We start from the raw sequence: 57,671 nt of genomic DNA, 5'->3' as shown, positions 1-57,671 counted from the left end.
CTGACATAATAGAATATTGATAGAAATCCATAAAACGTTCTATCGTTATTAACTGATCATCAATCAGCTCTCTCCACATATCTTCAATTGAATGCATCGAATCTTCAACTAGATTATTAGTAAAAATCATATCATTACTATTCAAATGAATATGGCGATTGAAGATTGGTTTTTGATCATGAAAGACGGTGAGCACTAAGTCCGTTTTAGACCACTGAATCATAAGTAAATGCTCTTCTTTGTTAGCAAGATCCAAATTATAATAAGTCCGATATACCGATAGAAAAGACAAGTCAGCTACCATCAGTTTTACATTTGCTCGTTCAAACACTTCTAAGTAAGCATTTAACCGTTCTTTTGGATATGCAAATAAAAGAATTTTATTGGTTTGTTCTTCTTCTGCAATAACCTCAAAATCTATAACTGGATTTTGAAAAGGCAGTCGAATACTACCTTCTAATTCTAATTCAATATATTTTTTCACTTCATCTTTAGTTAATTGTTTAGGTACTGATTCTTCTCTCATCGTAACAAAAGCATCTGGAACGCAAAATGCGAGGTGCTTATTCCTCCATTTTTTATCTTTAACAACATTTTTAATGATAGTTGTTAACCTTTGTTGATCTATGATTTTCCCATCCTCAACAATGCCATGTTCCAATGGTATTTCCCCATAGTCTTTATTAGCTGTAACGTTTTTTTTAGTGGAAACAAGATATCGAATCATCGTATCATTTATAGCGATGTTTATTCTATCTTTGTTAAATAAACTCATTTGTGTTCATCCTTTAAAAAAATAATGTAATGTACCAATTGATTATTTGACTACCAAAAAAATAAGTAGTTAACGCAGCGATGCAAATAGAGGGTCCAAATGGCACCGGACTTTTACGATTGATTCTTCTAGTAGCCAGTAATAGCAATGTGATAATTGTCCCGAAAATAGTTGCTAGAAAAAAAGTTAGTAGAATTCCTTTATATCCTAACACAATTCCTAGTATAGTGAATAACTTCATATCACCCGCACCCATACCACCTTTACTAACAAGAATGATCAGCGTTAATAATATAAATCCGACTGCTGCACCAGCAATTGAAGACCACCACGGTTCTAACGGATCAATAAAGCGTAAAATAATTAAAAACGGTAGGAAAAACAATAAAACTTTGTTAGGTATTAGCATATAAGTGATGTCAGAAACAACGATAATCACACATAAAGAAGTGAGTATTAGTGCCATTACTAGCTCTAATTGAAACCCAAAAAAATAATAGCTAAAACTGAAAAGGAAAGCTGTAGATAATTCTATTGTAGGATAAAGAGGGGAAATCTTTTCTTTACAGTTTCTGCATTTACCAGTTTGAAACAGATAAGAAAATATCGGAATCAGCTCATACCAATGCAATGTTTTATCACAACGAGGGCAATAAGAACGTTCAGATTCTAAGAAATTATTATTCGGTACACGCAAACCAACAACATTATAGAATGAACCAAATACACTTCCAAAAATAAAAAAGATAACGATATAATAGACTTCCATATTTTTTATCTCCTAATTATGTATAAAAGACCCCTTTGGGAAGGGATCTTTTATATTGAAAATTAATTTTCATTAACCTGATTATGGTGTTGTAGTTGGTTTAGTAAAACTGTATGTCCCACCATCTTTATATATCACTCTTGTTTTGACATAATCTCCATCTTCTAAATAGCCATCATCAATCAAATCCTGTACTGTAGTACTGCTACTCGTAAAATTACCCTCTACATCTGCTAGTCTTGCAGCATCAAGGATTAGTTCCTCTTGTGCCTCAGCAGCATTACTTCTAGCATCTTCAGTTATATTCCCAATTGCAGGAACAGCAATTGCTACAATAATACCTAAAATAACAATAACTGCTAAAAGCTCTACTAATGTAAAACCTTTCTCATTGCGTAACATTTTCCTCATTCTAGTTAACATTTTATTATTCCTCCTCATTTAATTTCTCTTATAAAAAAAGACTCACAGCATAAAGATGGTGTCAGTCGGTTGCACTACTAGCTCAAATTTATCCAAGTGCCCAGATACAGATAAACCTTCATTGCTTCTACTATTCGTTTTATACTAATAGTTCTATTATACTACATTTTTATAACCTGTCTACACTTTTAGATATTTTCAAACAAGCTAAACATAGGTATAACGATCGCTAAAACAATTGCGCCTACGATTACAGCTAAAAACAGAATCATTATCGGTTCAATTAATGACTTTAACTTTTCCGATGATTCATCTAATTCTTGTTCATAAAAGTCAGAAACTTTTTTCAACATCGCATCAATTGAACCTGTTCGTTCGCCTACAACAATCATTTGTGTAATTAATTTAGGGAAAACCCAATGTTTTTCCATAGGCGTGGCTAGTGACTCTCCCTTTTCAAGGGAATCTCTACTTTCACGCAAAACTTGTTTAATTACTTTATTATCTATAACCCGTTCCGTTATCGTAACAGCTTGTAAGATTGGTACAGAACTATTTAACAAAGAACTTAATGTTTGCGTCATTCTAGCGAGTAAAGATTTTTGAATAAACATACCGAATATTGGAATTCGAAGTTTTATGACATCAAATAAATAAGAAATGTTTGGGCGTCGATTTAATAATCTAATCGTCACACCTAATACTAATATTAGTATCATCATAATCCACCAATAAGACTGAACCATATCGCTAATATTTAATATCGCTGCTGTATATGGTGGTATTTCTTGGTCAAAAGATAGGAACATGTCCGTGAAAATCGGTACAATAAATGCAAGTAAAAAAATAGTGATAAATACGGCAACAATACCAACCACAACAGGATAGGTTAATGCAGTTATGATCTTTTGTTTTAACTGGTATTGTTTCTCATAATAAGTAGCCATTCTATCAAGGATTTCATCTAAATTACCACTAATTTCTCCAGCATGGATCATACTGATTAATAATTCAGGGAAAAGACGAGGAAATTCTGCTAATGCATCAGATAGGCCAATTCCTTCTTCTAGATCGTTTTGAATTTGTTGTAGTGCTTTTTTTAGTGGTTTACTTTGTGTTTGATCTTCTAGAATAGAAGTTGTTTCTACTAATGTTATACCGGCATCTATTAACGTCGAAAATTGACGGAGAAAAATAACAAAATCCTTATTCTTTATTGGATTACCTATATAAATATCTTTGTATAAAAATGAGTTCAATTCATTTATCTCAAATAAAATTAGTCCTTGAGACTTTAATTGTTTGATCGCTTCTTTTTCATTCTCGCTACTAATTTTCCCTTTTTTTATCTTGCCATCGACAGATTTCGCTTTATACGCATAATAGTTCATAAAATTCCACCTCTTCCCCCATCATAACTTGAACTAAAAAGTCATATCTTTTAAATACGGAGATGCATGTTTTTGCGTTATAATTCCTTGTTGTATCATCCGTTTTATATCCATCGTCATGGTATGCATACCATACTCTTTAGACGTTTGCATGGTGTTAGGAATCTGATGCATTTTTTCTGATCGAATTAAGTTTTTTACTGCAGGTGTGTTAATTAAAATTTCAGTTGCTGCTGCTCGTCCAAATCCTTTTGCCAAAGGAAACAAGCGCTGCGATACAATGGCCTCTAACACATTAGCAAGTTGAATTCTTATTTGACTCTTTTGGTGGGCAGGAAAAACATCAATAATTCGATCCATCGTTGAGGACGCATCAGTTGTGTGCAGTGTTCCTAGAACTAAATGTCCCGTTTCTGCAGCAGTTATTGCTGTAGAAATTGTTTCTAAGTCGCGCATCTCACCAACTAGTATCACATCTGGATCTTGACGCAAACACGCACGTAACCCTTTTTGAAAACTACTCGTATCGAAACCTACTTCTCTTTGATCGATAATGCATTTGTTATGCTGATACAGATATTCGATTGGATCCTCTAACGTAATAATATGTCGGTTCATTGTTTTGTTCATATAATCAATCATTGCTGCTAAAGAAGTACTTTTTCCACTTCCAGTTGGACCTGTTACCAATACTAACCCTTGTGGTAACCCTGCTATTTCTTTCAATACGTTAGGTAAATCTAAATCTTCAATAGATGGAATCGTAGTTGGAATCGTTCGAATAGCTAATGAGATACAATTTCGCTGAAAGAAAATGTTCATTCGAAAACGTGATACACCCGCAATTCCATGTGATAAATCTAGTTCTCTTTCTTCTATTAATTTAGACCACATCTCTTCAGTTAGAATCGATTTAGCCATTTGTTCTGTATCCGTTGGCTCTAATTTATCCTGTCCATGAAGTTGTAACCGACCGTCCACACGAAAAATTGGTTGTGAACCAACAGTTAAATGAACATCTGATGCTTTTTTATGAAATGCTGTAGTTAATAATTCCTCTAGTCTATTTTCCATGTTTGCTCACCTACTCTTCCGTTGCCACGCGTAATACTTCATCAAATGTGGTAATACCCTGCTGTACTTTTATTAGACCATCTACTAACAGAAATCGCATGCCATTTTGCTTTACATATTCTTTAATATCTGTCATATCAGACTGATTCATCATCATTTTTTTGACTTTATCATCGATTACTAAAAGCTCATGAATTGCTGATCTACCACGGTAACCTGTTGATCTACAACTATCACAACCAACACCTTCGACCACTTCCGTTAAATCTATATTATGACGGCTAAAAATTTCTTTTTCCATTTTAGTTACGGATCGTGATTGTTTACAATCAACGCAAACCTTTTTAACTAAACGTTGAGCCATAACAGCTGATAAAGCAGAAACGACAAGATAAGGCTCAACATCCATATCAAATAGACGAGGAATCGCTGCAATCGCACTGTTTGTGTGTAATGTACTAAAAACTAAGTGCCCCGTTAGTGCTGAACGTATAGCTATTTCAGCAGTTTCACGGTCACGAATTTCCCCAACCATTATTATATTTGGATCTTGACGTAAAATTGAGCGTAACCCTTTTGCAAAAGTAAGACCTACCGCACTATTTACTTGAACTTGATTAATACCTTCCAATTGATATTCAACCGGGTCTTCTATTGTGACGATATTAACATCTTCCTGATTCAATTCATTGATTGATCCATAAAGTGTCGTTGTTTTACCAGAACCTGTTGGACCTGTTAATAAAATTAATCCTGAAGGTTGTTCGATTATTTTTTGATATTTGTCTAAGGTGTCTTTTGAAAAATCAAGTTCTGTCAATGTTTTAAATATATTACTTAAATCTAAAATACGAATAACTATTTTTTCACCAAAAACCGTTGGTAAGGTTGAAATCCGTAAATCGACTGGTTTCGCATCAATGATTAAACGAATTCTACCGTCTTGTGGCAAACGTGTATCCGTGATATTTAATTCCGATAATATTTTCACTCGGGCAATTAAAGCATTTTGTAATCGCTTTGGTATTGTTTTTTCTGTTCGTAACATACCATCAACTCTATATCGAATCATAACCTTCGACTCTGAAGGGTCAATATGTACATCACTCGCTTTTAGCGTTACACCTGTTTGTAATATTTGATCTAATATCCGAATGGCAGGGGCTTCCTCATTTTCAGATTCTTCTTCTGTATAAGCGTCTTCCATGTCATAATATTTATTTATCGCTTGTAAAATATCATCTTTTGTTGCGATTACAGGTTTGATCGTAAACCCTGTTGATAGTTCTAAATCATCAATTGCATAATAATCGAGCGGGTCATTCATTGCAACAGTTAAAATATTCTCTTGTTGTTGAATAGGTAAGAGCGTATTTTCACGTGCTGTTTCTTTTCGAACAAGATCCATTAAACCTTCATCAATTGGAAAACGATATAAAGAAACGCTTGGAATTTTCAAATGTACTTCTAAAACTTCTAATAATTGCTTTTCCGTAATATAGCCCTGTTCAACCAGTGCATCCCCAAGTTTTTGTTTCTCTCGTTTTTGTTCTATTGCCTCAACTATTTGTTGTTCGGTAATTAAGCCATCTTCTTTAAGGACGTCACCAAGTTTCCGTTTATTTCGTATCGCCATTTGACCCCTCTTTTCGTATCAATGATTAAAACCCTAATTTAATTCTACTGTTGGTTGTTTTTCAATTAAGTCATCCGTTGATGGGGAACTGCTAGATCCAAAAGGGAAGTCATCGAGATTGACTTCTTTATAAGTTAAAGATCCGCTCCCTACGAGAAATAGTCTATCAGCTATTACAGTTCCATTAAACGTACCACTGTTTACAATATCAACAGTTGCATTTGGAGCCAATAACAAGGTGTTATTTTTATATGTACCATTTACTACGACTTTATTACCGCCTGTTAGTAGGTGACCTTGTATACCCCCTGTACTAGTAGTATAAATATCAGCACCTTGAGCAAAAAAAGAACCTATAATACTATCTCCACTCAGATCAACCTTTTTATTAAATCCTTTTAAATATATTGTTAATTGGTCAATAGTCCCACCTAAATTCAGTTTCGCTTGAGTACCTTCATGAAAATCTATTGTCTCTTCAACATATATTGTAAGATTACCTCCACCAGTAATTTTTATTTCTCCCTGTTGAATGGATAGCTCATCTAGCACAATTTCTCTATTTTCCCCATTTGTTTTAATTTCTAATGTATTTGCACCTGTAATGTGTAACTTTTTTAATGCAATGTTTTTATCTAAATTCATTACATATTCATTAGTTGCTTGATTTATTGTCAATATCCCACTTTTTATGACATCATGGTTGGCTCCCCACTTTTTTATTTGCTCATCAGGCATAATTTCATACGTAGGATATGCAGGGAAATTATCTATAATTTCTTTTGCATTTAGATAAACCTGATTCATATTACCTATCGGTTTAACTTCCGGTATCTTACCAGAATATGTATCATTATTATACTTTCCAGGGTAATTTAACACATTGCTACCTATTAGTTCTGGAGCATATACAATTCCATTAATAGAACCCTCACCTTGTATAGATACAGCATCCTTCTTGCTAAGATTTATAGCTATATTCCCAGTAATCCGATCATTTGTAATTACTTCATTCTGTACTAAAGCAGCTAAATTATCTGGTATCTCAATCGAACCACCACTCCCAGACTTCCAATTCACTTGAAATGGTTTTGTTACTGTGCGTGTTCGCTTTCCAATAATGCCTTCTGATACAATTTGATAAGAGCGAGGGTTGCCATCTGTTACTTGTTCCACTTTAACTTTAGCACTTGGTTGTTCAGTAAAACTCTCTTCAAAGTCTGAAATACTAGTACCATCCAATTGTTGTTCTATGCGGGAATTAAGATCAGAATAAAAAGAAGCTTCTGTGTTCGTGGTTTCGTATATCGATTCAACAAGTGTTTCTATCTCTGCGTATGTTTGATTTGCTCCACCCTCAGCTACATAATAGGTAGCCTGATAATCTCGATCAACAGTAGTTAATTTGATATTAGCAAATGAAGCAGTGGCTAATGCCAAACCTAATAAAGATAATACTGTTAAGGCCATCATTACGATAACTAAGATAGCACCATCTTGATTATTTTTTATATATTTGTAATGTTTTTGCATAAACTTCACCTACTCTCGCAAATAAATTACTGTAGATAGTGTTTCTATTTTTCCATTCCGATTTGGGAGACTACTAATCGATATTTCTATTTTTCCATCCTCTTTATCAATATTAAAACTTGATATTTGGTCACTAATTACGGTGCTATTTTCATAAAAATTTGGTTGTTCTAGTTCGTAACTATTTGTACCAATGGTTATTTCGTTTGTATCACTTGTAACACTTACTAGATCAGCTTCTGTTGATCGTATTTCCTTGGTAATAGTCGCCATAACATAACGCACTTGTTCCTGATAATTGATTTCTTCCGTTTGATTTCGATATTGTTTTTGGCCGAATATATGCGCAGATCCAATTAAAGCAATTATGATTGACATTAAAGCAAGTGCGGCTAATAATTCAATTAATGTCATACCTTTTTCATTTTTGAACACTAGCACACCTTCTAACTTTCCCACAATAGTTTTGTTTCCAACTGTGCTTCTAGTTTATTTGCATCATTATATACCTTTACAACCACGTCTTTTACATCGTCGTTAGTAGTAAATGTAATACTAATATTATAAATATTAGTGTCTTCCATTTGCTTCGTGAGTATATACTCATAATTACTATCTGAACTGTTTACATGATACGTATTTGATAAATAGGTAATTGTATCCACGTAACTCATCGTATCACTCAAATGATATATTTCTTCCATTTCTGATTGTGCAACATATGACGAATCAGTGATATCCTTTGATACATTGTTTACTTTGGTTGATTGAATAAAAAAAGTTAAAAAAGTAACAATTATGATCGAAAGTATAGCAATAGAAACAATTATCTCTACTAAAGTCATACCATTTTGATTATTCATCTGCGAAAAACTTTTCGTCATCATCATCTCAGCCTTTTTAACTATATTCTTATCTTAAATATAGTACAATTTAAACTACTTGTATATGTTTTTCAATTATGATTGATAGACCGCAACTCGATTTCTACCTTTTTGCTTAGCTCCTACATACATCGCACGATCTGCTAACCTGACCAATTCGAATGGGTCTTCACAATGCTCCGGATAACTAGCAACTCCTACACTAATGGTGACCGTAATATCAATACACTTTTCATTTTCTTGTATATGTGTATAGGTTCTTATTGTTTTATTTGTAATAACTTGGCGTAATTCTTCTGCGCGTTGCTGACTGTCTTCTGCATTCCTTCCAGGTAAAAACACGACAAATTCTTCGCCACCATAACGTGCTACTAAGCCTTCATCTCCAATAAATGTTTTGACTCTTTCTGCTATAGCTTTCAGAATTTCATTGCCACATTCATGTCCATACGTATCGTTTATCTTTTTAAAATGGTCTAAATCGAATAAAATAAGTGAACAAATTTTTGATTTGTTGGATTCTTTGATTTGAGTACTATAATTTTGCATATAAGCTTCAAAATAACGAAAATTATATAAACCTGTTAATTGATCTGTTTCACTTTGTATTTTCCTATCTTCGTAATTTTTTGCGTTTTCTAACGCAATTCCCAAGAAATTATTTAGTATATTTAATATTGTAAATAAGTGCTCCGTAAAGGCTTGTTTATATTTCGATACGAAAACGATAATCGCAACAATTTCATTATTCCGTTTTACAGGCATAACAACAAGACTTTCCCCATCTTCGGGTATGGCACTATCACGTATATAATCCCATGCTTTCTTATGTTTATAATGCAGCATTTCTTCTTGTCTCCACGCTTGTTGGATAATAGTATTTCCTTCTTCAATACAAATAGAATCACGATAAACAAGACCTTCTAATTTAGTATAAGAACGAATTAATTTTAATTGTCTATTATCTACCACATCATAAGCAAAGGCATAATCTACAGCAAAGATTTCTGTAATATGGGTTAAAAAAACCGAAATAACATCATTCCGTTCTAACTTCCCTGTTAACGCCTGTCCTATTTCATTTGTTTGTTTTAAATAATAATTTACTGTTCTACTAGAATAGAATAGTTTCATAATAATAGAAATACTAATAAACGGTATGCCAACTACGTAAATACCAATAACACCAAATTTTTCATACATTAAATAGAGTATAAAACCAATTGGTAAAACAATTAAAGTCGTAATCATTTCCCACAAAAAACCTTCATCAAAGAATTTTGTTTCTTGTTCATAAAAAAAGCGTTTAACGAAGTGGAGGAAAATTTGATTAGAAAGAAAAACTGTTACCACATAACCAATTAATTGCAATTGTTGGGTGAAAGAATCTAAAACAATCGCTTCGTGTAAACCACCTATCCATTTATATACACTTGCCGATAAGACGGATATGAATAAAAACATAAGTAGATTAAGCGGAATTCGAAATGCCTGACTTTTATCTATTTTAAGTTTAATTAAAACAACAACTAATGCAATTTGCGTTAGTAATACTTCAATAAATAATCCGAATATTAAAAAGACTGCAAACCCAATACAATTCACCAAAAAAATCGGTGTTTTATTAACAATTATAGGAAAAAAGGAAACTGTGGCCATAATGATCGCAAATGACACGACACTTAACAACTGATCTTCATAATAAATTGGCCATGCAACATATGTCCAAACGATAGATAATGGCCAAATAATTAACCAAATTATCCAAAGTAACATTCTTTTTGATTTTAAGACCATCTAGTTTCCTCCTTTTACTGGTTCAGTCATTTAGTCATACATAAGTACTTCATTCAAAGTTTTCAGAATATATTAAAGATACCATAATAATTCTAATTACTCAAAAAAATCCCTAACTTTTCCAATAAAATCTAATGAACCTGTTATAAAAGTAATCTTATCCTTATCCTCATTTAAAATCTTTTGTAATGCCTGCTGCCAATCAGCTTCTTCTATTTTACCGTGGTTTTCAACTTGTTCATATAATTCTGATGCTTTTGCTGCCCTTTGATGGTCAAAACTTGTAAATGTAATAGTATCAAAATAACTCTCAAGCAAGCCAACCATTTGCTTTATTGGCTTATCAACGAATGCTGCGAAAAGTAATTGTTTTTCTTCTGTTGGGAAATACCGCTGCACCGTTTTTATAAACGCTGTAATTCCTTCTACATTATGGGCTCCATCAACAATTACTATTGGTTGATTTGATATTTGTTCAAACCGACCGAAAAGCGTTGCCTGACTCATGCCAGTTTCAACCGCATTTAATGCTTTAGAGAATCCACGATCACGTAGTTGCAACAATGCCATTACAGCAAGTGTAGCGTTATGAATTTGGTGTGTACCTCTCATTCTTAAAGTGATTGGATACGATACTTCTTTTGTTTGAAAAGTAAATGCCTCTCGTTTATTATCATCTATCCGCACATTCTGATAGTTAAAATCTTCACCGATTTGCACTAATTCAGCTTGATTATGTTCTGCGACATTTCTGATAACTTTCTCAGCAACTTTAGGCATTTCACCTAGTATTATGGGAACATAGCGTTTGATAATTCCAGCTTTGTGATGTGCTATTTCTTGATAAGTTTCTCCTAAAAATGTTCGGTGATCAATACCGATGGTTGTAATAATTGATAGAATAGGATTAATTGCGTTGGTTGCATCCTCCAGTCCTCCCATCCCTGTTTCAATAATTGCCAAATCAATATTTCCAGCAAAATAACCATAAGCAATAGCTACAATAATTTCAAAAGAACTTGGTGGATTATCTTGCAACTCAAGTATATGAATCGCTGGTAGTAACTGATTAAAAATTTCCATGAAAGATTGATCAGATATGGCTTGATGGTTAATTTGAATCATATCGTTTCGCTTCGCTATACTTGGCGAGGTGAATGTACCTATTTTATAATCACTTAAAACCATACAAGTAGAAATATATGTTAGTGTTGATCCTTTGCCGTTAGTCCCTGCTATATGTACAGATTCAAATTTCCTTTCTGGATGATCAAGTGCTTCTAATAAAATGTTCACTCTTTCTAATCCAGGCTTTATTCCACCACGTGTTCGGGCATTTAAAAATTCATCTACTTCTTCTATTGTATAAATCAAATCTTTAACCTACTTTCCTAAAGATACTTTTTCATTCATAATAAGATAGATATTACATCAAATAATAAGTTATTAGAGGTTTGAGAGAGGATTTTTTATATGTATGGTTGGGTTATTTATAATGGCAATTTGTCGAGTGATAAATTCATTAGTTTTTCAACATGGATACAGAATGCAGGTAACAAAGAAGGAATGACTATTGAGCAAGTTAAGAATGATCAAGTTCTTTCTATTGTAGATTCTACTGGATTAAACTTACTTCAGTCAATTAAACAAGACCATCTACCAGAATTCGTTGTATTTATTGATAAAGACATTCCATTAGCACGCCAGTTAGAATTAATGGGGATACGGGTCTTTAATTCTGCTGATGCGATTGAGTTATGTGATAATAAGGTATTAATGTACCAAGCTTTAGCACAAAAGAAAGTTACCATTCCCAAAACAATTATTGCACCAAAAGTTTTCTCAGATGTTACTAAACTGACGATGGAAAACTTTTATGAAATTGAAAAAGCATTAACATACCCACTGATTATCAAAGAAGGCTACGGTTCATATGGCGAACAAGTTTTTCTAATTAATGATCGTATCCAATTAATAGAGAGAATAAAACTACTTACTAATCGACCATTTCTATTTCAAGAATTTATTAAATCAAGCTATGGACGCGATGTTCGAATTAATGTTGTAGGAAATGAAGTTGTAGCAGCAGTAAAACGCTTTGCCACTGATGATTTCCGAGCAAATGTCCAATTAGGCAGTACAATGGAAACTTATCAACCTTCCGAGAAAGAAAAAGCTCTAGCTATCCAAGCAACGAAGGCTGTTGGAGCTGATTTTGCTGGTCTAGATTTATTGTTTGGTGAAAATGATCAACCTATTATTTGTGAAGTAAATACAAACGCCCATATAGAAAATATTTTTCATTATACAGGCGTAAATATTGCAGATCACATCATTGCATTTATTAAAAAGCAAGTTAATGAAAGATAAATGAATGTCGGATCTGGATTCTGCTTGTGTTTCGCCCGATTATGCTCGCGTTCGCTTGATTAATTGAATTATCGCCCGATTATGCCTGCGTTCGCCCGATTAATTGAATTATCGCCCGATTATACTCGCGTTCGCCTGATTTTCAAGTTTTTCGCCCGATTAAGCTTACTTTCGCCCAATGCCAACTGATAGATAGAGCCCGATATACAAGAAAGCCTTCCACATATCCACATAAAAACAGCTAAAGTACGGTAGCACCGCACTTTAGCTGTTTTCAATATAATTATCCTAGTAATTCTTTTATCCGTTCTTCTACTTTCGCTCTTTTTTCTAAATAATCTTTTTCTTTTCCTTTTTCTTCAGCAACTACTTTTTCAGGTGCTTTACTAATAAAGCTTTCGTTGCCTAATTTTTTCTGAACACGTTCTACTTCTTTATTTAACTTATCAAATTCTGCTTTTAATCGCGCAATTTCTTTTTCAGTATCAATTAAACCTTCTAATGGTAAATAAAGATCCGCACCAGTTACTACAGCAGACATTGCTTTTTCTGGTACATCCACGTTTATTGAAATTGTTAATTCACTTGTGTTACAAAAGCGCTCGAGATAATGTCGATTCGCTTCTAGCTGTGCTTCTATTTCTGCATTATTTGCTTGAACAAACAAAACAATCTGTTTCGACATTGGTGTATCTACTTCGGCACGAATGTTTCGAACAGAACGAATAATGGCAACAAGACGTTTCATTTCTTCTGCTGCACTTTCGTCATGCAATTCATTACGGACTTCTGGCCAAGCTGCACGCGTAATTGATTCGCCTTGATGCGGTAAGTGCTGCCAGATTTCCTCTGTAACAAATGGCATAAATGGATGAAGCATACGCATCGTATTATCTAAAACATAAGCAAGTACAGAGCGTGTCGTGTGCTTTTGTTCTTCGTCCTCACCGTACAATGGAAGTTTCGCCATTTCAATGTACCAATCACAGAATTCATCCCAGATGAAATTATAAAGGTAACGTCCAGCTTCACCAAAATCATAGCGTTCAACATTTTTATTAACATGCTCAATCGTTTCATTTAAGCGAGTTAAAATCCATTTATCTGCAACAGACTTTTCACCAGTCAGATCAATCTCTTCGTACTTCAATTCTTCCATGTTCATTAGTACGAATCGTGATGCATTCCAAATCTTATTAATGAAGTTCCATGTTGACTCTACCTTTTCCCATTGGAAACGTAAATCTTGACCTGGAGTTGACCCTGTTGCTAAGAAATAACGTAGCGCGTCTGCCCCATACTTTTCGATTACTTCCATTGGATCAACACCATTGCCTAATGATTTACTCATTTTTCGACCATCAGCATCACGTACTAGTCCATGAATTAAGACATCCTCAAAAGGACGCTCATCATTAAATTCTTTCGATTGGAAAATCATTCGAGCAACCCAGAAGAAAATAATATCATAACCAGTTACAAGCGTATTAGTCGGAAAGAAGTGTTTAAAGTCTTCATCCTCTGTATTCGGCCAGTTTAATGTTGAAAAAGGCCATAATGCAGAAGAGAACCAGGTATCTAACACATCATTATCTTGATCCCAATTTTCAATGTCTTTTGGTGCTTCTTTGCCTACGTATATTTCTCCTGTTTCCTTATGGTACCAAGCTGGAATTCTGTGTCCCCACCATAATTGGCGCGAAATACACCAGTCGCGAATATTCTCCATCCAGTGTAAATAAGTTCCTTCAAAACGTTTTGGTACAAAATTAACTTTTTCATCTTCAGATTTATTTTGTAAGTCTACCGCTTCATCTGCTAGTGGTTGCATATTAACAAACCATTGTGTTGATAAATACGGTTCGACAACAGCCCCGCTGCGCTCCGAATGACCAACAGAATGCATGTGTTCTTCAATCTTGAATAAAACGCCTGCTTCTTGAAGATCAGCAACTATCTGTTTTCGACAATCAAAACGATCCATTCCTTGATATTTTAAAGCCTTATCATTCATAGTTCCATCTTCATTCATAACCAAAATACGCTCTAGATTGTGACGATTACCAACTTCGAAATCATTCGGATCATGTGCAGGTGTTATTTTTACTACCCCAGATCCGAAGTCCATCTCTACATAATCGTCCGCAATAATTTCAATTTCACGTCCAACTATTGGTAGCACAACCTTCTTACCAATTAAATGTTGATAACGTTCATCTTTTGGGTGAACGGCAACAGCAGTATCACCAAGCATTGTTTCGGGTCGAGTTGTGGCAATCTCGATGTAACCTTCTTCATCTTTTAGTGGATAACGCATGTGATAAAAATGACCTTGAACCTCTTCATGAATAACTTCTATATCTGATAAAGCTGTTTTTGTTGCTGGATCCCAGTTAATAATATATTCACCGCGATAGATTAAGTTTTTTTCATATAAGGTAACAAAAACTTCTTTTACAGCCTCAGATAAACCTTGATCTAATGTGAAACGTTCACGAGAATAATCTAAACCAAGTCCTAGCATTGCCCATTGGTCCCGAATAAAGGAAGCATATTCATCTTTCCATTCCCAAGCTTTATCTAGAAACTTTTCGCGACCAAGGTCATATTTGCTTATCCCCTCTTCACGAAGTTTAGCTTCCACTTTCGCTTGTGTTGCAATACCAGCATGATCCATACCTGGTAAATACAAAACATCATAGCCCTGCATACGTTTTATTCTGGTAATCATATCTTGTAGAGTTGTATCCCATGCATGACCAATATGCAGTTTGCCTGTTACATTTGGTGGAGGTATTACAATTGTGTACGGCTTTTTCTTCTTATCTCCATCAGCTTCAAAAAACTTTCCGTCAACCCAATATTTGTAACGTCCTTTTTCAACTGCAGTAGCATCATATTTTGGTGGTAAATTTTGATTCTTTTCACTCATAACGTCTTTTCCTCCTTATTAACATCCAATCGGTTCCGAAAACATAAAAAACCCTTTACATCCAATAAAGGACGAAAAGGGCTAGATTCCGTGGTACCACCTTTGTTTACATTTTCCTAAAAAAATGCACACTCAATTAGGATATAACGGTTCTTCACCGGCTCCTTCTACTATACATTCAAAGTAGCTGCATCCAAGGCGACATTCCAAAACAGATAATCCTAAGAAATCTTTCAGCAAATGATTTCTCTCTCTATTGGCATCTCTTCTGTACTCTTCCTCTTCTTCGCATTTCAATTTCATTTATTCTTATATCAGCTATTTTATACAATTTCTTAGTGAAAAGTCAATAAGCAACTCAAAAAGACAGGCACTATTCGTTTTACCTGTCATAGAATACACCAAAAGAATCAGAGAGGAGTAACCTAAATGAGTCGCTTTTATCGTTTTCGTTTGCCTCCATGGTGTCAACAGTGGTTACTTATAATTGAACGTTGCATGATGCCTATCTTAATCGTGCAATGTGTAAGAACTTTATTTTTTCCAACCACATTTGATGTGCTATTACTAGGTGTTTTTATGGGGATATATATTTCATTCTATTTTAAATGGATTTAATCACTATTTTCTTTCGTTTGATTTTCAATTACTATGTTCCGATTATGTTCAAGCATCTCTTGAAACATTACACCAGCTAACAATCGACGATAATTTTGCAACAGGTTTCTTATTTGAAAAGGCTGTGCTTGAACTTGATCGAAATCTTGGATGACTTTTAAATATCGATAAGGTTGTAATAAATGAATAGCTAATAAACTACGCTCACTATTTGTTAACGGATTTTGTTTTTCATAATATGAAAAGTCGTCTATTATTTTAGTAATGTTTGTATCATGTTGAAAACAGGCTCTATGTAAATAGTTTTGCAGGTCCAACATACTATCACCAAAATGAGCATGCTCCCAGTTAATTAAAACTGCTTGATCTGATGTAAAAATATGATGTGTTGCAGATAAATAACCATGGCAGATTGATTGATAAGTTGTTTGCTCTTCCTTTATATCAGTTAAGTAATTGTCATGCCATTTAGAAAGTTGTTTCAAGGCATTTAGTATATCTCGAAATTGTGTACAAACTTCTAAACCAAACGGTGGCATGTAACGCATCTGTTCAAAATGACCTATGTATTGAAGAAGTAAGGATTTGGCCTCTTCATGCTTTTTCTTTTCATCCTCAATTTTCTCTTCTATTGTCTGCACTTCAATGGAGTAGCCTTGTTTTGTGCTACCATGCAGTCGACCAACAGTTGCAAATAATCCCTGTTGGTGATCTATTGTATGATCGCCATTTTCACTTTCAAACCAAGGGGATAAATAATAAATATTATTTTGATAAGTACAATAAATGCTTCCTTCAGTAGTTCGATAAACAGGTGAAATAACGGAAAGATCTCTAACAGCTTTTAATTGATATAATTCTTGCCACTGCTCAATATTGGCTTCTTCCAATCTTGCGTGTTTTAATGCAAAATTATAGTTATTACTTGTGATCTTCCAAAGTCTCGGAGTTACGCTTGTTACATTAAATAAATCAATTCCATAAGCGCGCAAAATCTCTGTTATAATTTCCACCATTAAACACCTCCATCTTGTATAGAAAAAAAGAAACGATAACACCCACATGGTTAGAAGTGAATGTTACCGTATAACCACTTATTTCTTCTCTTTTTTACGTTTTTCAGGAATATACAAAATCTGACCAATCTTCAAATTATCGTTTGCTAGATCATTTGTTTGTGACAGTTGAATAGGTGATAGATCATAACGATCAGCTAACGTCTGCAACGTATCTGTGTCTTGCACAATACACATGCGAAGCCTTGTATATGCTTGCTCCTCTTCTTCTTCATTAAAAATATCTAATAAATAGGTTGCTTCTTGTTGGTCATCGTCATCACGTTTTGAATCCTTTGTTTTGACCTCTATTCGATTTACTTCTACTTGTTCATCATTATTTACTTCAAATAATTCTTCTGATTCGATGGCTTCGATCGATTCAACTGATGCAACAGATTCAACAGATTCAATTGATTCGATTGATTCTTCTAGATCCTCATGATCAAAAAAGGTCGCAAAAGACTGTGGCTTTTTAGTAGGCCAACGTTCCTTGCTTTCTTCCGTTTCCTCTTGTGATACCGCTTCAACTAAATTAGGTTCTTCACTACGGTTATCCTGACTTTCATTTTCCTCTGCTGCTTCTTTTAGATCAAAAGTAAATGTATCCTCCTTATTAATCCAAGGATCCTCTACATCACTATCCGTTTCTGTTACTTCTTCTTCATATTGCTTTATTTCTTCTAGTTCCTCTAGTTCTTCTAGTTCTTCTCTTTCCTTCACTTCATCGCCATTCACCCCATGAATTGCGATGGAGGCGCGTATTTTTAATTGACTACTTTCAGGTAATTCATAATCAAACGCTTCAATTCCGACCATTATCTCATCTAAATTGGTGACTCTATGCAAAGGAATGGAAACCTCGACAGGAAAGTGATGAGAAAATTGATTTACACCATCATCTTGTGGTTTAACTTCCTCCATATAACGATGCGCTGGGTAGTCGATACTGTCGATATCTTCTCTATTAGCAACAGCTTCGAGATCTAAGTTTTGATCTTCAAAAAAATACTCACCTTTTAATTCCATAACACCCCGGATCGACACGTACTCTCGATATTCTTGAATGGAAATTTCCGGTTCTAAGGAAATTCCAATCATTTCCTTAACTTCCTGTCCGTTTTTAAAGCTTAGTACTTCATTTAAATCAAACGTAAAGACAGAATCATCATAGGACATTGCTACTCCTCCTTCCTAAATAAAACAACGTACCTTCCTTTTACAGATATATGTACCAACTAAAAATATATGCAAAAAAATATTGCGTGAATAAACAACATCTAACCTACTTTAATTATATGATCGATAATAAATTTGATTACCAAAAAGCAAAAAAAAGTGTAGCTTTTAAATTAATCTCAGCTACACTTTTTCATTTATTGATTCGCTATTTTTTTAAATGCAACGCGAGCCGCTGCAATTGTCTTGTCAATGTCTTCATCCGTATGCGCAGTAGATAAAAAGATACCTTCAAACTGAGAAGGTGGTAAAAAGATGCCTTCTTCAATCATTGCGCGATAATAACTAGCAAAATAATCTACATTAGATTTACTTGCTGTTTCATAATTAGTCACTGGCTCTGCATTAAAGAAAAATCCAACCATTGAACCTGCACGATTGACTTGTAAGTCTATCTCAAAGTCTGCTGCAGCTTTTCTATATCCATCAACTAGACGATCAACTTTCGCATTTAGTTTTACATATGCGTCTTGATCCATCGCCTTTAATGTTTGATAACCTGCTGTCATTGCTAATGGATTACCAGATAACGTCCCTGCTTGATAGATATCGCCAGTAGGAGCAATCTTCTCCATGATTTCTCTTTTTCCACCGTAAGCACCAACAGGAAGTCCTCCACCAATTACTTTGCCTAGACAAGTTAAGTCTGGAGTTACATCAAAGTGGCCCTGTGCACAATTATAACCAACACGAAAACCTGTCATCACTTCATCAAAAATAAGAAGCGAGCCATTTTTTTCGGTAATATCTCGTAAATTTTGTAAAAAACCAGCTTGCGGCGGTACAACACCCATATTGCCTGAAACTGGTTCTATAATAACCGCAGCAATATCATCACCAAATTGGTCAAATGCATACTGAACGCTTTCAAAATCGTTATATGGCACCGTAATGGTATGCTGTGCAACAGAACTTGGTACACCGGGGCTATCAGGTAATCCTAAAGTTGCCACTCCAGAACCAGCTTTAATTAGCAATGAGTCACCATGTCCATGGTAGTTTCCTACAAATTTAAGAATTTTGTCGCGACCAGTATATCCTCTAGCAAGTCTTAATGCACTCATTGTCGCTTCTGTCCCCGAATTCACCATTCGCACCATTTCAATTGATGGTACTCGTTCAATAACAAGTTTTGCTAATTGGTTTTCCAATAATGTTGGAGCGCCAAAACTCGTTCCTTTTTCGACTATCTCTTTTAATTTTCCAACCACTCTTGGATCGGCATGCCCTAAAATTAAAGGTCCCCAACTCAAAACGTAATCAATGTAATGATTTCCGTCAATATCCGTAATCCTTGAACCTTTTCCGCTTTCCATAAAAATCGGATTCATTCCTACTGATTTAAATGCTCGAACCGGTGAGTTAACCCCACCAGGTAGAAGATCAACCGCTTCTTTGTAAGCATCAATTGATTTATCGAAATTCCTCATTGTATTGCACCTCTTCCTGCTATTCTTGCAACCACTTAGCAACGTCTTTCGCATGATAGGTCATAATTAAATTTGCACCTGCACGTTTCATTGATGTTAACTTTTCTAGAACAATAGCTCTTTCATTTATCCAGCCATTTTGAGCGGCAGCTTTCACCATTGAATATTCTCCACTAACATTATAAGCTACAATTGGTACATCATGTCGGTCGCGAACATCACGAATGATATCCATATATGATAATGCTGGTTTCACGATTAAGAAATCTGCACCCTCTTCTACATCACTTGCAGCCTCCCGAAGTGCTTCCAATCGATTAGCAGGATCCATCTGATATGTTTTACGATCTCCAAACTGTGGTGCACTTTGCGCAGCATCTCGAAAAGGACCATAAAAAGCCGATGCATATTTTACTGCATAGGACATAATTGGCGTATTTTCAAAACCAGCTTTATCTAACCCTTGACGAATTCCAGCAACAAAGCCATCCATCATATTAGATGGTGCAATAATATCTGCGCCTGCTTTCGCTTGAGAAATAGCTGTTTCTATAATTAATTGTAACGATTGATCATTTTCAACGTCACCGTTATGTATCACACCACAATGTCCATGTGACGTATATTCACATAAACAAGTATCTGCAATCGTCAACATGTCTGGGAAGTTCTTTTTAATTTGACGCAATGCTTGCTGCACTATACCTGTTTCACAATAAGCCTGCGTACCTACTTCATCTTTCTCTTTTGGAATACCAAATAATAGTACACCATGAATGCCTAGACGCTCCAACTCATTTATTTCTTCATCTAAATTGTCTAACGATACCTGAAAACTACCAGGCATAGAAGAAATCTCATGCTTAATATCCTCACCCTCAACAACAAACATAGGATAAATGAGATCATCTGTTGATAATACCGTTTCTCTCACCAAAGCTCTCATATTGACAGAAGACCTTAACCGTCTATGTCTTTTAAAGTTATGTTCTTTCATTACGTTCACCTTCTCTTTCTTGTGAAAAAAAATCGATCATCTCTATTACCATCTTTTCTGTGGTGAATTCTTGTGGTATGCGTATTTTATTAAAACCATTAACTTTTGCTGTCTCAGCGGTGGTTGTGCCAATACATACACATAAACGATGCTGTTTTATCCTCTCAAGGTCTGTTTGAACAGCTTCTAATTGTTGATTAAATGCCTCAATAGTTGACGGACTTGTAAAGGTATAACCGTCAATTTCATCCTGTTTAATAAGCTTTATTAATTCAGTTTGATTGTCTTTGTTGACTACTGTTTCATAAGCAATCAAATAATCTATGTAGACCTGATGGGCCTTTAATACATCTTTCACTTCTAATGGAGATCGATTTCCTACCACCAACAAAACTTTTTCAGCTGAACCAAAATGGGCAACAAACTCTTCAGCCATTGCCTCACTTTGATAATTTGTAGGATGAAAGTCTACTTCATATCCATATGATTGTAGCATTTGCTTCGTCTTTTTACCAATAACAGCAAACTGTAGCCCTTTTAAGACAGATGCATTAATTTCATATCGAACCAGTTGCTCAAAGAAGTAAATAACACCATTCGCACTTGTGAAAAAAATCCACCCATAATCTTTGATGCCATTTAATAATTGATGATGATTTGATTTGTGCAGTCGAAAAGTTAATAACGGAATGTGAATAACTGTCGCACCAACATTCTCTAATTGATTTGAGAATATCTCTCCTTGTTCTTTTGCACGTGTTACAAGAATTGTTTTTCCTTGTAATGGCGAAATCATTCGTTTTCTAACTCCTCTTTCACTTTCCGAACAATTTCATCAGCGCCCTGTTCTTTTAGACGTTTTGCTGCCTCTTGACCAACTGCAACTGGATCTTTACCGCGGATAATTTCATGCAAAATTGTCTTTCCATCGGGTGTAGAGACAAGTGCTGATAATATAATGTCATCCTCATCTAAATAGGCATAACCTGCTATAGGGACTTGACATCCACCTTCTAATAAATGTAAAAATGTGCGCTCTGCAGTTACTGTCCGAGTTGTTTCTTCATCACGAATTTTCTCAAGCCAATAGATTAGTTCTGTATCTGTTTCACGGCATTCAATCGCTAGCGCACCTTGACCAACAGCCGGTACACTTATAGTTGGATCAAGATATTCTGTTACCACTTCTTGACTCCATCCCATTCTACTAAGTCCTGCTGCCGCTAAAATTATCGCGTCAAAATCTTCTTCTTCTAACTTTCGTAGACGTGTATTAATATTACCACGAATCCATTTAATCTCTATATCAGGACGAATTGCTAAAATTTGCGAACTTCTACGTAAACTACTCGTTCCTACGATCGCACCCTTAGGTAAATCTTTGAATAACACATGATTGTTAGATATAAATGCATCACGATGATCTTCCCTTGATGGAATCGTTCCAATAAGTAAACCTGAAGCAACTTTTGAAGGCATATCCTTCATGCTGTGAACAGCTAAATCAATTTCTTCATTATACATTGCCTGCTCAATTTCTTTAACAAACAATCCTTTGCCTCCAACTTTAGACAGGGTTACATCTAAAATTCTATCCCCTTTAGTTGAGATTTTCTTGATCTCGAAAGTAAATGGTGCATTCACTTTTTTTAATTGTTCTATTGCCCATTCAGTTTGCGTTATAGCCAAAGGACTTTTTCGTGAACCAATGATAATGTTCCGCATTCTTAATCATTCCTCTCCAGTTTAAACATGTACATACTTCATTTTAACAATACCCCACCAATAATTACAAAGGGTGGGGTATTGTTTAGCGCATTAGAGCTGGTTCCAATTTAAGATTGGCTGTTTTATTAACAGTCCTCAATGCGATCACATTATTATCTTCTACTTGTTCAGCTATTTTTTCTTTCACTAAATCTTCAATTCCAAAAATCTTTGTTAATAGCTGTAGAGAATCATCTGCCTCAGGACCTACTGATAGTTCTTTGGCCTGTAAGATAGGTTGTTTCAATAACTGATTAATAATACTTTTCGTATGCTTACTAATCACTTTACGCTCACGTTCTGTTAATCCAGGGATTTTCCGTTCTATACTATTCATAGTGTCCGCTTGAATACTTAAGGCATGTTCGCGTAATGAAGATATGATTGGCACAACACCTAATGTTTTTACCCAATCATTAAATTCAACAATTTCTTCTTCTATCAACATTTCAATTTGTTCTGAAGCAATTTTTCTTGAATAATTATTATGATCTACAACACCTTGTAGATCATCTATATCATTTAAATTAATACCTTCCAACGTTGCAATATCAGGATCAATATCACGTGGCAAGGCAATATCTACAATGAATAGTGGTCTGCCTTGTCGATGTTCTACAATTGGTTTAAGCATATCCTTTGTCAAAACAAAATCTTGAGAATCTGTAGAACTAATAAAAATATCAGCTTCTAACAACGCATCATCAAATTCTTGTGCCGAACGCGCTTGTCCTCGGAATTGTTTTGCTAATGCTTGAGCCTTTTCAAATGTACGATTTATAACAGTTATATTCTCAACACCTGAACCCTGTAAATTTTTCGCAGCTAACTCTCCCATTTTACCAGCACCTAGAATTACAATATGCTTATTCGCTAAATTAGGAAACATCTTTTTGGCTAATGTAACTGCAGCATAACTAACAGAGACAGCATTCTCTCCAATTGCAGTTTCTTTATGGGCACGTTTTGCAAGGGTAATTGACTGCTTAAATAATTGGTTAAACATCGTCCCTGTAATACTGTTTCGTTGCGCAAGTAAAAATGCATGTTTCATTTGTCCTAATATTTGTGTTTCTCCAACAACCATTGAATCAAGTCCAGCTGTCACGCGAAACAAATGCTCTTTTGCACCATCATTTTCATAAACAACTAAATGAGAAGTAAAACTTTCTTTATCTAAACCGAACCAACTTGCTAAGAATTGTTTTAAATAATAACGTCCCGTGTGTAATTGATCCACAACAGCATATACCTCTGTACGATTACATGTAGAAACAATCACATTCTCCAAGACACTTTTTTGTTTATTTAACGTCTGCATTGCTTCAACAAGTTCATCCGCTTGAAACGTTAATTTTTCTCTGATATCAATTGGAGCAGTTCTATAATTGACACCAACCATCAGGATATGCACACTATCTACCCCCAAGTTTTCCGTAACACAAGGTTACATATCTTATTATATCATTTTTTATATGAATCAAACGTTTTTAAATAGGGCAATTTTCTTACAATATATTCTCAAAATTAAAAACATCACTTTGTTATCTTTCCCTACCAACATTATGGTAAGATAAGTAATGTTGTTTCTTTAATTATTAATTTCATTTACCTACATACTTTAACATATTTAATAGCTACAATCAACAAATTAATACTACTTAATAATTATTATAAAAAGGAGTTACTAATGCGCAAAAAACATACGCTAACGGCTTTTCTGTTAATTGGAATTGGAACTTATTTTTTATTAAAACAATTAAGATTCCCAATTATTACTGATTTTTACTCATGGCCAACGTTATTGATCATTCTTGGAGTTGCTTTTCTTTTACACAGTTATATCGCGAGAGATTATGATAAATTGTTTCCTGGCGTGATTTTATTAGGAATTGGAAGCCACCACCATGGCTTAAACAACTATTCTTTTTGGATTGATCATTGGGGCATTTATACTATTATTATTGGATTGGCTTTCTTAATTCGTTATCAAAAGACAAAGGCTGGGTTAATACCAGGTTTAATTTTGTTAGCTTTATCATTTATAGCCATCTTTGCGTCTAATCAACCTGGATGGTTTCACTGGATAAATGAATTTATGGCTTTATTAGAAACATTTTGGCCACTTGCTCTTGTATTGTTTGGTGCTTATTTATTATTTAATAAAAAATAGCAAGTCCGCATAACATTATGCAGACTTGCTATTTTTCTGTTAGTTATTTTGCTAGAAAAGAATCAATTGTTCTCCATGCGTCTTCTTTTCCTTGTGCTGTTTCAGAAGAGAATGGAATGATCGTATCAGTTCCTTCAAGTGTCAATGTCTCTTTTATTCTTTTAACATGCTTTGCAACTTGATTCTTTTTAATTTTATCTAACTTTGTAGCGACTACTATAACCGGAATATCATGATGTTTTAAAAATTCATACATAGAAACATCATCCACACTAGGCTGATGACGAATATCTACAACTTGAACAGCAGCACGTAAGTTTTCACGTTCCAAAAAATACTCTTCAATCATGTTTCCCCATGCTTCTCGTTCTGTTTTTGAAACTTTTGCATAACCATACCCAGGTACATCTACAAAGTGGAAAAAGTCGTTAATTTTATAAAAATTAAGTGTTTGTGTTTTTCCTGGCTTTGAAGATGTTCGGGCTAATGCCTTTCGATTAATTAATTTATTAATAAATGAAGACTTGCCAACATTGGATCTACCAGCTAAAGCGATCTCTGGAAGACCTCCAGTTGGATATTGCTTTTGTGATACAGCGCTAATAATTATTTCAGCTTTTGTTACTTTCATATTAATCCCCCACTAAAGCATGTTCTAATACTGTGTCTAAATGTTGCACAGCTATAAATGTTAACTCCTCACGTACACTTTTAGGTATATCGTCTAAGTCTTTCTCATTATCTTTTGGAATAATGATTGTTGTTATTCCAGCTCTATGCGCACTCAAAGCTTTTTCCTTTAGACCACCGATAGGTAACACACGACCACGTAATGTAATTTCACCAGTCATACCAACCTCTTTTTTTACAGCTCGATTAGTAAGTGCTGATACCAATGCAGTTGCTATTGTAATACCGGCAGAAGGACCATCTTTTGGTGTTCCTCCCTCTGGTACGTGAATGTGAATATCATTTTTTTGATAAAAATCAGGATCCACGTTTAGCACTTCAGCACGCGAGCGGATATAACTAAAGGCAGCCTGCGCGGATTCCTTCATAACGTCTCCTAGCTTTCCAGTTAACGTTAACTTACCTTTTCCAGGTACAATACTAACTTCAATTGCAAGTATATCACCACCAGCAGAAGTATAAGCAAGTCCAGTTGCCGTACCAATCTGATCTACTTCCTCCATCATACCATACTGAAACAATGGTTTGCCCAATAAGCTCTCCAACTGCTTCTCCGTCACAATAACTTTCTTTTTATCTTCTGAAATAATAATTTTAGCAGCCTTTCGACTGATAGATGCTAACTGACGTTCTAAACCACGAACACCAGCTTCTCTCGTATAACGACGAATTAATTTCAGTAATGCTTCATCTCTTAATTGAAGTTGTCCTTTTTGAAGCCCATTTTCTTCTATCTGTTTAGATAGTAAGTGTTCTTTGGCTATGTGTTGTTTCTCTAACTCTGTATACCCTGCTATCGAAATAATTTCCATCCTATCTAATAAAGGACGTGGAATAGTTTGTAAGGTGTTAGCTGTCGCAACAAACATAACTTGACTTAGATCGTATGTTTCTTCAATAAAGTGATCACTAAAGTTACTGTTTTGTTCAGGATCCAATACCTCTAACATTGCTGAAGATGGATCACCCCTGAAATCACTAGCCATTTTATCAATTTCATCTAGTAAGAAAACGGGATTAACCGTTTCCGCCTTTTTCATGCCTTGCATTATTCTTCCTGGCATTGCACCAATGTATGTTCTTCGATGTCCTCTTATCTCAGCTTCATCACGAACACCACCCAAAGAAATGCGAACAAATTTTCGATTTATTGCCCGGGCAATTGATTTTGCGAGAGAGGTTTTACCTACCCCTGGTGGACCGACTAAACATAGAATTGGCCCTTTTAATGATTTTGTTAAGTGTTGCACCGCTAAGTATTCCAATACTCTTTCTTTAACTTTTTCCAATCCATAATGATCTTCATCTAAAATCGTTTCTGCATGATGGATATCTAGATTATCATCTGTTACATTAGTCCACGGTAACGCTATTAACCATTCAATATAATTTCGTATCACGGAACTTTCTGCTGAAGTTTGAGGTACTTTCTCAAATCTATCCAATTCTTTATTAGCAATTTTTAATATACGTTCTGGCATATCAGAAGCAAGTATCTTTTCTTTAAGATCTGCAACATCTCCTGTTTTACCATCTTTATCGCCTAATTCTTTTTGGATAGCCTTCATTTGTTCCCGTAAGTAGTACTCTTTTTGCGTTTTTTCCATTGATTTCTTTACATGAATTCCTATCTTCTTTTCTAAATCTAGTACTTCTCTTTCATTAGAAATATATTGGATCAATGTTTTTAATCGTTTCTTTATGTCGTTTGTTTCTAATAATTCTTGTTTTACTTTTATCTTCAGCGATAAATGAGAAGCTACAATATCAGCTAAACGACCTGCTTCTTCTATATCTTTTACTGTTTCATAGGTTTCTTTATTAAGTTTTGTTGAGATCTTTATGTACTGTTCAAATTGTTCTAACAAAGAACGCAGTAGAGCTGTTTCTTCATTTTTATCAGCATGTTCATCTTTAACGGATTCAATTTCTACAATGAATTGATCTTTATCTTCTATAAATTGAACAATCTGACCTCTACTTAATCCTTCTACTAGAACACGAAATGTACCATTAGGTAACTTCAACATCTGTTTCACTTTTGCAATTGTACCAATTCGATGTAAATCTGTTTCACTTGGATCATCTATTGAACTGTCCTTTTGCGCTACAAGAAAAATGATGTTCTCTTCTACCATTGCTCGTTCTAACGCATGTACAGAGCGCTCTCTACCTACATCTAAATGCAAAACCATTGTAGGAAATACGAGAATACCTCGTAAAGGAAGGAGTGGTATTTGAATGTTGCTTGTTTCAGTCATTTCTGTACCTCCGAATCGCATAAATTAACTTGATTTCTTATTATCATTATACATCTTTTCAGTTGATGTAGTATTTGCTTCTAATACATAGGGTAATGCCTCTTGAAAAGTCTCAATTGGAATCACATTAATCCCTTTAATCTTCTGCGTCAGTGCTTGGTGATTTGCCTTAGGTATTAGTACTGTTTTAGCACCCGCATCTTTAGCTGCTTTTATTTTTATTGTAACGCCACCAATAGGTAAAACTTGTCCGTAAAGGCCTAATTCACCAGTCATTGCAACATTACAACTAATAGGAACCTTTTTCATACAGGAGTATATCCCCATTGCGATAGCTAAACCTGCAGACGGGCCATCCACTGGCGTACCACCAGGGAAATTAACATGAATATCATATTGATGTGCTGGTATCCCAATTGATTTTAAAAAGGTGACCACAGTTTCTACTGAAGCTTTGGCCATACTTTTTCGTTTAATTGACTTTGATTGCGTTCCTATCGTTTCTTCCTCTGCTATGCCTGTAATTATTATTTTAGAATCTTTTAATGCTGGCAACAATAAAACTTCCAGTGGTAACAAATAACCTGTACTAGGACCTAGCAAGGCCAATCCATTTACTTTACCAATTTTACTTTCTAATGGTATTTGACTAATAGGACGTGGAGTTAACCTACTTATTTCAGTAACCCATTCCATATCAGCTAGTTCAATTGATTGTCTGCTTTCTTTCATTGCAACACTTGCAGCGATTTGAATTAGATTAACTGCTTCACGACCATTTTGTGCATAAATAGCTAACATATTTAATGCTTCATTTGATAAAGGAACAGCTACCTTATCACTGGCACGTTTTGCAATTGTCATCATATCTTCTTTCTCTAAATCACGGAAATATATCTCCAAACAACGAGATCGGATCGCAGGTGGGATTTCCTCTGGCATTCGTGTTGTTGCTCCAATTAAACGAAAATCAGCAGGTAATCCTTCTGTAAATATCCGATGAATATGTCGCGGAATATTTTGATTTTCCTCACTGTAATAAGCACTCTCATAGTGGACAACGCCATCTTCTAGCACTTTTAATAATTTATTCATTTGAATTGGGTGTAATTCACCAATCTCATCAATAAATAAAATTCCACCATGTGCATTTGAAACTGCTCCACGTTTTGGTTGAGGAATTCCAGCTTGTCCCATTGCTCCTGCACCTTGATAAATAGGATCGTGTACAGAACCTATCAATGGATCAGCTATACCACGTTCATCAAATCGAGCAGTTGTTGCATCCAATTCAATAAATGGTGCACTCATAACAAAAGGAGAATCTTTATTTTTTCTTGCTTCCTCTAATACTAATCTTGCTGCAGCGGTTTTTCCAATACCAGGTGGTCCATATATAAGGACATGCTGTGGGTTACTGTTACATATTGCAGCTCGCAACGCTTCAATTCCATCTTCTTGTCCAACCACATCTGATAAAACTTTTGGTCTAACTTTTTCTGATAAAGGTTTGGTTAAGCGAATGTTTTTCATGGCTCGTAATGATTCAAGTTCTTTTTTTGACTCTTTTTCTATAACATTTTTACTAGCTCGTTGGCTCTTTAACATATTCCAAAAATAAAGCCCAATCACAATCCCAAAAAACAGTTGAATAATCATTACAATACTAACAAGATCCATATGCTACCTCCGAAATTTAAGATACATGTTAGTATTTCCCCAAATCCAATACCTAAACAAAAAAACAACGAATTAACTTATATGTATAGTGAAATCCCTTGCTATTAGATAACAAGGGATTTCTATCAAATTATAATACTTTACGCACTTTCTTTAGGTGTCTCTTTATTTTCATCTTGTACCGTTCCATCTTCTAGGATCAATTTCGGACGACCATTTTCCAATGTAACAGTTTCCTTCGTAATAACACATTTAACAATATCATCTCGTGAAGGTAGTTCGAACATCACATCTAACATGATACTCTCAAGGATAGAGCGAAGTCCACGTGCACCAGTTTTTCGTTCGATTGCTTTTTTAGCAACTTCTATTAACGCTTCCTCTTCAAATTCTAATTCAACATTATCAATTTGGAACAATCGTTCATATTGTTTAACTAATGCATTTTTAGGTTTTGTTAGAATTTCTATTAGCGCCGCTTCATCTAATGGCTCTAAACTACCGATGATTGGTAAACGACCAATAAATTCAGGAATTAGACCAAACTTCAATAAATCTTCTGGTAATACTTTTTGAAGAAGTTCACCTTTGTCCATTTCGTTATTCTCTGTATCAGCACCAAAGCCAATTACCTTTTTACCTAAGCGACTTTTAATAATCTGGTCAATACCATCAAATGCACCGCCACAAATAAATAGAACATTTGTTGTATCTATTTGAATGAATTCTTGATGCGGATGCTTACGTCCACCTTGAGGTGGCACACTAGCAGTAGTTCCTTCAAGAATTTTAAGTAACGCTTGTTGAACACCTTCACCAGAAACATCACGTGTAATCGACGGATTCTCAGATTTACGAGCAACTTTATCAATTTCATCTATATAGATAATACCTTTTTCAGCTTTTTCTACATCGTAATCTGCTGCCTGAATTAACTTCAATAAGATATTCTCTACATCTTCACCAACATACCCTGCCTCTGTTAATGATGTTGCATCAGCAATTGCAAATGGTACATTTAATATTCGTGCTAATGTTTGTGCTAAAAGAGTTTTACCACTACCAGTTGGACCAATCATTGCAATGTTACTCTTTGAAAGTTCTACATCATCAGTACCTCTTGTTGCATTAATACGTTTATAGTGATTGTATACGGCTACAGATAGATTCTTCTTCGCTTTGTCTTGACCAATTACATAGTCACTTAGAATATCACGTATTTCTTGTGGTTTTGGAACGTCCTTAAATTCTACTTCTTCGTCTGTTCCTAACTCTTCTTCCACAATTTCTGTACATAATTCAATACATTCATCACATATATAAACTCCTGGACCAGCGACAAGCTTTCTTACCTGATCTTGGCTTTTTCCGCAAAACGAACACTTTAATTGTCCTTTTTCTTCATTAAATTTATACAACCATTTCACCCCTCAAGTGTAAAAATATCTATTTGATAGGAAGAAGCATCTACATCCCTATATCTTATAGCCTCTCTTCAACATGATATCAGATAAAAGCATGATTACAAAGTAATACACTTTTAATTCTAAAAACAGTCTTTCCTATCTTGCTTGTTACTAAACAAACGTTGAATTAAAATTGTCTACAACATTTGTTAAATTCAAACTAATTTGTCCACTTTATTATGTATACTATTTGGTAAATGTCAAATAATTTGCTGTATGTAATGTTATGTATGTCATCTATTTGTTTCATTATAGAAGAGAAAACAAGGCACGTTTTTGATGTACCTCGTTTTCTAATTACTATAATCTTGTTAAATAAACTTCTTATTTCGTTTTACTATTTTCAGCAAGAAAGTCGATTGATTTTTTGAATTTAAGATCGTCTTTAATTGCATCTGTATTTCCACCAAGCATTTGTGTAAGTTGTTCTACATCAACTTGGTACATACCTGCCATTGATTCTAACTCTTGATTTACATCTTCATCAGTTGCTTCAATGTTTTCAGCAATCGCTATAGCATCAAGTGTAAGGTTTGTTTTTACACGTTTTGCAGCATCTTCTTTCATTTGTTCTTTAAGTGCATCGGCATCTTGACCAGAGAATTGGTAGTACATGTCTAGTGTCATACCTTGCTGTTGTAATTTCTGTTCAAATTCACGTAACATGCGATCTAATTCAGTTGTTACCATTACTTCTGGAATGTCAACTACCGCATTATCAGACGCTTGCTGAATAAGTGACTCACGTTTATTGTTCTCAGCTTCTGTTTTCTTTTGCTCTTCTAAACGATTCTTAATCTTTTCTTTTAATTCTGCTAAAGTTTCTACTTCTTCATCAACGTCCTTAGCAAATTCATCATCCAACTCTGGTAATTCTTTTCCTTTAACTTCATGAATTTTAACTTTGAAAGTAGCTTCTTTACCAGCTAATTCCTCAGCATGATACTCTTCAGGGAAAGTCACTGTAACTTCTGATTCTTCACCAGCCTTCTTACCAACTAGCTGTTCTTCAAAACCAGGAATGAAAGAACCTGAACCGATTTCTAATGAATGATTTTCTGCAGATCCACCTTCAAAAGCTTCTCCATTTACAAAACCATCAAAGTCCATCACAACAGTGTCACCTTCTTCTATTGCAGAACCTTCGTCTTTAACAACAAGCTCAGCTTGGTGTCCTCTTTGATGCTCTAAGTCACTCTCAACATCTTCATCTGTAACTTCTACAGCTTCTTCTTCAACTTCTAATCCTTTATAATCACCTAATGTTACTTCTGGCTTAACCGTAACATTTGCTGTGAAAATAAGATTACTTCCCTTTTCAATCTGCGCAATATCAATTTCAGGTTGGTCGATTGGTTCAATACCAGTCTCCTCAATAGCCTGTGTGTATGATTCAGGTAGAATGATATCTACTGCATCTTGATAAAGTGATTCAGCTCCAAAACGTTGTTCAAATAATCCACGTGGTACTTTACCTTTACGGAATCCAGGTAGTTGTACATCTTTCACTACTTTTTTGAAAGCTTGATCTAATGCTTCGTTGAATTTTTCAGCTTCCACTTCAACTGTTAAAAGGCCTTTATTACCTTCTTGTTTTTCCCATTTTGCTGTCATACTATTCCCTCCAAAAATCTATAAGTAATTCTATTTGCCGTTCATTCATTGTACGATGCTTCTTATACGAGACCGAACGCAAATTGCGACCATCTTATTATAACATAAACGTCCGGCCTTTCAAGATTTAGAATCAAGATCCACTGTTATTTCCAATTCTGATTATTCTTCCATTATGGAGAAATAGATTTTCTCACAATATAATATTTCATCTATGTATTGCCCAATTTCTTCATCTTTCATTGTTTCCGCTACTTTTGGTTCATCTATAAATGATGATGTAACAAGATGAACTAAAGCTTTTTTCATCATATCAGCTTCTGATTTATCCACAATAAAAGGGTACCTAACATACAAGTATCTATACAATAATTGATCTGCTAGTTCAAATAGGGTTGGATTATCTTGTTCAAGCTTTTCTAAACTTTTTCTTATGTCATTACGAAAAGGGTGATCCATAATAAAAGGGTATGTACTTGGATTAATTACCATTACTTTTGAAAACTTTTCAATGTTTATGTCTTGGTCAATTGATTCTGCTTGTAATAAACCTAAAATGGAGGTTTTAATTACTGGATGCACAATTTTATTTAAGAGTATTTCTTCAAAAAGATTCAGATAAGCAGATAAGTCGCTTTGATGTAAGTGATTAACTAAATGCCATTGTAATACTGTGTCATCTCGTTCAACAGCGTCTTCTAATTCTTTTAATGTTGACATGGCCTGTTTTTCTTGTTGCTCTTCTCGTAGCCTTTCATTTAAATGATAAAGCGTTTCTAATTGCGTTCTAAAAGGATCAGGAAGTTTTTCATGAATAACATCCTCTAACAATTCAGACACCTCTTGATACTTACTCGCTTGAAACAATAACGTAGCATATATATGTATGTATGAGAAGTAATTAGCATCCTTATTTGCAAGTAGTGATTCACATAATTCTTCTGCCTCTTCTTGCATTCCAAGTTCCATTAAACACGTTAACTTGCCAACAGATATTTCTTGGTTGTTAATTTGATAAGAAAGCAACGTGTTAAATCCATCTAAAGCTTCATGAAATCTTTTTTCACGTAAAGCTTGGTATGCTTCACTTTCCAAATCCTTCTTCCATTTTGGGAAAAGGACGACTTTTTGATCATTATGCTGCATGAGACATCCCACTCTCAGATAATAGTTTATATGCCCATATTAATGGAAATAATAACCTTAGGCAATATTATTCTATTTTTACTATTTGTTTTAATAAATCATTCCCTTTTTAAAATTAATTCAAACTAGACAGTTTCACAGATATAGTTTGCAAATATAATGAACACTGGTTTTAAATGAACTTTTTTATGAAACACACTTATATTAATTCCTATTACAAATTTAACGATCCTCCTTACTACTTATTATAATACTACTTTTACTTCAAAATTAAAAACCTAGATTTTATTTATTTGAAAATTCTGTTATCATTATACTACTTATTTGTTTATTACCCCACTATTATAGTGGTACTATGTCCTATACGAGGAGGTGTACTTATGATGAATGAACAAAATGCGATAAAGTTAGAAATTGTTGCTAGGAGAGCATTAAATATAAAACATAAAGACGGAATGGCAGGCACTATTTCCAAAGACTTTATATTACATAATAATGGTGCTTTTACAATTATATGTGCCTCTCTTGCTCCTTATTATCTTCACGCAACAAGTGAGCAAAGAATCATCTTAGACTCCATGATAGAAAACTACCGAATATTAAATGATTGCGATAAACAAACCTACTTTAAAATGATCGCCCTTGTTGCTGAAGAATTACGTAACTTTTTAAACGAACTGGGAGTTCAAGATGCAGATTAATACTAACAAAGGATAGTGATATAATGGCTCCTATTCCAATAATGATAGATTTAAAAGGACAAAAGGTTGTAGTAATTGGTGGAGGAAAGGTAGCACAAAGAAGAATTGATACCTTGCTTGATCATGCTGCTATTATTACCGTAATAAGTCCAACCGCAACGAAAACTATCGAATCTTTACATAAACAAAAAAAAATACGATGGCATGAAAAGGTAGTAGAAGAATGTGATCTAGATAATGCTTTTCTTATCATTGTTGCAACGAATAACTCTGCGGTTAATCACTCGGTAATTAAATCGGCACCAAAGAGCGCATTAATTAATGCGGTTGAAGATGCTAAACAAGGAAATGTGCAATTTCCGATTCATTTGAAGCGTGGAAAACTATCCATTGCTATCTCTACAAACGGAGCAAGCCCTGCATTTGCAAAAAAAGTAAAACATGAATTAGAAAATAAATATGATGAACAGTATCAGGCGTATATGGATTTTTTATTTGATGCACGTCAATTAGTGAAAAATGCAAATCTAGATAGAGACGAGAAGAAAAAAATATTACATTCACTAATTAATGAAGAATTACTTGATATAAACCTCCAAAAACAAACACTCGATTCTTTAAAATTAGAATTACATAAAAAAGCTAGCGAATGATCTATTAATAAATCACTTGCTAGCTTCTTTATTGTTAAATTAATGTTGGAATAGGTTCTTCATTCCTAATCGCTTCTACTACTCTATTTTTTAATTGCTCACAAACATGATCATGGTCACCAAGGTAATCACAAATAATGACTTCTTGCTCTGGGTTCAAACTCAGTTCATCTACAAATTCTCTTATTTCCTTCATTAAAATACCCGTGAAAAGCAAATAAGGAAGGATAACGATATGTTCTGCACCAGTTGAGACAGTCGCTTTGAGTTTGTCTTTGAATTTAGGTGTGGCTGCAGCGAGGAAACATTTTTCAACTGAGGATACATGCACTCTTCCTTGTAAGGAATCTGCAATTGATTGTATATCATTTACAGCGTCTTGATCACTACTACCTCTTCCAACAAGTAAGATATTTGTTTGAGGAGTTAAGACTGTTCGCTCTTCTAATCTCTCAACTAAAACATCATTCATCTTCTCCTGAACACCGATGGGTTTCCCATAACTAAATTGTACATCTTGATACTTGTTTTGAGCATGTATTAATTCTTCTGGTATATCTTTCTTAGCGTGACCAGCTGTTAGTAACAACACAGGCACAACAGCAATTTTAGTTGCCCCTTGTTTAATACATTGATCGACACCCTCTATAATAGACGGACTTGCCAATTCCAAAAAACAATATTCTTGAATTTCCGTATCAACTAATTTCATTGTCTTCTCAATGAAATTAATTGCTTCTTGTGCAGCTTTTTTTACACGACTACCATGACAAACATATAATACAGCTTGAATGTTAATCACTCCTTTTTAATATAGCAGGTATAAGTTCGATTCTAAAAGGCTTCCTTTAATTCAAAATCAGATTTACTAGAATTAATTTGTTTCAATCTGTTAATTCTTTCTCGGAAAGTAACAATTTCTCCTATAACAATCATTGCTGGATTTTGAATTCCTTCTTCCTCAACAATAGAAACAATTGATTCAAGTGTTCCAATTACTGTCTTTTGCTCATCGGTTGTTCCTTGCTGGATGATTGCTACAGGAGTTTCTTTACTTTTTCCATATTTTAAAAGTTGATCACAAATATAAGGTAAATTTCCGATCCCCATATAGATAGCCAAAGTATCCACTGCATGAGCAAGACTCTCCCATTTAATATCATGAGGCTTACCTTTCTTACAATGACCGGTAACGACGGCAAAAGAATTACCTAATTCACGGTGTGTTAAAGGAATATCCGCATATGCAGGGGCCGCGATACCTGCAGTAATTCCTGGAACAACTTGATAATCTATTCCATTTTTCGCTAACACTTCCACCTCTTCAGCACCACGACCATATATAAAGGGATCTCCACCTTTAAGTCTTACTACCATTTTACCTTGCGATGCATATTTAACTAACAAGTCATTAATTGTCTCTTGTATCATCATATGATACTTTGGTAGTTTTCCGCAATAGATTAAATTCGCATTTTCCTTAGCTTCTGTAAGTAACGCTTTATTAACAAGGCGATCATATAATATAACGTCCGCTTGTCTAATCAATTTTAACGCTTTTACAGTTATTAAGTCGGGATCACCTGGACCTGCTCCAACAATATACACTTTTCCCACAATGAACCCTCCTCTTTAGACTTAAGAGCTTCCTTATTCACGTAAAACTTTTTATCTATTACTCTTCCATTAAAACATATACTTGATCTTCTGTAACCTCAGTAGTATATGTTTGGACACAACCCTCATCTGGTGCTTGTGCTTTTCCATCAACCATACTTATTTTCCAATCATGCATTGGGCAAAAAACATGGTCACCACTTACCATTCCTTCTGCCAGTACGCCACCCTTGTGTGGACAACGGTTTTCAATAGCTCGGATATCTCCACTAGCTAATTTAAAAACCGCCACCTCTTGATCACCAATTATAACTGTTTTTCCAAGCTTTTTCGGCAATTCAGAATAGTTGCCAACGAAAATCCGTCGTTGTGTTTTTTCCATGTAGATCCCCCCGATTTTTTTATTTAGAAGTTGATGTAACATTTACTTTTTCATAAAGTTCTCTTAACGTTTCTTCATTATTAATCACTTCACTCCAAGGTTCCTGAATAGCAGATAAGGCAATATCCATTCTTTCATTTAGCTCATCACGAGTCTCTTTGACTGCTAATATTTCTTTAACATGGTCAATACCTAAGCGATCGACCCAGCTAGAAGTTCTTTCTAAATAATTGCCAGTTTCTCTATAATATTGCAAGTATGCTCCAACCCATTCCATTACTTCATCCTCTGTTTTCACCTTACATAATAGGTCACCTTGTCTAAGTTCTGTACCTCCGTTACCACCAACATGTAACTCCCAGACACCATCTAGACCAACGATACCGACATCTTTAATTCCACCTTCTGCACAATTCCTTGGGCAAGCAGATACAGCCATTTTTAATTTGTGTGGTCCAGATATACCTTCAAATTTTTTCTCTAATTTAATTCCCATACCAGTTGAATCTTGTGTACCGAATCTACAGAACTCAGAACCAACACACGTTTTAACTGTACGAAGTCCTTTCTGATATGCATGACCAGATTTCATCCCTAGGTCTGCCCACATGTCTGGTAAGTCTTGTTTCTTAACACCGAGTAAATTTATTCTTTGTCCACCTGTTAACTTAATCATACCGACATCATATTTATCTGCTGCATCTGCAATTTTCCTAAGATCTACAGCATTCGTTACACCACCATACATTCTAGGGATAACACTAAATGTGCCATCTTTTTGAATATTAGCATGAAGGCGTTCGTTAACGTATCGAGATTCCTTTTCATCCTCATAATCAGTTGGATTAAGCATACCTAAATAATAATTTAAGGCCGGTTTACATTTTGAACAACCTTCTTCATTACTCCAACCTAATACATTCATAACTTCACGTGTATGTGTAAGGCCTTTTTCTTTAATTTCCTCAATTACTTCATCTCTTGATAAAGTTGTACAGCCGCAAACAGATACCTTTTGATTTTCATTATAATCATCACCGAGTGTGTATTCTAACAAATCAGATACAAGTGATTTACAGGTTCCACAAGAACGAGATGCATTCGTGCAACCTTTTACTTCTTCAAGTGACTTTAAACCTTTTGAATTAATTGCATCGACTATTGTGCCTTTACTTACACCATTACACCCACATATCAATTCATCATCTGGCATTTCAGCTACTAAACTTGCCCCTGACTGTTCGCTTTCGTTAGCATTTAAATATTCTTCAACATCTGCTGCTTTTTTAATAAGACTTAACAGCCGTGTACCATCTTTTGTATCACCAAATAGCACAGCACCTGCTAATTTACCATCTTCAACTATTAACTTTTTATAGGTTCCGTTCCATTCATCAAACACTTTTATCGATTTCGTATTTTTATCTTCATCTATTTTACCAGTTGAGAAGACATCAACACCCGAAACTTTTAATTGGGTAGAAACGACTGTCCCTTTATAACCATCACATGGAACACCACATAACTGTTTTGCTAAAGCTTGCCCTTGTTCATATAAAGGAGCAACTAGTCCATAGACCATCTCTTGGTGTTCAACACACTCACCAACCGCAAAAATATTTGGCGTCTCCGTCTCCATATAATCATTAACAATTATTCCTCGATTAACTTTAATCCCATTCTCCATTGCCAATGCAACATTAGGCTTTATTCCTACTGCCATAACAATTAAGTCAGCATCAATTTCTTCCCCGTCATTAAATCTAAGACCGCTAACTTTTTCCTCACCGGTAATTTCTGCTGTTTGTTTATTTAATAGAAAGTTCATTCCTTGTTCTTCTAATTCTTTTTGAAGAAGTCTTCCTGCTGGTTCATCTAACTGGCGATCCATTAAATAATCATTTATATGGATAACATCCACTTCCATACCTAAGTTGAGTAATCCACGAGCCGCTTCAAGACCAAGTAAACCTGCACCAATAACTGCTGCTTTTTTATGTTTCTTTGAATAATCAATCATTTTTTCACAATCTTTAATATCGCGAAACCCTGTAACTCCCTCTTTATCTGCACCTGGTAAAGGCAAAATAAATGCATTAGATCCAGTTGCGATAATTAATTTATCGTATGGCTCTTCTCTACCTTTATCTGTTGATACTACTTGTTTAGTTTTATCTATATTTATGACTGTTTCGCCTGGATATAATCGGATGTTATTATCTTCATACCATTGCCATTCATTTAATGTGATATCACTTACGTCTGTATCACCTTGCAAAACTTTTGATAATTGAATTCTATTATAGTTTGGATATGGTTCGCTACCGAAAACGGTAATCTCAAATTGATTTGGTTTAAGTTTTAACACTTCTTCAATCGCTCTAATTCCTGCCATCCCGTTTCCAATTAAAAGCAACTTTTGTTTTGGCATGTGAATAACTCCTCCAAATAGTTTAATTTTCTGAAAATTCATCTTATATCTAATATAAACATACTTAAAACATGTATTCAATTTACTTGTTAGATAAGCTGACAGTGTTATTCTTATGCATTTTTATGTGAAAACATATATAAATAATACAAAAGACAACCTACTAATGCGTAGATTGCCTTTTGTTCAACTATGTTTCTCTTAAATTAATGTTCTATTAAATGGGTAAATTGTTTCGAATGCTCCATTGCAAACTGAATGATTTGGTTGTACGTATCTTGATCATATTGGTTTCTGAAAGGGGTATAGATCTTTGCTGTTCCCTCATCAATTATTTTAACCCTTTCTCCACCACGCACATAAAGTGTGACATATAAGAAAGGTTCTGCCATATTATTTTCTACGAGAAATTCTTTAGGAAACGTTGCATTAATTAGTAGACGGTCTTCCACATGTTTTAAGGAAAGATGGCTGAAAAATTCAAGATTCTTAATATCATTTATAAACAATGAAAAGTCCTCCTTCTCAATCACTTAAAGATACAATAGTTATTTTTGTTAGCTAAATCTAATTTTAACATATAAATCCAATTCATAATGTAATCTTTCCATTAAAATCTGATTACATATTAATTGCTATCTTTACATGATTTCGAATACTTACTAATGAGATAAAACAAAAGAGGAATGTGGGGATTATTTCGAATTCTTAAGGGAGAGAACATTATTTTAATTCAAACGAAGCGACTAGACATACGTGTTTATTTTGGAGACTTTCATCTCATTTAATCAATTCTTCAATTTCATTTTTATTATAATGATCTATTAAACCAGGCTTTGAACTTATATAATCAACTATCTCCTCTTTTTTAAGCTCTAAAGTTAGATTTAATCCTTTCATAATCATAGTAAGATATTGCTTGGAAGGCTTGCTAAAAGGAACATCTAAATCCCAGTCTGCAGTAAATGTTACAATTGGATAGCCATCTACTTCTCCAAGATAAAGGAGCGTTCCGTACCACGAATCCCTATATGTCATTACACCATTTTTTATTAGTTCAGTTAAATCTATCTTCAAATCTGCTTGATTATTTTCTTGTTTAACTAAATCCAAAAACTGATCCTTTGTTATTAAATATTTTCTGCTGTATGTAAGATGTTTTTATCTTGCTTCAACCCGATAAATGCTACACCTTGTTTTTGCCAGCGAACAGAGTTTTTCGCAAAATATAAAGGTAAATTCATCTTGTATGTCACTTCTTTTATTGGAAGTGACTTATCTTTACAACCGACTTCCACTTTAGAAGAGCCCTCTGCCTTGCCACCTTTAATATAACATAAAAATTTATCCCTATTTAAATTTGAGCCATAGCTCGCATACCAAACGTATTCGAGTTTTTTTAACTTCTGGTCCATTACATCAAATCCTAATGAGATTTAGACAATAAAAAGCATTTAATAGTAGGAATTTTCTTCATTTTTCATTAGCCATATCACTTTTGCTACATGCTTGAACAAATACTTGGAAGATGTCTTGCATACGAGAATCTATATCGACCATCTCCTCAGGATGCCATTGAATACCTAACATAAATGAATGATTAGTTGGTCCCTCAACTGCTTCTATTAAACCATCTGGAGTAGTTGCTACCGTTTTAAGATTAGATGCAAGCTTATTAATCGATTGGTGATGTATACTGTTCACCCGTATCTTTGTATCATTAAATATTTGATATAACATACTATCTTCATTGATCTGCACGTCATGTGTTGGCTCTTGTCTATCACTTTGCTGGTAATGCTTAATTACTTTGGGGTTAGCTTTTTCAATATCTTGAATAACCGTTCCACCCTGCGCAGCATTTAACATCGTTATCCCTCTACAAATTGCCAAGAGTGGTTTCTTTTGTTGTTACACACTTTTAACAAGAGCAATCTCCATTAAATCTCGCTTTAAATTTGTTTGTATGAACTCGGATCAACATCTTCTCCATTACTTAAAATGATTTCATTACATATGGACACCCATACTTCAGCATGAGAACTTTTTTATTCATATTACGTTTAGATCAATCGCACTTGGATTAACTATCCATAACCATAAATTAACCTATATTCTTTAGATGATATCCCTTGCTACAAAATGCTATAGATTAGCGCTTTGTAGCATTTTTTTATTTTTAATTATTTCATTTTTTTATACTTTATTACGAGTATTCACGAAATTGGTATCCTGTGATGGTTTCTTTTATATCGAGCTTTATATAAAAATGAAACTTAACTTACCTACAAATTTTTATTTATTATCCTTATTACTTAATAAACCTTTTTCATACCAAATTTGAAAAACATATATCAAAAGGGATACGCCGATCATCATCAAATATGTAATATGTGGCGACAATTCTCCCGAAGCCATTCCAAGTTTTTGTTGGAATGGATACCATAAATATATGTATGCACCATCTAATATTAGGTTTGTTATTAAATAAGCAATAAATTTTCCATAGGTAAACTTAAAAATCCATATTGTTGCTACTAAATAAGCACTATATACCCAAGGAATATTTGCAACTTTGTCCCACTCAAATAGCCCTGATTCTCTCCACCAATTATAATGATATGCAGCTTGGTAAGTAAGCGTGTTGACTACAGTAACAAACAATCCAACTGGTAGAAATCTTCTAAGCGTTTTATCTCCAATTAGTACCAATGATGCAATTGGAAGTAAAAACATTAGCCATAGTATTATTTGATTCATATTATTATCCTTTCCAATCAATGCGTTTAATCTAGATATTCCCCATATGTTTAAATTAAATGTAATGATTGGAAAAATATTTAAGACTTTCTTTAAGGCAATTTTAAGTGAAGATAAATTATAGAAGTAGCCATACTTTATCATGCAAGAAAAGAATTGAGGTAGATGTTCGGACGTTTGAGACTTCTTAAACATCGAGGATATAGTTGATATTTCTCTACAATAGGCTCTGTTAATGTTTATTGTTAATAATTTGATTTATCCGAACCTATGTTCCATAATAGGTTTAGCTACCAAAACGTTGGTCATGACCGTGAGATCAACTGATATTCTTAAAGCCATTCAAAACTAAATTCAGCAGAGAAACATCGTTTGTGAGAATATTTAATTGATTCTTCCTGCATCGTCCTCGACAGAAACTGTTCTTCACAAGAAATTTCTAAGTGTAAAAAGAGTGGATATCATTGATCTGATTGCGAGTCGAAACATATTGTTCGTTATCTACATTATAAATGGTGTGAAAAGTTTTCAATTTGTACAAGAATAATAAGGAGAAAGGAGAATAGATATGATTAAAATGTTTTTAACATCTTCGCTTAAAGATGTCGTTGGTCTATTCAAAGAATTCGTGGAGGTGGATTTAAAAGGGAAAACTTTAACGTTTATTCCTACTGCAAGTGTTCCAGAAGAAGTAGTCCACTATATTTATACCGCAAAAGAAGAATTTAAAAAGTTAGGGATAGTTGTTGAAGAGCTTGATATTTCAGTAGCTTCAAAATGTGAAATTAAAGAAAAGTTAGAACGTAACGATTTCATTTACGTATCAGGCGGAAATACTTTTTTCTTATTACAAGAGTTAAGGAAATCAGGGGTAGATGAGATAATAACAGAACAAGTTAATTCTGAAAAATTGTATATTGGGGAATCAGCAGGTGCTATAATAACATCACCCAATATAGAATACGCAAAATTTCTAGACGATAAAGAAAAAGCAACTGAATTAAAATCGCTTGATGGTTTAAATTTAATAAATTTTTATCCAGTCCCCCATTTTAATAGCGAACCATTTAAAGACGAAGTATTTGATTTAATTGCTTTTTACGAATTCAGAATAAATCTTTTACATATTTCAAATTCACAGGTTATACAAGTTGAACAAAACAATATAGTTGTTAGGTAAAAAATTCTTATTTAATTTGGTGCATTTAATAAGCAACCAAGAATGACGTAGATTCAGTCATAAAAAGACGGTCCATAAAAAGTATTGATCGTAGAGTTGCTGGTAAAGCTACTGGTTAGATAATGAGAAATTTATTAAATTAAGCCCCCACAACCGTGAGGGCTTTTTTCTATACGGCATCGAAACATCATAAACGCCAATTGCTATCGGATCTACTCTTTCTTTAATAAATAGTTTTAACGCTAGAATGCCAATATCCTCAACTTCATCTTCGTAATAAATATATGTAAAATCCTCTTCGATGTCATGTACTTTAATAACTCGTTTGCCTACTTCTTCGTCAAATTCTGTACTTAGTAATTCATATCTCCTTTTTATTACCTGTTTTATTTACAGATTAGCATGAATTTGGTGTAAAATATCACTTTATACATATATTGACACGTAATAATCATCTTTTTGTATCCAAAAAGATTTATTCTATATTAAACCTTTAGATTACATCTTCTTGTGAAATTTACTTAGGAGGTTATGGATTAAGAATATTTATACCCTCTCCTTCAGGAATTTCGTGATATTCCATGATCTCACCATCAACTACTCCGAACTCATATGCAGTATTTTCTATTACTGCGGCTCCAACATATTTTTCACCTCTTGGTTCTTTCCAGTTATACCAACTTTTTATTAATATAATATCCTCTTGATTACTATATCCCTTTTCTTGAATTAAATAATTCCGCATCATCTCTTCTGTTTCTGAAATCTTTTTGGGATTTCCATAAAAGGTTGCTAAATACAAGAAATATACTAGATAAAGTAAAACTATTGAAAATAATACAAAAAAATAGTATTTTTGTATATTTTTTTATCATTTAATACCATTTCTTCTTTTTTTGTCACTATTAACATTTTAATCCAAAAATAAAGAAAAGAAAAGAGGAGATTTATTCATGAAAAAAGTTTCATTTTTACTTTTATTGTCGATCTTTGTCGCCCTTTTATTTGCAAGTTCAGTATCAGCTTTCTCTTATCCCAATGGAACAAAAGCAAAAGCAGGAGATATCTTAGTGACAGACGACGCTGCCGCTAAAGGAATAACTGGTCATGTTGCTATAGTAACTGACTCAAATAATCATTTAGAGATAAAAGGGCCTGGTTATAATCCAGATATTTATTCTTTTAAAAAATAGTTTAATGCTAAAGATAGTACAAAAGTAGTGAGGATTGGTAGTATATCAAAAGCAAGTAGTGCTGCAGCATTCGCAAAAACATATGATAATTCAAATATTCCTTATGGTTTCAAAACAGATCTATTAGATAATACCAACATATATATTGTTCAAAACTAGTTTGGCAAGTATATTCTATTGGTGCTCCAGGAATATTTGATCCTGATGCACAAAGTTTTGCCACGAGATATGGTCTCTTACCTCCTTATCTATTCTTGCAAGGTTCTTTTTATGAAGCTACCTCTTCAAAATTAGTTTATTCAAAAGGTTTATCAAGAATAGGTGATATAAAGTAATTACCACCCTCCTAGTGTATATAATAAGCTGGAGGGCTCTTTTAATCTATTAAAAACACTATTTACTAGATATAATAACTAGCAATATTATAAAGGTAAGTTTTATACGATTGATCTTCTTTGTAATTGAACATCCTTTAGATTTTAAAACAGCTTTTAGTTTCTTACGAGTGTTTCATCCATAGACACCATCAACCTCATTTTAAAGTATATAACTTAGAAGAATCTAAACTGCTTTTTCAAGACTTGAGGGTGAATATGAAGTATGGCAATTGATTGTAAAGGTTGCAGCAGTTAGATGTTTTCCTTCCAATGCTGCAATTTCGCCTTCCCTAAGACTAGGTCATTCGAAAATAGGTACTACAATGGATACTTATGGACACGTACTCCAGGAAGTTGAACAAAGTGCAGCCACATATTTCGAAACATTATTTAAAAATGATTAAAATTGGTATCCTCTTGGTATCTTTCCAAAAAAATATATAAACCTCAAGAAAACAAAAAACCTCATAAACGTTAAGTTTACAAGGTTTCTAATGATGTCCCAGGAGAGATTCGAACTCCCGACCCACGCCTTAGAAGGGCGTTGCTCTATCCAGCTGAGCTACTGGGACGTATTGGAGCGGGTGAAGGGAATTGAACCCTCGACATCAGCTTGGAAGGCTGAGGTTTTACCACTAAACTACACCCGCGTGGTATTGATTTATGTACAAAAAATGTACTAACTTTCGTAACAGACAAGACTTATTATATTAAGTTTTGAGTCTTTTGTCAATATATTTAAAGAAAAAAGTTATAGAAGAAATATGGATAATCCATATTTCTTCTATAGAATATCATTTTATTGTTGTCTCGAAGCCTAAATCTTTCACTAGATTTCCATCAACATCATAAAAATCTACTGTTAATTCTTGACTTGTTTCCCATGATAAAATCGCATAGGTTTTTTCTTCACGTACGCGTGGCAGACGTATACTGCCAGGATTAATGATAACTTTATTGTCGATTTTCTGTGCTACTGCAATATGAGAATGACCATGACAAATTATCTTTGCATCTAATTCTTTTGCTCGCTTAATAACTGGTTTTAAAGAAGTTTTTACTTGATGCATATGTCCATGAGTAATGTAAAAGTTTAAATCAGCAACAGCAAAATCTAATTCATCAGGATACCGTGAATCAAAATCACAATTCCCAGTAACTTTCTTGAAATTATCCATTGGACTAGCGTCAAATTCTAATTCTGAATCGCCACAATGAATCATTTGGTCGACCTCATCCTTGTGACGTTCCTTAATTATTTCAAGTTCCTCTGTTAACCCATGACTATCACTGGTGATCAATACTTTTGGCATAGTACCCCTCGCTTTCTATATACTCTTTACCCATTCTTCTATTTTTTTTAACGCATTTCCTCGATGACTAATCTCATTTTTTTGATCAGAGTTTAGTTGCGCCATGGTTAGCTTGGTATCAATTGGTTGAAAAATCGGATCGTAACCAAATCCATTTGTACCAATTGGTATGCGTGTTATCTTGCCCTCACATGTTCCACGTTTAACTACTGGTTCTTGGTTTGGCCTTACTATTGCTAGTACACAAACAAATCGAGCTGAACGATTTTCATCTGCGATATCATGCATTTCATCTAATACTTTATGTAGATTCTTTTGATCATCTTTTTCTTCTCCTGCATAACGAGCAGAGTATACACCTGGTCGTCCATCTAATGCATCTATTTCCAAACCAGAATCATCAGCTAAAACAGGAATCTTAAATTTTTCTGCAATTGTTGCTGCTTTTATGATTGCATTTTCCTCAAAAGTACTACCTGTTTCTTCAATATCGTCAATTGGTTCTTTCAAATCCAATAAAGAAGTCACGTTAATATCATATTTTTTAAATAGCAATTGAAAATCTTTCACTTTACCCTTATTTTGGGTCGCAATCATGATTTCTTTCATCATTATCCCTCTACTTTTCTAAATATGTTGACCACTGTTGTAATGCATCTTTTTGGATATCAAATATTTCTTTTAAACCTTTATCTGCCAAACCTAACATTGTTTGTAATTGTGCTGGACTAAATGTAGCTTCTTCACCAGTACCTTGAATTTCTACAAACTTTCCGTTACCTGTCATCACGATATTCATATCAACATGTGCTTGTGAATCCTCTGTATATTCTAAATCTAAAACTTCTGTTCCATCTGGCATCACACCAACAGAGATTGCTGCTAAATAATCAGTAATTGGCATTTCTTTGATTGTTCCTTTTTCGATTAATGTACCAAAGGCGTGAACAATTGCAACAAATGCACCTGTAATCGATGCAGTTCGTGTACCACCATCTGCTTGGATGACATCACAATCAACCCAAATAGTACGCTCACCAATTTTATCTAAGTCAACAACTGCACGTAAGGCACGACCAATTAAACGTTGGATCTCCATCGTTCTTCCTGATACTTTACCTTTTGAAGACTCACGGATATTTCTTGTATCTGTTGCACGCGGCAACATAGCATATTCTGCTGTTATCCAACCTTTTCCTTTATTACGCATAAATGGTGGAACACGATCTTCTATACTTGCATTACATATTACTTTTGTATCTCCAACTGTAATTAATACTGAACCCTCTGGATGTTTTGTATAACCCGTCTCAATTTTTATATCTCTTAGTTGATCTACTTCACGCTCACTTGGTCTCATAAATTCTTCCTCCTTCTAATTCTTTCTAATCGTAACATATTTTTACCCATTTCGATAACTTCATGCAAAGAAAAAAAGGAGCTGATTGTTCCAGCTCCTTTTCCTATTACAAACTTCCAACTGGTACAAAGGTATCCCTTGAAACAGGTTCGCTATAAGGCACACCATGTTCATTAAATACTTGTTCAACATCATCAACATTTACAGAAACAGCTTCTACATTCACTTGGTCTGTCAACGTTAATACCAATGTCTCCATTACTTCATCAGATATTGCTCCGCTTGCTTCGTCACTTAGAATTTCTTTACTGAATGTTACCTGCAAGACACCATCTTCTATTGTTGGTTCTTCCATAATTGTAGCATTCTGATTAAAAACATTTAGTAAACCTAGATCATAGGATGGGCCATCTAACAATGCTTGTACAACTGATTGATAAACATTATCCTCAATCATCTCAACATGTTGTGTTACTGGCACATAATATAATTGTTCGCCTTGTTGTGATGGATAGTAAAGCGTTACGGCTTCACTATCCAAAAGATCCACACCATCTGCATGATAAACATTAATGCCATTTGCGCGTGAGTAGCCATCTGTTAGTGGTGTACCGTTTACTGGCATCTCCTTTTGCTCAAATCCATTAATCCAAAGATTAATTTTGTTAACATTATCAAATTGTGTAAGCGTGTATGTCATTGCTTGAATGATTTGTTGTTCTTCTTCCGGCTGATATTCTGTAAACTCTTCTGACAAATCTACAACTAATGTACCATCTTCCTCTAAATTCAAGCCTAAAATTTGTGTACCAGCTGGTAAAACTGCCTCAAATCCATTTGGTAAACTAGAAGTGACCGGACCATCCTTAATTAAATACTCTAATACTTGAGTAGCTACTTCATTAGTTTCTGTTTTAGGTAATTCCATTGTTTGTGGAACAACCATTCCTTCTTCATTAATTAAATATAATTCTCTTGGAACTGTTTCTGTTTCTGTTGTTGTAACATCAACGCCTTCTTCTCCAACAGTCGTTTCAACCGTCTCTTGCTCTACTGTGTCATCCGTTTGTTCTGTATCAGTTGTTTGACCAACTGGCACATCTATTTCTTCTAATGTTTGTTCACCTTGAAATAGTCCACAACCAGTTGTCAAAAATAATACAAACAAAATCGGTAATCCAATTCTTATTGTCAGTTTGAATAATCGCATACTCATGTTTTTCCCTCCTACGATGGTTTGTATTATTATGTATACGAGCTGTTCAGAAAAATAGACCTATCTTTACTCTAGATTATCTAGAAATTACTTTGTTATGTTCATAAAGGCAAAACAGCACTTATTGTAATCAGTATTATTATTCAAAAAAAGAACCATGGCTACGACTATTGTAGGCACGGTTCTCTCTATTTGAATAATTCTAGTAATAAGTTGTGGGCTTTCATTGTATTTATCAGATTTTATTCTATACTCGTCTAGTTTGTTTCTATATCTGCATTCTCAATAATATTAATTGGTATATCTAACCATTGAATCGCAATACGTTCAAAAATTTCCCATGGGCCAGTGGTATAAAAACGATGATTTGGTGAACGTTCACCTTCGTATATCGTTTGATGATAACCTAAGATTACACTAACTTCTCGTGCAGTCTCTTCACCTGATGAGATGATATGAACTTCTTCTCCCATCACAGCTTGAATAGTATCCTTTAATAGCGGATAGTGCGTGCAACCTAAAATTAGTGTATCAATTATTTCTTTTTCCTTAATAGATTGCAAAGCGTTCTCTACCACTTGATATGCTTTAGCACCAGTAAATACACCTTGTTCAACCATTGGGACAAATTCAGGGCATGGTAGACCTTGTACTTCTATTTCAGAATTAATACTATGCAAAGCCTCTGGATAAGCCCGGCTTTCAATTGTTCCTTCTGTTCCAATAACACCTATTTGCATGTTTTTTGTCATCTTTATCGCCGCTCGAGCTCCTGGTTGAATAACTCCAATCACAGGTATATCTAATTTCTCTTGTAGTAATTCCAATGTGAAAGCTGTTGCTGTATTACAAGCTATAACAAGTAACTTTATATCTTGCTTCAATAAAAAGTTAACCATTTCTAACGTGTATTGAATTACTTCTTCTTTTGGTCGTGGACCATATGGACAACGTAATGTATCCCCTAAATAAATTAATTGTTCTTTTGGTAATTGACGCATCAGCTCACTCGCTACTGTCAGACCACCAACACCTGAGTCAATGACTCCAATCGGTTGATCCACTATAAATCCCCTCTTATCTTAAATGTTTACACATTACTATTTTTATCTTGATCCAGTTTCATTTGTTTGTGAAGCAACTTCAAAATATCATACAATACATCTACTCGGTCTGTTGAAACATCTTCTAAGACATCTTCTAAATAATCCTGTCTTTTCTCGATTACTTCTTGAATAATATCTTTACCTTTGTCTAATAAATGTATTCGAACAACACGTCGATCTTTTGTATCTCTTTTTCGTTCCACTAAAAGATTTTTTTCCATTCTATCTATTAAATCAGTTGTTGTACTGAAAGCTAAATTTATTTTATTCGAAACTTCTCCAATTGTTAAATCCCCATCTTCTAATAACCACTGTAAGGCTATAAATTGAGGTGTCGTTATCGGATAGTTTTTTAAAATTTCACGACCCTTTTGTTTAATTATTCCAGAAATATACCGTAGTTCTTTCTCTACTTCTGCAATTGTCGCTGCGTTTTTAACTTCATCCACGAATACTAAACCTCCTTTGACTAAGCTATTCTATTTGTATCATATCATTTTTTTATCAAATTAGGTCAAAATTTGATTATTTCTATATCATGATAAAGTTAAACTATAGCTAGAATATAAAATCAAAACACAAAAATAACGCATGGATCTGATTAAGCACCCATACGTTATTTCTTATGTTATTTCTCAATTTGTTCTGGTAACTCCTCATCTGTTACTGGTTCTATCGGTTGATCAAATTCTTCTTCGTCATCTTCCAAAGGATTGGACGTTGATGCAGCTGAAGCATTATTACTAATCCGCACTTCAACGGTATAATCCATAGAAACAAATGCATTAAATTTACTCATGCTAACAACTGTTCCCTTTACCTCATTAGACTCAACATATTTAACAATATAATCAATTTCTGCCCCTTTAGATTGATAGTCTTCATAAAATAACTTTGGTAAATCTCCTTCCATCACACCACGGTAGTCAGCTAGAAAAGGACGACCTTCAGAATAAGTAACTGTGATAGCGGGAGCCTCCTCACCGGTTAATTTAGTTCCTGCTTCAATCGATTGAGAAACTAATCTTCCATAAGATAGTTTTGATTGAAATTTCTGTTTGACCGTTACCGTTAGTCCAGGATAACTGGCTGCTTCATCCATTGTAAGTTCACCGAAATTTGGTACGACTATCGCTTTACCTACAGATATCTCGACGGTCATTTTATCTTTCTTAGCAATTTTTTCTTCAGCTTTTACACTTTGACTAATAACCTTGCCAACTTCTATCGTATTAGAATCTTTATCTTCAAGCGTTAATGCAATTTCATTCGTATCTGCCCATTGTTGTACTTCTTCTTTTGTACTCGCAGAAAAATCTGGGACACTAATATTCTTCTCAAATACTTCTTCACCTTTAGAGTAATAGACAGCAGCGCTATCCTTGCGACGATATGTTACTTCATCAATTTCGCTATCCTTAATAACAAGTTTAATAAATGAACCAGACTCGACTTTATCACTATATTCTGAAACCAACTTAAGGTTATCAGCTTGTTGCTCCTCTATCCAGAGCTCTGTATCGCTTTGGTTCATTTCAGAAAAGTCAGGTAAGGGAATAACTTCTTCAGGATCTGGTCCTAAACTACTAACTATCGAAAGCGTTTTCCCCTTTCGAATGTTTTTACCTTCTGATATACTTTGAGAAATTACTCGATTAGCTTCAAGATCTGCACTATATTCCTCTGTTAGTTCAATAGCTACATCATTCGTATTGGCCCATGCTCGTGCTTCAGAAACTGGTTTATCCCTAAAATTCTCCACTTCTGCATGAACTACATTATAGTAAGTAACACACATTACGATAAAAGCTAGAGTTGATCCAAGAATAATAAATAACAGCTTGCGGCGTTTTTTCTTCTGATAAGTCGGATCAAACTCTAATTCTTCTCCTACAATACTTCGACGACTACTAGTTGAAGAGAGCGGTTTTGTTTCTGGAATAACTTTCTCTTCTTCTTTTTCTATCACACTATCTTCTGGTTTTGCTATCGAATCTTTCGCTTCAGTTGATTTTCCTTCATCTTGTTCAATCAAAGTACCATCATATTTTTCTTTATTAAATTTTGATAAAAAATCACTCATAAGCTGATAGAGTACCTTTCTGAAGAGTGAAAGTTTGGTCAGATTGTTGTGCAATTTCATTCGAGTGCGTTACAACTACAACACATTTATCATGTTCGTGTGCCAATTTCTTAAAGATATTAATAATTTCTTGTTCCATTTCCTCATCTAAATTACCGGTAGGTTCATCAGCAAGAATTAATTCCACATTTGTAGCTAATGCACGAGCAATGGCTACACGTTGTTGCTCACCACCAGAAAGTTTATTCACAGAACGATCTGCTTTGCTTTTTACAATTCCAATATAGTCTAATAGATTATAAGCAACTGTATTTTGGTCTTTCGGAATTTCATTTTCTGTAATAGACATTGGAACTAGCACATTTTCTACTGCTGTAAACGCAGGAATTAGATTATAACTTTGAAAAATGATGCCGACATTATTGCGTCGATATTGCTCATAACCTATTTCTTTTATGTCTTTTCCATTAAATAATACTTTACCACTCTGTGGTGAATCTAAAGCACTAAGTAATGCTAAAAGTGTTGTTTTACCGGAACCAGATTGACCTAATATTGTATAAAACTTTCCCTTTTCAAATCCAACATTTGTATCCTTCAAAATATAACGACGACTTTCTCCATCTTGATAGAAATAATTCAAATCTATTGCTTCTAATATCATCTATTTCACCTCTCTACTACATCATTATTTTTTTAGGATTTAATCGAACAATATATATTAATGGTATGATTGTTGACACTAGAATCGTTAATAATCCTACTAAATAAAACATTAGTATATAGCTAGAATCCAGTTTCACCTCATACGAATCCATTACATCATCCGTTGTTACACTAGATTGATATGCCTCCAATTCACTGTAATACATCATGTCCTCATCACTTTGAGTATCTTCAGCATTGAGCAACGTTTCAGATATACCCTGCGCCAAAAAATTCCCGCTGAATAGCGATAAGGTAATACCGATTAGTGCGACAACCATTACTTCAATTAAAATTTGGCCTACTACACGAGCACGTCGTTCACCTAAAGAGAGGTAAATCCCTAATTCATGTTTACGATCTCGAAGGAACAATAATACAACTAAACCAATAATTAATACAGTAGCAATTACGGCAACAAGTAAGACATAACCAGCTAATTTAGACATAGATTTAACTGGTGCTGCGATTGTGTCATATTGATCGCTAGCATTACTAACTTTATAAAGTTCTGGTAATAATGGTTGAACTTCTTCCTCAAATGCAATACTATCCTCTGAATTATTCAACACAAAAATAGGTGTATAGTATTCCGTGAGGGCTTCTGCATCTGCTTCAATCATTGCGGCATATTCTTCATCAATTTTCATATACTCTTCATTATAATACGTTAATTCACTACTAACGACTTCATTAGGAACATAAATAGTATTTTGATATTCTATATTCATGAAATCCATTTCTCCACTTTCTTCACTTTCTTCAACACTTGCTGATTTAGGTTCAAATAAACCAATAACTTCTAATATAACATCTCGAGAAGTTGCTAATTTTTCTTCTCCAGTTTCTTCATCATAGCTGTATACCTCATTAGTTAATGTGATATTATCACCAATTTGCAAATCATTTTTCTCTGCTAACTTACTAGATATTATCGCGACACTAGAACCGTTCTCTATTTCACCTGATTCAAAAACGCGACCCTCAATTAAGTTCCCTATTCCTTCTTCAAAATCAATTACTGGTGCATAATTAATACCTTTCAACATGAAGTCGATACTAGGGCCTTCATATTCTACTTCAACCTCTTCTTCCATACCTTCGCCTTGATAACTTTGAACGTTCTCTGATCCTAACCATGTGGACAGGTTATAGTCATAATATTTCACATAAGAAAGCTCTCCAATTTGTTTTATTAATTCAAGATCTAAATTAGATATTTCTAATGTCATTTGGTCTTCTTCATCCATATTTTCTAACTTTTCATAATCAAGTTCAACAGTTGCTGCAGCACCTAATTTTTCTTTTATATTTGTTTCCACATTGTCTGTAGCCTGTTGGATCGAAATAGCACCTGATATTACGTTCCCTAAAATAAATATTACAGCCAATAAAATTAGTGACTTTCCTTTTTTTCTTGAAATACTTAACAGTCCACGCTTAATAAAATTCATTACTAACCCCCTCAAATTAAAAACATTGCATAAATCAAGATTCATAAAAACTGATGTCATGATAATTATTATGTATCAATTCCAAACTCTTCTATTAATCTGTCAATATAAACTTAATTATACATTTACAAACAGAATATACACAACCTAAATTTTGAAATAAATTGTATAATTTTAGTATACATAAACACTGAAATAACTAACCACTTTTCCTCAAAAAGCGCTATTCATAAAATGAATAGCGCTTAAGTTTATCTAAATTATATAATTGGATGATTTACTTTACTCTCTTGTTTTTAACAGTACATCAATCGAAAAGGTTGTAACAGTCTCTTTATTTTGATTATTTATAGTGAACGAAAAAGTTACCGTACCTCTTCCACCTCTTGAAGATAATCGTTTATTCATCACCTCAACAGTACCAATCAATAAATCATTAGGATAGACAGGCTTTGTCCATCTAATTTGGTCAACTCCAGCACCAGTAATCACCTCATCACCCAATACATCCGCTTCAATCCACCTGGACCATACCAGACCGATTGTTTGATACCCAGATGCAATAATTCCTTTAAACATCCCTTGCTTTGCAAATTCTTCGTCAATATGTATACGTTGTGGATCATATTTTTTTGCGAAATCTAAAACATCTTCTTTCTCTACCTTGATTGGTTCTAGATTAAATTGTTGACCGACCTTCAAATCTTCTATATACATTATTATCCACCTTCACAGCTAAATTAAAACCAATAAATATATTACACCAACTTGCTTTATTTTCCAAAAATAATCTACTTTATAATCAAATAATTTAATTGATCGCAAAATAATTAAGCTACTATCAGTAATTTAAATACGAGTAATATTACTAGTCATTATTCTTTAAAGTGTTATACTAATTATATTGTACACAATTTAATTTCGTAAGGGAGTGGGTCAGTTATGAGTATTTACGATATCACAGTTAAAAAGTCTAATGGCACAACATACCAACTTGATGCATACAAGAATCAGGTTATGTTAATAGTAAATACGGCATCCAATTGTGGACTTAACGGTCAATTTGATGGACTTGAAGAAATTCACCAGAAGTATAAGGATAAAGGCGTTGCTGTACTTGGTTTTCCAAGTAATCAGTTTGCTAACCAAGAACCAGGTACATCGGAAGAAGCGGAAGAGTCTTGTCGAATCAATTTTGGTGTAACATTCCCAATCCATGAAATCATTGATGTTAATGGTAAGAATGCACATGAATTGTTTCAATATTTGAAAAGTAATTCCAAAGGATTTTTAGGTAATAACATTAAATGGAACTTCACTAAGTTTTTAGTAGACCAGAATGGTGAGGTTATCGAACGTTTTGGACCTAAAGTTGAGCCAGCTAAAATTGAAAAGAAAATTGCACGTATTGTTTCTTAATAATAAGGAATCCTTCAGTCTATCTAAGGATTCCTTTTTTATTAGAGTTTTTTAAGAAATAGTACTTTGAGATAGTCTCCCTCTTTATACTGCTTTATTGTCTTAAAATCATCTGGTAAAGAAAATGTCTCAATAACCCTGTAAGCCTCATCCATTTCCTTAAAAGCTTGATTAACAAAGTTCTTAAACTTATCCATGCCAAAACCACTAGCATTCGTTGACGCAACAATGATCCCTTGATCCGCTGTAATAGCAATTGCTTCTTTAAGTAAGTTCACATAATCCTTTGACGCACTAAACGTATGTTTCTTGGATCTAGCAAAACTAGGGGGATCAAGAATAACCATGTCAAAATTCAGATTCTTTTTAACCGCATATTTAAAATAATTAAAAACATCCATCACTCGAATGATATGATCGTTCTCATCTAGGCCATTCACTTGAAATTGTTCAATCGTTTTAGGTAAGCTACGATTCGCAAGGTCAACACTCGTCGTCTGTTCAGCACCACCCAGTGCTGCAAAAACAGAGAAAGCACCTGTATATGAAAAAGTATTTAATACTGATTTTCCATTAGCATACTTGTCTCTTATTGTTTTTCTTACCTGCCTTTGATCAAGAAAAATTCCAGTCATTGGACCATCATTTAAATAGACGGCAAAATTCACACCATTTTCCTTGATAATAATCGGAAAATCGCCGCGTTCTCCGGCAACAAAATCATCGTCTTCTAGGTATTTTCCACCAGTATCAAAACGTTTTTTCTCGTAAATACCTTTAAATTCAACTAAGTTCTTTAGTGAATTCAGTATAAGCTCTTTGAACAGATAAATCCCTTGACTATACCAATTTACAACATAAAACCCTGCATAGTATTCAATAGTCAGACCGCCGATCCCATCTCCTTCTCCATTAAAGACACGAAAAGCAGTTGTATCTTTATCTTTATAATAGGCACTTCTTATATCTAATGCCTTTTCGATTTTTTTATCAAAAAACTGCTGATCAATTGGCTCATTTTCATTTTGAGTTAATACCCAACCGAATCCCTTGTTTTGTCTACCATAATAACCTCTTCCAAGAAAATGATTTTTCTCATCAACTAATTGAACGATTATACCTTCTTGATCCAGTACCTCCATATTTAAGATGGCTTCTTTAAATATATGTGGAAAACCTATTTTAAATTTATTAACAAATTTATCTTTAATTTTCAATTGTACGTCATTCTGCATTTCCTTCATCCTAACTGTTTATATATGTACTTACTTTATCATTTGACTTTCTATAAAGCTAGCTTCAATAAGTCTTCCCTCGTATATAACAAATCTAATTCAGGGAATTATGTGTGTAATATTTTCTTACAAACAAACAGATTATTCACCATATGTATGCTAACATTAAATCCAAATTCAGATTTTCTGGGGGATAACTATGATGGGAAAGCAAAAACTTGTTTTAATCGGAAACGGTATGGCAGGTTTGCGCTGTATCGAAAATATTTTAAAAGAGGATAATACCCTTTACGATATCACCATTTTTGGTAGTGAGCCTCACGTGAATTACAGTCGGATTATGCTATCTTCCGTACTACAAGGAGATACAACATTTAATGATATCACAATAAATGACCGTAACTGGTATGATGATCATGATATCCTTCTTCATACTGGTGAAACCGTTACAAATATTAATAAAGAAAAGAAGCTAATAGAGACCGATAAAAGCACAATAACCTCTTATGATAAACTCATTATAGCAACTGGTTCTAACCCTTTTATTCTACCCTTACCTGGTAATGACAAAGAAGGTGTTGTCTCTTTTCGCACAATAGATGACTGTCACAAAATGATCGACACGGCAAAGAAATATAAGAAAGCGATAGTAATTGGCGGTGGACTCCTTGGCCTTGAAGCAGCAAGAGGCTTATTAAATTTAGGAATGGAAGTTGACGTTGTTCATATTTCTGAATATTTAATGAATAAACAATTAGATGAAACA

General features: G+C 34.1%; 54 protein-coding genes, 2 tRNA genes, 1 riboswitch and 1 other annotated feature (2 of these 58 cut by a window edge). Of the genes, 8 read left to right on the top strand and 48 right to left on the bottom strand.

All coding sequences use genetic code 11. The annotated features are described in order from the left end of the window. From pilM to D2K62_RS09055, 11 genes are all read right to left on the bottom strand, one after another. On the bottom strand, nt 1–775 hold the 5' portion of the coding sequence (gene pilM / locus D2K62_RS09105; RefSeq protein ID WP_117161304.1) for a type IV pilus biogenesis protein PilM. It extends 167 nt beyond the left edge of the window; only the first 775 of its 942 coding nucleotides appear in the window; it begins with the start codon at nt 773–775; its stop codon lies beyond the left edge, outside the window. A gap of 13 nt (nt 776–788) precedes the next feature. Next, the gene (locus D2K62_RS09100) at nt 789–1,544 is read right to left on the bottom strand and encodes a prepilin peptidase (protein ID WP_117161303.1); all 756 of its coding nucleotides are present in this window, start codon (nt 1,542–1,544) and stop codon (nt 789–791) included. A gap of 81 nt (nt 1,545–1,625) precedes the next feature. After that, nucleotides 1,626–1,967, bottom strand: a complete 342-nt coding sequence (locus tag D2K62_RS09095) for a competence type IV pilus major pilin ComGC (protein WP_117161302.1) — start codon at nt 1,965–1,967, stop codon at nt 1,626–1,628. Nucleotides 1,968–2,021: 54 nt separating this feature from the next. Next, nucleotides 2,022–2,102, bottom strand: a riboswitch (cyclic di-GMP riboswitch). 53 nt (nt 2,103–2,155) lie between these two features. After that, the gene (locus tag D2K62_RS09090) at nt 2,156–3,358 is read right to left on the bottom strand and encodes a type II secretion system F family protein (protein WP_117161301.1); all 1,203 of its coding nucleotides are present in this window, start codon (nt 3,356–3,358) and stop codon (nt 2,156–2,158) included. 33 nt (nt 3,359–3,391) lie between these two features. After that, a complete protein-coding gene (locus D2K62_RS09085) occupies nt 3,392–4,432 on the bottom strand; it encodes a type IV pilus twitching motility protein PilT (protein WP_117161300.1) in 1,041 nt (346 codons plus the stop codon). 10 nt (nt 4,433–4,442) lie between these two features. Next, the gene (locus D2K62_RS09080) at nt 4,443–6,068 is read right to left on the bottom strand and encodes a GspE/PulE family protein (protein WP_117161299.1); all 1,626 of its coding nucleotides are present in this window, start codon (nt 6,066–6,068) and stop codon (nt 4,443–4,445) included. A 33-nt stretch (nt 6,069–6,101) separates the two neighbouring features. After that, nucleotides 6,102–7,601 (bottom strand): pilus assembly PilX N-terminal domain-containing protein, encoded by a 1,500-nt coding sequence (locus D2K62_RS09075; RefSeq protein ID WP_117161298.1) that lies wholly within the window; start codon nt 7,599–7,601, stop codon nt 6,102–6,104. A gap of 9 nt (nt 7,602–7,610) precedes the next feature. Then, nucleotides 7,611–8,036: a PilW family protein gene (locus D2K62_RS09070; RefSeq protein WP_112181503.1), complete on the bottom strand. Its 426-nt coding sequence runs from the start codon at nt 8,034–8,036 to the stop codon at nt 7,611–7,613. Nucleotides 8,037–8,047: 11 nt separating this feature from the next. Beyond that, nucleotides 8,048–8,488: a type IV pilus modification PilV family protein gene (locus D2K62_RS09065; RefSeq protein ID WP_157967361.1), complete on the bottom strand. Its 441-nt coding sequence runs from the start codon at nt 8,486–8,488 to the stop codon at nt 8,048–8,050. 72 nt (nt 8,489–8,560) lie between these two features. After that, on the bottom strand, nt 8,561–10,282 hold the full coding sequence (locus tag D2K62_RS09060; protein ID WP_112181505.1) for a GGDEF domain-containing protein: 1,722 nt from the start codon (nt 10,280–10,282) through the stop codon (nt 8,561–8,563). A gap of 96 nt (nt 10,283–10,378) precedes the next feature. Beyond that, the gene (locus tag D2K62_RS09055) at nt 10,379–11,656 is read right to left on the bottom strand and encodes a bifunctional folylpolyglutamate synthase/dihydrofolate synthase (protein ID WP_112181506.1); all 1,278 of its coding nucleotides are present in this window, start codon (nt 11,654–11,656) and stop codon (nt 10,379–10,381) included. Between the two features lie 99 nt (nt 11,657–11,755). Here D2K62_RS09055 and D2K62_RS09050 point away from each other — a divergent pair, with 99 nt between their 5' ends. Continuing rightward, nucleotides 11,756–12,652 (top strand): ATP-grasp domain-containing protein, encoded by an 897-nt coding sequence (locus D2K62_RS09050; protein ID WP_112181507.1) that lies wholly within the window; start codon nt 11,756–11,758, stop codon nt 12,650–12,652. Between the two features lie 283 nt (nt 12,653–12,935). On the opposite strand, the gene D2K62_RS09045 is transcribed toward D2K62_RS09050, so the two are convergent. The 8 genes from D2K62_RS09045 to hemA all read right to left on the bottom strand — a co-directional run bounded on the left by D2K62_RS09045 (nt 12,936) and on the right by hemA (nt 24,104). After that, on the bottom strand, nt 12,936–15,584 hold the full coding sequence (locus D2K62_RS09045; RefSeq protein ID WP_117161297.1) for a valine--tRNA ligase: 2,649 nt from the start codon (nt 15,582–15,584) through the stop codon (nt 12,936–12,938). A 64-nt stretch (nt 15,585–15,648) separates the two neighbouring features. Continuing rightward, nucleotides 15,649–15,880: a binding site (T-box leader), on the bottom strand. Between the two features lie 318 nt (nt 15,881–16,198). Next, on the bottom strand, nt 16,199–17,218 hold the full coding sequence (locus D2K62_RS09035) for a protein kinase family protein (protein ID WP_112181510.1): 1,020 nt from the start codon (nt 17,216–17,218) through the stop codon (nt 16,199–16,201). A 78-nt stretch (nt 17,219–17,296) separates the two neighbouring features. Continuing rightward, nucleotides 17,297–18,436, bottom strand: a complete 1,140-nt coding sequence (gene spoVID, locus D2K62_RS09030; protein ID WP_112181511.1) for a stage VI sporulation protein D — start codon at nt 18,434–18,436, stop codon at nt 17,297–17,299. Nucleotides 18,437–18,633: 197 nt separating this feature from the next. Next, nucleotides 18,634–19,926, bottom strand: coding sequence for a glutamate-1-semialdehyde 2,1-aminomutase (gene hemL / locus D2K62_RS09025; protein ID WP_112181512.1), 1,293 nt, complete (start codon nt 19,924–19,926; stop codon nt 18,634–18,636). A 19-nt stretch (nt 19,927–19,945) separates the two neighbouring features. Next, on the bottom strand, nt 19,946–20,923 hold the full coding sequence (hemB, locus tag D2K62_RS09020; RefSeq protein WP_112181513.1) for a porphobilinogen synthase: 978 nt from the start codon (nt 20,921–20,923) through the stop codon (nt 19,946–19,948). Then, entirely contained in the window at nt 20,910–21,719 is an 810-nt protein-coding gene (locus tag D2K62_RS09015) for a uroporphyrinogen-III synthase (protein WP_117149219.1), read from the bottom strand. Before D2K62_RS09015 ends, hemB begins: the two co-directional genes overlap by 14 nt. Next, a complete protein-coding gene (hemC, locus tag D2K62_RS09010) occupies nt 21,716–22,648 on the bottom strand; it encodes a hydroxymethylbilane synthase (RefSeq protein WP_112181515.1) in 933 nt (310 codons plus the stop codon). Before hemC ends, D2K62_RS09015 begins: the two co-directional genes overlap by 4 nt. An 85-nt stretch (nt 22,649–22,733) precedes the next feature. Next, nucleotides 22,734–24,104: a glutamyl-tRNA reductase gene (gene hemA, locus D2K62_RS09005; RefSeq protein WP_112181516.1), complete on the bottom strand. Its 1,371-nt coding sequence runs from the start codon at nt 24,102–24,104 to the stop codon at nt 22,734–22,736. 276 nt (nt 24,105–24,380) lie between these two features. Here hemA and D2K62_RS09000 point away from each other — a divergent pair, with 276 nt between their 5' ends. Next, a complete protein-coding gene (locus D2K62_RS09000; RefSeq protein WP_112181517.1) occupies nt 24,381–24,863 on the top strand; it encodes a LiaI-LiaF-like domain-containing protein in 483 nt (160 codons plus the stop codon). Between the two features lie 43 nt (nt 24,864–24,906). Here D2K62_RS09000 and yihA read toward each other — a convergent pair whose 3' ends face one another. From yihA to D2K62_RS08970, 6 genes are all read right to left on the bottom strand, one after another. After that, the gene (yihA, locus tag D2K62_RS08995; protein ID WP_112181518.1) at nt 24,907–25,494 is read right to left on the bottom strand and encodes a ribosome biogenesis GTP-binding protein YihA/YsxC; all 588 of its coding nucleotides are present in this window, start codon (nt 25,492–25,494) and stop codon (nt 24,907–24,909) included. Nucleotide 25,495: 1 nt separating this feature from the next. Next, on the bottom strand, nt 25,496–27,814 hold the full coding sequence (gene lon, locus D2K62_RS08990; protein ID WP_117161296.1) for an endopeptidase La: 2,319 nt from the start codon (nt 27,812–27,814) through the stop codon (nt 25,496–25,498). 24 nt (nt 27,815–27,838) lie between these two features. Continuing rightward, on the bottom strand, nt 27,839–29,494 hold the full coding sequence (lonB, locus tag D2K62_RS08985; RefSeq protein ID WP_112181520.1) for an ATP-dependent protease LonB: 1,656 nt from the start codon (nt 29,492–29,494) through the stop codon (nt 27,839–27,841). 140 nt (nt 29,495–29,634) lie between these two features. Then, nucleotides 29,635–30,912 carry an ATP-dependent protease ATP-binding subunit ClpX gene (clpX, locus tag D2K62_RS08980; protein ID WP_112181521.1) on the bottom strand — a complete coding sequence of 426 codons (1,278 nt, stop codon included), beginning with the start codon at nt 30,910–30,912 and terminating at the stop codon, nt 29,635–29,637. 372 nt (nt 30,913–31,284) lie between these two features. After that, on the bottom strand, nt 31,285–32,574 hold the full coding sequence (gene tig / locus D2K62_RS08975) for a trigger factor (RefSeq protein WP_112181522.1): 1,290 nt from the start codon (nt 32,572–32,574) through the stop codon (nt 31,285–31,287). Between the two features lie 162 nt (nt 32,575–32,736). Beyond that, the gene (locus D2K62_RS08970) at nt 32,737–33,720 is read right to left on the bottom strand and encodes a hypothetical protein (protein WP_112181523.1); all 984 of its coding nucleotides are present in this window, start codon (nt 33,718–33,720) and stop codon (nt 32,737–32,739) included. Between the two features lie 380 nt (nt 33,721–34,100). Here D2K62_RS08970 and D2K62_RS08965 point away from each other — a divergent pair, with 380 nt between their 5' ends. Further along, on the top strand, nt 34,101–34,421 hold the full coding sequence (locus D2K62_RS08965; RefSeq protein ID WP_112181524.1) for a hypothetical protein: 321 nt from the start codon (nt 34,101–34,103) through the stop codon (nt 34,419–34,421). A 23-nt stretch (nt 34,422–34,444) separates the two neighbouring features. Beyond that, nucleotides 34,445–35,074, top strand: coding sequence for an NAD(P)-binding protein (locus D2K62_RS08960; RefSeq protein WP_112181525.1), 630 nt, complete (start codon nt 34,445–34,447; stop codon nt 35,072–35,074). 34 nt (nt 35,075–35,108) lie between these two features. Here the strand turns inward: D2K62_RS08960 and D2K62_RS08955 are convergent, their stop codons facing one another. From D2K62_RS08955 to D2K62_RS08920, 9 genes are all read right to left on the bottom strand, one after another. Next, nucleotides 35,109–35,876 (bottom strand): sirohydrochlorin chelatase, encoded by a 768-nt coding sequence (locus tag D2K62_RS08955; RefSeq protein ID WP_117161295.1) that lies wholly within the window; start codon nt 35,874–35,876, stop codon nt 35,109–35,111. 32 nt (nt 35,877–35,908) lie between these two features. Beyond that, on the bottom strand, nt 35,909–36,691 hold the full coding sequence (gene cobA / locus D2K62_RS08950; RefSeq protein ID WP_117161294.1) for a uroporphyrinogen-III C-methyltransferase: 783 nt from the start codon (nt 36,689–36,691) through the stop codon (nt 35,909–35,911). Nucleotides 36,692–36,749: 58 nt separating this feature from the next. After that, entirely contained in the window at nt 36,750–37,073 is a 324-nt protein-coding gene (nirD, locus tag D2K62_RS08945) for a nitrite reductase small subunit NirD (RefSeq protein ID WP_117161293.1), read from the bottom strand. A gap of 19 nt (nt 37,074–37,092) precedes the next feature. Continuing rightward, entirely contained in the window at nt 37,093–39,504 is a 2,412-nt protein-coding gene (nirB, locus tag D2K62_RS08940; protein WP_117161292.1) for a nitrite reductase large subunit NirB, read from the bottom strand. Between the two features lie 206 nt (nt 39,505–39,710). After that, nucleotides 39,711–40,013, bottom strand: coding sequence for a hypothetical protein (locus D2K62_RS08935; protein ID WP_112181530.1), 303 nt, complete (start codon nt 40,011–40,013; stop codon nt 39,711–39,713). 271 nt (nt 40,014–40,284) lie between these two features. Further along, on the bottom strand, nt 40,285–40,617 hold the full coding sequence (locus D2K62_RS19125) for a hypothetical protein (RefSeq protein WP_232827991.1): 333 nt from the start codon (nt 40,615–40,617) through the stop codon (nt 40,285–40,287). Nucleotides 40,618–40,634: 17 nt separating this feature from the next. Further along, nucleotides 40,635–40,919: a hypothetical protein gene (locus D2K62_RS19120; RefSeq protein ID WP_232824218.1), complete on the bottom strand. Its 285-nt coding sequence runs from the start codon at nt 40,917–40,919 to the stop codon at nt 40,635–40,637. A 58-nt stretch (nt 40,920–40,977) separates the two neighbouring features. Next, nucleotides 40,978–41,373, bottom strand: a complete 396-nt coding sequence (locus D2K62_RS08925; RefSeq protein ID WP_112181531.1) for a gamma-glutamyl-gamma-aminobutyrate hydrolase family protein — start codon at nt 41,371–41,373, stop codon at nt 40,978–40,980. Between the two features lie 426 nt (nt 41,374–41,799). Beyond that, nucleotides 41,800–42,264: a hypothetical protein gene (locus D2K62_RS08920; protein WP_112181532.1), complete on the bottom strand. Its 465-nt coding sequence runs from the start codon at nt 42,262–42,264 to the stop codon at nt 41,800–41,802. Nucleotides 42,265–42,832: 568 nt separating this feature from the next. On the opposite strand from D2K62_RS08920, the gene D2K62_RS08915 reads away from it, so the two are divergent. Continuing rightward, nucleotides 42,833–43,444 carry a Type 1 glutamine amidotransferase-like domain-containing protein gene (locus D2K62_RS08915; protein ID WP_117161291.1) on the top strand — a complete coding sequence of 204 codons (612 nt, stop codon included), beginning with the start codon at nt 42,833–42,835 and terminating at the stop codon, nt 43,442–43,444. 529 nt (nt 43,445–43,973) lie between these two features. Here D2K62_RS08915 and D2K62_RS08910 read toward each other — a convergent pair. Next, nucleotides 43,974–44,189: a hypothetical protein gene (locus D2K62_RS08910; RefSeq protein WP_112181533.1), complete on the bottom strand. Its 216-nt coding sequence runs from the start codon at nt 44,187–44,189 to the stop codon at nt 43,974–43,976. A gap of 208 nt (nt 44,190–44,397) precedes the next feature. Between D2K62_RS08910 and D2K62_RS08905 the strand changes: the two genes are divergently transcribed. After that, nucleotides 44,398–44,637, top strand: coding sequence for a CHAP domain-containing protein (locus D2K62_RS08905; RefSeq protein WP_112181534.1), 240 nt, complete (start codon nt 44,398–44,400; stop codon nt 44,635–44,637). An 875-nt stretch (nt 44,638–45,512) separates the two neighbouring features. Here D2K62_RS08905 and D2K62_RS08900 read toward each other — a convergent pair. From D2K62_RS08900 to D2K62_RS08845, 12 genes are all read right to left on the bottom strand, one after another. Then, nucleotides 45,513–45,586 (bottom strand) — tRNA-Arg (locus D2K62_RS08900). A 4-nt stretch (nt 45,587–45,590) separates the two neighbouring features. Next, nucleotides 45,591–45,664 (bottom strand) — tRNA-Gly (locus D2K62_RS08895). A gap of 144 nt (nt 45,665–45,808) precedes the next feature. Then, nucleotides 45,809–46,327 (bottom strand): metallophosphoesterase, encoded by a 519-nt coding sequence (locus D2K62_RS08890; protein WP_112181535.1) that lies wholly within the window; start codon nt 46,325–46,327, stop codon nt 45,809–45,811. A gap of 15 nt (nt 46,328–46,342) precedes the next feature. Further along, nucleotides 46,343–46,936 carry an XTP/dITP diphosphatase gene (locus tag D2K62_RS08885; protein ID WP_117161290.1) on the bottom strand — a complete coding sequence of 198 codons (594 nt, stop codon included), beginning with the start codon at nt 46,934–46,936 and terminating at the stop codon, nt 46,343–46,345. Between the two features lie 10 nt (nt 46,937–46,946). Continuing rightward, nucleotides 46,947–47,687 carry a ribonuclease PH gene (rph, locus tag D2K62_RS08880; RefSeq protein WP_112181537.1) on the bottom strand — a complete coding sequence of 247 codons (741 nt, stop codon included), beginning with the start codon at nt 47,685–47,687 and terminating at the stop codon, nt 46,947–46,949. Nucleotides 47,688–47,793: 106 nt separating this feature from the next. Then, a complete protein-coding gene (locus D2K62_RS08875) occupies nt 47,794–48,903 on the bottom strand; it encodes a GerMN domain-containing protein (protein WP_112181538.1) in 1,110 nt (369 codons plus the stop codon). Between the two features lie 257 nt (nt 48,904–49,160). Continuing rightward, on the bottom strand, nt 49,161–49,967 hold the full coding sequence (gene racE / locus D2K62_RS08870; protein ID WP_112181539.1) for a glutamate racemase: 807 nt from the start codon (nt 49,965–49,967) through the stop codon (nt 49,161–49,163). A 26-nt stretch (nt 49,968–49,993) separates the two neighbouring features. Further along, on the bottom strand, nt 49,994–50,458 hold the full coding sequence (locus D2K62_RS08865; protein WP_112181540.1) for a MarR family winged helix-turn-helix transcriptional regulator: 465 nt from the start codon (nt 50,456–50,458) through the stop codon (nt 49,994–49,996). A 179-nt stretch (nt 50,459–50,637) separates the two neighbouring features. Beyond that, the gene (locus tag D2K62_RS08860; RefSeq protein ID WP_112181541.1) at nt 50,638–52,092 is read right to left on the bottom strand and encodes a PASTA domain-containing protein; all 1,455 of its coding nucleotides are present in this window, start codon (nt 52,090–52,092) and stop codon (nt 50,638–50,640) included. After that, on the bottom strand, nt 52,085–52,756 hold the full coding sequence (locus D2K62_RS08855; RefSeq protein WP_112181542.1) for an ABC transporter ATP-binding protein: 672 nt from the start codon (nt 52,754–52,756) through the stop codon (nt 52,085–52,087). Before D2K62_RS08855 ends, D2K62_RS08860 begins: the two co-directional genes overlap by 8 nt. A 16-nt stretch (nt 52,757–52,772) precedes the next feature. Beyond that, on the bottom strand, nt 52,773–54,251 hold the full coding sequence (locus D2K62_RS08850) for an ABC transporter permease (protein ID WP_112181543.1): 1,479 nt from the start codon (nt 54,249–54,251) through the stop codon (nt 52,773–52,775). Nucleotides 54,252–54,533: 282 nt separating this feature from the next. Beyond that, nucleotides 54,534–54,968, bottom strand: coding sequence for a MaoC/PaaZ C-terminal domain-containing protein (locus tag D2K62_RS08845; protein ID WP_117161289.1), 435 nt, complete (start codon nt 54,966–54,968; stop codon nt 54,534–54,536). A 225-nt stretch (nt 54,969–55,193) separates the two neighbouring features. Between D2K62_RS08845 and D2K62_RS08840 the strand changes: the two genes are divergently transcribed. Then, nucleotides 55,194–55,670 (top strand): glutathione peroxidase, encoded by a 477-nt coding sequence (locus D2K62_RS08840; RefSeq protein ID WP_112181545.1) that lies wholly within the window; start codon nt 55,194–55,196, stop codon nt 55,668–55,670. Between the two features lie 41 nt (nt 55,671–55,711). Here D2K62_RS08840 and D2K62_RS08835 read toward each other — a convergent pair whose 3' ends face one another. Then, nucleotides 55,712–56,905 (bottom strand): class I SAM-dependent rRNA methyltransferase, encoded by a 1,194-nt coding sequence (locus D2K62_RS08835; protein ID WP_112181546.1) that lies wholly within the window; start codon nt 56,903–56,905, stop codon nt 55,712–55,714. A gap of 202 nt (nt 56,906–57,107) precedes the next feature. On the opposite strand from D2K62_RS08835, the gene nirB (D2K62_RS08830) reads away from it, so the two are divergent. Then, nucleotides 57,108–57,671, top strand: the 5' end (the start) of a protein-coding gene (gene nirB, locus D2K62_RS08830; protein ID WP_112181547.1) for a nitrite reductase large subunit NirB. The gene runs 1,791 nt beyond the window's last position; 564 of the gene's 2,355 nt are visible here — the first part of the coding sequence; it begins with the start codon at nt 57,108–57,110; the stop codon falls past the right edge of the window.

It is taken from the genome of Paraliobacillus sp. X-1268 (genome assembly GCF_003426095.1).
GTDB classification, from domain to species: domain Bacteria; phylum Bacillota; class Bacilli; order Bacillales; family Amphibacillaceae; genus Paraliobacillus_A; species Paraliobacillus_A zengyii.
The sequence above is the reverse complement of the archived record's forward strand: the minus strand, read 5'-3'. Positions and strand labels throughout refer to the sequence as shown.

What these genes read in the sequence shown, in the direction of transcription:
- D2K62_RS09100 (WP_117161303.1), bottom strand. Translation starts at nt 1,544, where the DNA reads ATGGAAGTCTATTATATCGTTATCTTTTTTATTTTTGGAAGTGTATTT.
- D2K62_RS09095 (WP_117161302.1), bottom strand. Translation starts at nt 1,967, where the DNA reads ATGTTAACTAGAATGAGGAAAATGTTACGCAATGAGAAAGGTTTTACA.
- D2K62_RS09090 (WP_117161301.1), bottom strand. Translation starts at nt 3,358, where the DNA reads ATGAACTATTATGCGTATAAAGCGAAATCTGTCGATGGCAAGATAAAA.
- D2K62_RS09085 (WP_117161300.1), bottom strand. Translation starts at nt 4,432, where the DNA reads ATGGAAAATAGACTAGAGGAATTATTAACTACAGCATTTCATAAAAAA.
- D2K62_RS09080 (WP_117161299.1), bottom strand. Translation starts at nt 6,068, where the DNA reads ATGGCGATACGAAATAAACGGAAACTTGGTGACGTCCTTAAAGAAGAT.
- D2K62_RS09075 (WP_117161298.1), bottom strand. Translation starts at nt 7,601, where the DNA reads ATGCAAAAACATTACAAATATATAAAAAATAATCAAGATGGTGCTATC.
- D2K62_RS09065 (WP_157967361.1), bottom strand. Translation starts at nt 8,488, where the DNA reads ATGATGACGAAAAGTTTTTCGCAGATGAATAATCAAAATGGTATGACT.
- D2K62_RS09060 (WP_112181505.1), bottom strand. Translation starts at nt 10,282, where the DNA reads ATGGTCTTAAAATCAAAAAGAATGTTACTTTGGATAATTTGGTTAATT.
- D2K62_RS09050 (WP_112181507.1), top strand. Translation starts at nt 11,756, where the DNA reads ATGTATGGTTGGGTTATTTATAATGGCAATTTGTCGAGTGATAAATTC.
- D2K62_RS09045 (WP_117161297.1), bottom strand. Translation starts at nt 15,584, where the DNA reads ATGAGTGAAAAGAATCAAAATTTACCACCAAAATATGATGCTACTGCA.
- D2K62_RS09035 (WP_112181510.1), bottom strand. Translation starts at nt 17,218, where the DNA reads ATGGTGGAAATTATAACAGAGATTTTGCGCGCTTATGGAATTGATTTA.
- spoVID (WP_112181511.1), bottom strand. Translation starts at nt 18,436, where the DNA reads ATGTCCTATGATGATTCTGTCTTTACGTTTGATTTAAATGAAGTACTA.
- hemL (WP_112181512.1), bottom strand. Translation starts at nt 19,926, where the DNA reads ATGAGGAATTTCGATAAATCAATTGATGCTTACAAAGAAGCGGTTGAT.
- hemB (WP_112181513.1), bottom strand. Translation starts at nt 20,923, where the DNA reads ATGAAAGAACATAACTTTAAAAGACATAGACGGTTAAGGTCTTCTGTC.
- D2K62_RS09015 (WP_117149219.1), bottom strand. Translation starts at nt 21,719, where the DNA reads ATGATTTCGCCATTACAAGGAAAAACAATTCTTGTAACACGTGCAAAA.
- hemC (WP_112181515.1), bottom strand. Translation starts at nt 22,648, where the DNA reads ATGCGGAACATTATCATTGGTTCACGAAAAAGTCCTTTGGCTATAACG.
- D2K62_RS09000 (WP_112181517.1), top strand. Translation starts at nt 24,381, where the DNA reads ATGCGCAAAAAACATACGCTAACGGCTTTTCTGTTAATTGGAATTGGA.
- yihA (WP_112181518.1), bottom strand. Translation starts at nt 25,494, where the DNA reads ATGAAAGTAACAAAAGCTGAAATAATTATTAGCGCTGTATCACAAAAG.
- lon (WP_117161296.1), bottom strand. Translation starts at nt 27,814, where the DNA reads ATGACTGAAACAAGCAACATTCAAATACCACTCCTTCCTTTACGAGGT.
- lonB (WP_112181520.1), bottom strand. Translation starts at nt 29,494, where the DNA reads ATGGATCTTGTTAGTATTGTAATGATTATTCAACTGTTTTTTGGGATT.
- tig (WP_112181522.1), bottom strand. Translation starts at nt 32,574, where the DNA reads ATGACAGCAAAATGGGAAAAACAAGAAGGTAATAAAGGCCTTTTAACA.
- D2K62_RS08970 (WP_112181523.1), bottom strand. Translation starts at nt 33,720, where the DNA reads ATGCAGCATAATGATCAAAAAGTCGTCCTTTTCCCAAAATGGAAGAAG.
- D2K62_RS08965 (WP_112181524.1), top strand. Translation starts at nt 34,101, where the DNA reads ATGATGAATGAACAAAATGCGATAAAGTTAGAAATTGTTGCTAGGAGA.
- D2K62_RS08960 (WP_112181525.1), top strand. Translation starts at nt 34,445, where the DNA reads ATGGCTCCTATTCCAATAATGATAGATTTAAAAGGACAAAAGGTTGTA.
- nirD (WP_117161293.1), bottom strand. Translation starts at nt 37,073, where the DNA reads ATGGAAAAAACACAACGACGGATTTTCGTTGGCAACTATTCTGAATTG.
- nirB (WP_117161292.1), bottom strand. Translation starts at nt 39,504, where the DNA reads ATGCCAAAACAAAAGTTGCTTTTAATTGGAAACGGGATGGCAGGAATT.
- D2K62_RS19120 (WP_232824218.1), bottom strand. Translation starts at nt 40,919, where the DNA reads ATGGACCAGAAGTTAAAAAAACTCGAATACGTTTGGTATGCGAGCTAT.
- D2K62_RS08925 (WP_112181531.1), bottom strand. Translation starts at nt 41,373, where the DNA reads ATGTTAAATGCTGCGCAGGGTGGAACGGTTATTCAAGATATTGAAAAA.
- D2K62_RS08920 (WP_112181532.1), bottom strand. Translation starts at nt 42,264, where the DNA reads ATGAATCAAATAATACTATGGCTAATGTTTTTACTTCCAATTGCATCA.
- D2K62_RS08915 (WP_117161291.1), top strand. Translation starts at nt 42,833, where the DNA reads ATGATTAAAATGTTTTTAACATCTTCGCTTAAAGATGTCGTTGGTCTA.
- D2K62_RS08910 (WP_112181533.1), bottom strand. Translation starts at nt 44,189, where the DNA reads ATGCGGAATTATTTAATTCAAGAAAAGGGATATAGTAATCAAGAGGAT.
- D2K62_RS08905 (WP_112181534.1), top strand. Translation starts at nt 44,398, where the DNA reads ATGAAAAAAGTTTCATTTTTACTTTTATTGTCGATCTTTGTCGCCCTT.
- D2K62_RS08890 (WP_112181535.1), bottom strand. Translation starts at nt 46,327, where the DNA reads ATGCCAAAAGTATTGATCACCAGTGATAGTCATGGGTTAACAGAGGAA.
- D2K62_RS08885 (WP_117161290.1), bottom strand. Translation starts at nt 46,936, where the DNA reads ATGAAAGAAATCATGATTGCGACCCAAAATAAGGGTAAAGTGAAAGAT.
- rph (WP_112181537.1), bottom strand. Translation starts at nt 47,687, where the DNA reads ATGAGACCAAGTGAGCGTGAAGTAGATCAACTAAGAGATATAAAAATT.
- D2K62_RS08875 (WP_112181538.1), bottom strand. Translation starts at nt 48,903, where the DNA reads ATGAGTATGCGATTATTCAAACTGACAATAAGAATTGGATTACCGATT.
- D2K62_RS08860 (WP_112181541.1), bottom strand. Translation starts at nt 52,092, where the DNA reads ATGAGTGATTTTTTATCAAAATTTAATAAAGAAAAATATGATGGTACT.
- D2K62_RS08855 (WP_112181542.1), bottom strand. Translation starts at nt 52,756, where the DNA reads ATGATATTAGAAGCAATAGATTTGAATTATTTCTATCAAGATGGAGAA.
- D2K62_RS08850 (WP_112181543.1), bottom strand. Translation starts at nt 54,251, where the DNA reads ATGAATTTTATTAAGCGTGGACTGTTAAGTATTTCAAGAAAAAAAGGA.
- D2K62_RS08845 (WP_117161289.1), bottom strand. Translation starts at nt 54,968, where the DNA reads ATGTATATAGAAGATTTGAAGGTCGGTCAACAATTTAATCTAGAACCA.
- D2K62_RS08840 (WP_112181545.1), top strand. Translation starts at nt 55,194, where the DNA reads ATGAGTATTTACGATATCACAGTTAAAAAGTCTAATGGCACAACATAC.
- D2K62_RS08835 (WP_112181546.1), bottom strand. Translation starts at nt 56,905, where the DNA reads ATGCAGAATGACGTACAATTGAAAATTAAAGATAAATTTGTTAATAAA.